Consider the following 53,681-nt stretch of genomic DNA (forward strand, 5'->3'; position numbering starts at 1 on the left):
CCAGGAGCGCCGGAGCCAGGAGTCGTTCGACGTGGTCATGCGCGACCGGATGGGCAACGCCCTCATGGTGGCGAACATGAACGACTCCCGCCAGGCCGCCTCCGAGAGCATGATGTCGGCGCTGGTGACCGCCTCCTCGCACGTCGGCGAGTCCACGGAGTCACTGGGTGCTTCGTTCCTCGTCACGTCGAGTTTCTTCGAGCCGGAGGCCCTGGAGACGGCGTCCGAGGCGACCAGCGGCGGGCTGCTCAGCCGCGACAAGCGCGAGAGCTTCGTGAAGCTGACCCGCAAACAGGGGTATCACCTCTGTCTCGTCGAGGCGCGAGAGGAGAAGTTCCACCTCGCCGTCCCAGAACTCTGAGACGCCGCACTCGCAGAATTAGTTCTCGACTTCGGCCGCTTCCTCGATCTTCATCCCTTCGAGCTTCTCGATGATGTGGTCGATCTTGTCGTCCAGGTCCTCGACGAACTCCCCTGTCTGTTCGGTCGTGATGGCCCCCTGGCTCGACGGCTCGATGAGGTTCTCCTCCTCGAGGACGCGCAGCGAGTAGCGCACCTTGTGGTGGGGGTAGCCCGTCTCGTTGGACATCTTCACGATCCCGATCGGCTCGTTCTGGATCACCATCCGCAGAACCTGCAGATGACGCTCCAGCATATCTACTTCCTTCTCAAGCCTGTCTATCATGGCAATTGTTAACTTGTGTTTGAGGGTTTTAAAGGTTGCTGTCGGACCGGGAATCGACGGAAGACAACGGGCCTCGGGTGTCGCGTTCTTGTCGAGGGCCGCGCGACTAGCTACCAGTCCGGAAGTTCACCGTGGTACCAGTTAACGATTCCGGTCGGACGGGCGGGCGGTTCGGCGACGGTCGGGCGCCGGACGGCGCGCGGATCGGCGGGAGCGACGCGCGGACGGTCCGGCGGCGGGGCGGCCGGCCGGCGCGCGCGTCGGACCGTAATCTGTTTACACCGGCCAGCGGAATCTCGGGTGTATGACCGTCACCATCGTCGGTTCGCAGCTCGGCGACGAGGGGAAGGGTGGCATCGTCGACGTGTACGGCGAGGCGGCCGACGTCGTCGTTCGCTACCAGGGCGGCGACAACGCCGGCCACACCGTCGTCCACGAGGGCGAGGAGTACAAGCTCTCGCTCGTGCCGAGCGGCGCGATCCGCGGCAAGGTCAACGTGCTCGGCAACGGCTGCGTCGTCAACCCCCGCACGCTGTTCGACGAACTCGACGCCCTCCGCGAGCGCGGCCTGGACCCCGACGTGCGCGTCGCCCGCCGCGCCCACGTCATCCTCCCGTACCACCGCCTCCTCGACGGTATCGAGGAAGAAGTCAAGAGCGAGGACGACGACGAGATCGGCACCACCGGCCGCGGCATCGGGCCCACCTACGAGGACAAGGCCGGCCGCCGCGGCGTCCGCGTCGGCGACCTGCTCGACCCCGAGGTCCTCCGGGACCGCCTGGAGTACGCCGTCCCGCAGAAGCGGGCCCTCGTCGAGGACGTGTTCGGCCTCGACATCGACGACCTGGACGACCCCGAGGCGCTGGATATCGAAGCCCTCTACGACGAGTTCGTCGGCCACGGCGAGCGCCTCGCCGAGGAGGACATGACCGTCAACGCCGGCGACTTCCTGGCCGACCGGCTGGCCGCCGGCGACAACGTCATGTTCGAGGGCGCGCAGGGGACCATCCTCGACATCGACCACGGCAACTACCCGTTCGTCACCTCCTCGACACCGACGGCGGGCGGCGCCGCCGTCGGTTCGGGCGTCGCCCCCGGCGTCGTCGGCGGCGGCGAAGTCGTCGGCATCGTCAAGGCCTACCTCTCGCGGGTCGGCAGCGGCCCGATGCCGACGGAACTCGGCGGCGTCCCCGGCGACACCCCTGGCTACGACGGCGACCCCGAGAACCCCGAGACCGACGAGGAGGAACTGGCGACCTACATCCGCGAGGAGGGCGGCGAGTACGGCACCGTCACCGGCCGCCCGCGGCGCGTCGGCTGGCTCGACGTGCCGATGCTGCGCCACGCCGCCCGCGTCAACGGCTTCACCGGCCTGGCCGTCAACCACGTCGACACCCTCGCCGGCCTCGACGAGGTGAAGGTCGGCCACGCCTACCGCCTCGACGGCGAGGAACTCGACACCATGCCCGCCACCACGGAGCGGTGGGCCGACTGCGAGGCCGAGTTCCGCACGTTCGACGGCTGGGAGGAGTGTGACTGGGCCGAGGTCGCCGAGGCTGGCTACGACGCGCTCCCGGAGAACGCGAAGACCTACCTGTCGTATCTGGAAGGCGAACTCGCCGCCGACGTGTACGCCGTCGGCGTCGGCCCCGGCCGCTCGGAGACCGTTATCCGCGAGTATCCCTTCTGACCCCGCCCGGTCGACCCCGTCGGTTCGCGCCCGCCGGCCCCGTCGGCCCGGGACACCGACCCCTCTCGGCCCGCGGACACCGGCTCGCCGTCCTCGTCACGACCGAGCCCTCCTGCAATATTTTCCGCTCCGCGAAAGGTACTTGCCCGCTGGCGATCCATGGGTATGTGTATCAGACACACGGCCGGGCTCGGCCGGGTCGGCGGGCCCGGAGAGTGGTGAACCGCGGTCGGAGTCGCACGAGGGAACAGTGTCAGCACACGACTCACCGATACGGCGGAGCGTCGAGGTCGAGTACTGGGTGATAGACGAACGGGGGCGGCTGACGGAGCCGGGGGCGCTGGTCGACGCGTCGCCCGGCGCCGAGCGGGAGTTCGTCGAGCCGCTGCTGGAGGTCAAGACGACACCTTGCGAGACGACGGCCGCGCTGCGCGACGAGCTCTACGAGCGCGTGGGGGCGGTCCTCGACCGAGCCGACGAACTCGGCAAGCGGCTGGTTCCGCTCGCGACGCCGGTCCACGCCGAGGAGATCGCGGAGATCCCGTCGGCCCGCACGCGCGTCCAGAACGAGGTCGTCGGGTCGGACTTCGAGTACGTCCGCCACTGCGCGGGCACGCACGTCCACGTCGAGCAGCAGCCGGGGGTCGCGGTCGACCAGCACAACGCCTTCGTCGCGCTCGACCCGGCGCTGGCGCTGGTCAACTCCTCGCCGTACTTCCGGGGCCAGCGCCTCGCCGCCGGTGCCCGCTCGAAGCTCTACCGCTGGATGGCCTACGACGACATCCCCCACCAGGGCCGGCTGTGGCCGTACGTCGCCGACCGGGAGGAGTACACCCGGCGGCTGGAGCGGCGCTACGAGGACTTCGAGGCGGCGGCCATGGACGCCGGGGTCGACCGCCGCGCGGTCGCGAAACACTTCGACCCCGAGAGCGCCGTCTGGACGCCCGTCCAGTTCCGCGAGGCGTTCTCGACCGTCGAGTGGCGCTCGCCCGACGCCGCCCTCCCGAGCGACGTGGTCCGTCTGGCCGACCGGCTCGCGGCGCTGGTCGCCCGGCTGGACGCGGTCGAGGTGCGGATCGAGGGCGACCGCGGCCGGGTCGGCTCCGACGAGGTCGTCCTCCCGGAGTTCGACGCCGTCATCGGCTACGTCAACGACGCGATCCGGGACGGGCTCGACTCGGCGTCGCTCCGGGCGTACCTCGACCGGATGGGGTTCGACCGCTCCGCCTACGACCCGGTGGCCCACGAGATCGACGGCCGGGCGACCGTCTCGCCCGAGGCGGCCCGAGACATCCGGCTGGAACACGCCGACCGGCTCGCGGCCGACGTTCGCCGGGTCGGACCGCTCGTCAGCGACTGACCGGCCCGGCGCTCGCCCGCCGTCGTCGCCCGGCCCTTCTCCCCGCTCCGGCGCCGGACCGTCCGGCACGCTTTTTTGCCACCGTTCCGGAAGTGGGGGCATGAAGGAGGACCTGCTGGACATCGTCTGCTGTCCGCTGGACAAACACGACCTCGAACTCGACGCCACCGAGCGCGACGACGGCGAGATCATCGAGGGGACGCTCACCTGCACCGAGTGCGGCGAGGTCTACCCCATCGAGGACGGCATCCCGAACCTGCTGCCGCCGGACATGCGCGACGAGGCGCCGGCCTGACCCGTGCGGTCGCGGCTCGCCGCCGAGCGTCGCCAACGCCGGTCTGCCGGCGGAGCCGGCCTGAACCTTTTTCTATCGGCCGCGCCGACTGGGTGACGTGCCAGGGGATACGTTGCCCGTCCACGTCAACCGGGACTCCCTCCACGCGCTGGAGGTGCCCGACGCCTTCGAGACGGACGGGTCGTTCGATATCGCCGTGGTCAACCACGGCACGTCGGTCCACGTCCACCTCCACCTCGACGACGGGCTCTCGGAGATCGCGACGCTCGAGGCCAGCAACCACTTCGTCGACGGCGAGAGCCGGCGGACCGTCCACGTCAGCGTCGACGGCGAGGGCGAGACCACCGGGACCCTGAAGATCGCCTCCGCCTACGGCGCCGAGACCCGCTACGTCACCGTCCGGGTCACCGAACCCGAAGAGGAGGAGCGGACCGTCGAAGTCGACGAGTCGCTCTCCCAGCCCCAGCCGACCCAGCAGGACTCCGCCGGCGGGGACGGAGTGCTCGGTTCGGTCGCCGCCGGCCCCGAACTGGTCGTCCTCGCTCTCGGCGTCGTCGCCCTGGGCGTCGCCGCGGCCGTCGCGCTGGTCGTCGACGACACCGTCGTCGTCGCCGGCGCGCTCGCGGTGCTGGTCGGCGTCCTCGCAGCCGTCTACATCGCGCTCGCCGGCGAATAATACGGACCCCGCCGCGCGGCTACTCGCTCGCTTCCTCGTCTTCTTCCTGCTCGTCGGTGGACGACTCTTCGCCGTCGTCTCCGGTCTGTGCGTCCGCATCCTGGGCGTCCCCTTCCTCCGTCGGCTCGGTCGGGGTGCCCGAGAGGTTGCCCTCCTCGTCGAAGCGCTTGGCCCGGAGGAATCGCGCGCGATAGCGGTTGGCGCCGTCGCGCACGTCGGCCTCGCGGATCTCGTCGGCGCGGCCGTCCGCCACGGCATCGACGATCGCCTCGACCTGTTCCTTCTCGCTGGGCGTGAGTTCGAACTCGTAGGTGCGGGACTGCTCGCCCTCCAGTTTCGTCCACCGCCGGGCCGCGGAGATGACCAGCGAGCACGGTTCGCGGCAGGGGAACTCGCCGTCGCCGCCGTCCACGTCGAGGTCGGTCTCCTCGTCGTACTGCCACTCCCGGCGCTTGAGACACTGGGAGTCGACGCAGCAGGCCTCCGCGACCCAGTCGACGTGCTCGTGGCCCTCGCCGCGGTCCCAGGTGCTGACGACCCCGTAGATGCCGGTCTGACGGTCGATAGTCTCGCGCCAGTGGGACACGTCGAGGTCGCCCTGCCGCTCGCGGTGCCAGTTGGCGACCGTCGCCGGGTAGAAGTACTCGACGGCGGTGACCAGGTCGGCCGCATCCAGGTCGGGGAACCGCCAGCCGGTCCGCAGCGTGGGCGCGGTCTTCAGCGGGCGGTAGCGCTCGCGGTCGTCGTGTTTCGCGATCTCGCGGGCGTCCAGCGGGTCGTCGTGGTCGTCGAGGTCGGCGGGGTCGGCGTCGGCGTCGTCGACGTGTCGGAGGTCGTAGCGGCGACGGCCGGTTTCGTCGACGGTGGCGGTGATCCGTAGCTGGCCCCACTCGCGGGTGAGGCCCGCTTCGAGCGCGTCGTAGCGGTCGGGGACCCGCTCGTCGTCGGCGCGTTCGAGCCAGCGGAGGAAGGCCCACCGCTCGTCGGCCTGGGGCGCCTCGGCGTGCCAGAAGTACCAGTTGGTGACGTGGGCGGCGTAGTCGGCGGCGGCGTCGGCCAGGTCCTCGTCGTGGACGACCCGCTTTGACCCCTCGTCGGTGGCGAGGACGTACCCCTCGCCCTCCCGCTCCGCCGCGAACCCGTCGAACTCGATACCGTCCGCGGCGGCCTCGGCGACCGCCGCCACCTGTGCCGGGTCCACCTGCGCGTTCATACGCACAGCGAGGGACCGCGCCCGAATAAAGCCCTCCGTCTGGGGCGAACGCCGGTCACCGACGCGGCGTCCACAGCCCGTAGAGGATACAGCAGAGCCCGACGATAGTCGCCAGGTCGGCCGCCAGCGCGAACGCGGTGCGGACCGTCGACCGCAGCCCGGGCGCGAACGTCGCGACCGCGTCGAGGAGCGCGAACCCGCCGAACAGGACGCCGGGCGTCCAGAACGCGACGAGAAAGCCCGCGGCGACGAACAGCATCGGCAGGCTCTCGTTGCGGCGGTAGCCGCGGTAGGCGACGTAGCCGACGGCGAACCCGAGGACGGCGATGACAGCGGTCGTGATCCCGGGGATCAGGCCGCTCGCGGTCGCCGCGAAGTGCAGCGGTGCGGTCAGTCCGGCTCCGCCGGGGGGGATCGGTGCGCTCATTTCAGGTCCTCCACGAACTCGGTGAAGCGGTCGGCCATCCGCCCGGTGCGGCTGAGCCGTATCTCGAAGCCCTCGTCGGTGAGGTCGACGACGGCGCGGTCGAGCGTCGCGGTGTACACCTTGTAGTGGTGGCCGTCGTCGTCGACGCGGGTCTGTTCGGCGACCAGGTCCTGCTCGCGGAGCGTCTCCAGCCGGCGGTAGACGGTCGGTCCGGACACCGAGCACCGCTCGGCGAGCTCCTCCGCCGAGAGCGGTTCGGCGGCCGTGGCCTCGAGGATCGTCCGCGCGCAGTCGTCGCCGAGCAGCGACGCCACGGTGTCGATGTCGGTGTCCTCATCCACACGTGTCCACCGTCCTCCCGGAGTGTCAAGCCAGTGGCTCGACTTCATCCAGTGAAGCCGTGGCTACCTCCTTAACTGGTTCGGCGCGCTACGTTCGAGTGCAATGGTCGCAATCGACGAAACCACCCTCGGCCTCGCGTTCGCCGTCCTCGGCGTCGTGTTCTCGATAGCGTGGCTCGCGCTCGGCCTGTACGGCATCAACTCCCTCCGGGAGATCCGGTCGGCGCTCGCCGACGACGACGCCGAGGTCGACGGTTCGTAGCCACTCCGGACGTATCGCCCTCCAGTCACCGCTCGCCAGCGGAAACCGCCGGCGGGGACCGCGACAGATCCCGCGAGCGGACGGCCGTCGGACGGCGATCCGGTCGGCCGCTCAGTCGTCGGCCGGCTCCGCGCTCCCGGTTTCCGCCCGCACGCGCTCGACGGCGTCGGCCACGTCGGCGCCGGCGTCGGCCGCCCGTTCGAGCACCACGTCGGCCATCAGCGGCTCGGTCCCCACCGCCCCGGAGTACCAGATCCGGTGGCCGTCGACCTCGGCGGGGGTGTCCCAGCCCTCGCGGTAGTCGTCGGTCAGCCCCATGTCCTCGGGGATGTCCTCCTGGGTGTGGTAGCCGTCCGCGATGAACAGCGGGACGACGACGATGTCGTCGCTGTCGAAGAACTCCGTCACGTCGTCGACCTCGGGGTCCTCGTCCATGAACAGCGCCTCCACCTCGTCGAACCGGTCCATCCCGGCGATGCGGTCGGCGTGGTACTCGATGGCCTTCGCGGAGTTCTCGTTGCGCTCGGTGCCGTGGCCGACGACGGCGAGGCCGAACCCACCGTCCGAGAGGCTCCGACGAGCCTCCGAGTCTGACGACTCGGAGACCTCGCCCACGTCGGGGTCGCCGGTCACCGACTCCGCGCGGCGGACGATCACGTCGCTCATCGCCTCGTGGGTGCCGACCGGGCCGCAGTAGTGGACCGTCTTGTTCACGTCCGTCGCTTCGAGCGTCGCGTGCGTGGCGCTGGTGCCGTCCGAATCCCAGGCCTCGGGGTCCCAGTCGTCGAGGCGCAGTTCCCGCGGGATGACCTCCTCGGTGAAATACCCCTCCGAGACGAACAGGGGGACGACGTACACCTCGTCGCTCTCGACGGTCCGGAGGACCTCGCGGAAGGAGGGTTCCTCCTTCCAGAACCCCTCCCGGACCTCGTCGAAGGCGCCGGTGGCGCGGATGGTGTCGGCGTGGTCGAACGTCGGCGCGCTCGAGTCCGCGTTGAGGTGCGAGCCGTGGGCGACGATGACGAGCGCTTCCATACCCGCCGGTACGGACGAATCCCCCAAAGGGGTGTCGTTGGCCGTCGCCGACGGCCTCGACCGGAGCGACGGATTTCGACGCACCCAGGGATTTTTCGCACCCGGCGTCCATCCGGCGGGTATGACACTCGCCGCGGACACCCGCGAGGCCGTCCGGCGCCACCCGTTCCTGTACGACGCGCTCCGGGCGGGCGTGGTCAACTACACCGCCGCCGCCCGCTTTCTCGACGTGGACGGCGAGACCGACACCGGAAGAGCAAGCTCTTCCGAGCCCTCGGTCGCCGAGGCTCCCGAGGACGCGGTGGTCGCCGCACTGCGCCGGTTCGCCGACGACCTCCCCGACTACGAACGTCCGGGAGACGCCCCGCCGGTGAGCATGGAGAGCGGCCTCGGCGAGGGCGACCCCGCCGACGCCGTCCTCGCGGTGGGCGAACTCGCGCTCGTTCCGGACGCGGGGTCGCTGACGGCGATCACCGCCGGCGGCGCGGCCGACGCCGCGGCGCTCCGGCAGGTGCTCGGCCGGCTGGCGACCGCCGAGGTGGCCGTGGAGGCGGCCGCCGTCGGCGGCGGATCGCTGGTCGTGGTCGTCGGGCGCCGCGACGGCGCGGACGCGGTGCGGGCCGTCGAGGACGCGCTGGCGGTATAGGGTCTTCCTCGGATCGGACCGACAATTCAAGTCGGAAGGGGACCGATCCGGTAGTGATGGCCACACAGACGCACTGGATCGTCGACGACGAGGAGTCGGCCGTCCACGACGAACCGCACATCGCGGACAGTCGGATCACGGTGCGTGCGGTCCACGAGTGGGTCGAGAACGGCGACCTCGACCCGGAAGCAGTCGCCGATCGGCACAACCTCGACATAGCCGCGGTCTATCACGCGCTCGCGTACTACCACGAACACCCCGAGCGGATGCGCGAGGTCGAACGCGAGCGCGAGCGGACCGTCGAGGCGAACCGCGACCGTGCCGTCACCGGCCCCGACGACCTCGAATGACCGTCCCGGTGCTCGCCGACGAGAACGTCGACCACCGCGTCGTCCACCGGCTCGAACACTACGGGATCGACGTCGAACACGTCGATTTCGCGGCCGAACTGGAGAAGGGGTGCTCCGATAGCCGGATCGCCGAGTACTCCCGCGAAACCGGCCGGGTCGTGCTCACGAACGACGACGACTTCCTCAGGACGTTCGACAGCGGCGACCTCGCCGGTATCCTCTTTATCGAGGACGAGTCGCTGTCGCCGTCGAGTGTCGCGGACATCGTCAGCGAGATTCTCGGCGCCATAGACGACCCGCAGGGACGGGTGTTCTACGTGAGCGGGAACTGGCTCTGAACCTGGACGACGCGTTCGGGCGCCGGACCGTGCCACGGATCGACGCCCATCCGCCACCTTGAAACGCCGGGCCGCGTAGACTCGGGTAATGACGCTCCAGCTCTCGAACACGCTCACGGGCGAGCGGGAGGACTTCGAGCCGGTCGACGACGACGAGGTCACCCTCTATCTCTGCGGCCTGACGACCTCGGACCCGGCCCACGTCGGCCACGCCCGGACGTGGACCCACACCGACGTGGTCCACCGGTGGCTGGAGTACCTGGGCTACGACGTGCGCCACGTCGAGAACTTCACCGACGTGAACGAGAAGATCGTCGCCCGCGTCGGTGAGGTCGGCGACGACGAGGCCGAGGTCGCCCGCCACTACACCGAGTCGTTCATCGAGGACATGCGGGCGCTCAATCTCAAACGGGCCGACGTGTACCCCCGCGTCTCCGAGCACATCGACGAGATAATCGCGATGGTCGAGACGCTGGTCGAGGAGGGATACGCCTACGAGTCAAGCGGGTCGGTGTACTTCGACGTGACCGCCGACGACGACTACGGCAAGCTCTCGAACCAGGACCTCGACGAGTCGGAGGCCCAGGGCGACGAGGACGAACTCGCCGAGAAGCGCAACCCGGCCGACTTCGCGCTGTGGAAGGCCGGCGGCGTCGACCCCGAGGAGATAGCGGAGCACCAGCACGAGGGCGCAGCACCGCCCGAGGAGGCCGCCGGGCGCGCCCAGACCTGGGACTCCCCGTGGGGCGAGGGCCGGCCGGGCTGGCACATCGAGTGCTCGGCGATGTCGACGACCCACCTCGGCGAGACCTTCGACATCCACGTCGCGGGGTCGGATCTGGTCTTCCCGCACAACGAAAACGAGATCGCACAGAGCGAGTGCGCGACGGGCCGGGAGTTCTCGAAGTACTGGCTCCACACCGGGATGGTCCAGGTGGCCGACGAGAAGATGAGTTCGAGCCTGCAGAACTTCACGACCGCCCGGGCGGCCATCGAGGAGTTCGGCGTCGACGTACTCCGGACGTTCTTCGTCTCGACGGTGTACTCGGCGGACCCGACCTTCTCCGAGGAGACGCTGGCGGAGGCCGAGGAACGGTGGGAGCAACTGGAACGCGGCTACGAGCGCGCGGTCGAGGCCGCCGACGGCGTCGACGCCTACGCGAACGCCGCCGACCCGGCTCTGCGGGCGGCCGTCGAGTCGGCCCGCGCGGACTTCGAGACGGCGATGAACGACGACCTCAACACCCGCGAGGCGATGGCCGCCCTCCTCGAGTTGGCCTCGGCGGTCAACGCCCACGTCGACGACCGCGACCGCTACGACTTCCCGGGGCTCAAGCGGGCCATCGACGCCTTCGAGGAACTCGGCGGCGGCGTGTTCGGCCTCTCGTTCGGGACGGCCGACGGCGGCGAGGTGCGGGTCGCCGAGGACCTGGTCGAACTCGTGCTCGCCCTGCGCGAGCGGGAACGCGAGGCGGGCAACTACGAGCGGGCGGACGAACTGCGCGACCGCCTCGACGACATCGGCGTCGAGGTCGAGGACAGCGACGACGGGCCGACCTACCGCTTCGAGTAGCCCGCGTCGGCCGTGGTCCCCGGGCGGACCTCGCGCCGGCGGGTTTATCCCTCCCCGCGATAACGTCGGTCACATGATACGGTCACGCGAGGCGGGTATCGGCGTCGCGCTCGTGGTCCTGCTTGCGACGGCCGGCTGCATCGGCTTTCTCACCGGGAGCGAACCGCTCGGGTTCGCCGCGAACGCGACGGAGGTCGACGACGCGACGCTGGAGGAGACGGGGTATCGACTGGCCGACAGCGCGTCGCCCAACAGCACGCATAACGTCTCGGTGGCGGGGCAGACCCGGCAGGTGGTCGTCTCCAGCGAGCTCCGGCGGTACAACCGCACCGTCACGCTGGCCGAGGGCGTCGAGGGCGACTTCGCGCGGGTGACCGTCTTCACGTCGCCGGCGGCCTCGGTCGCGGGCACGTCGGTCAACCCCATCGGGTCGCTCTCGGACGAACGGCTCCTCCGCCGGTTCGTGGGCGCCTCGTCCGGGATGTCGGACGTGCAGTTCCAGTCTAATCGGTCGGTCGAGTTCCTCGGGGAGTCGCGGACGGTCTCCGAGTACACCGCCACCCAGCGGATGGGCGGCGTGGAGACGAACGCGACGATCCACCTCGCGACGGTCGAACACGACGGCGACTTCGTGACCGTCGTCGCCGTCCACCCCGAGGCGGTCGACGAGCGCTCGCGGGTCGACACGCTGCTGTCCGGGCTGCGCCACCCGCCCGAGTGAGGAGCCAGTCGCCGCCCGAACCGTTCTCGCTTCCTCTCGATTATCCGCCGCCGCCGGCGACGCCGCTACCGATCGCGGCGCCGCAGTCGGCGCAACCGACGACGTAGAACCGCTTGGAGGAGCGGAAGATGCCGGCCATCTTCGCGTCCATGTCGACGAACTCCACGTCCTCTTTCTCGACGAGTTCCGTCTCGCATTCAGGGCAGTGGACCATACACTCGGCCACTCCGCGGGGGTCGGTAAGTGTCTTGTCCCACTGGGGAACCCCGGCGGTGTCGGGCGCGACCGCGGACGACCGACCGGCAAGCGGACGAACGACGGACGAACGGCGGCAGTCGGCATACGCTTTTGTCGCTCGCGGCCATCGGAGGGGGACATGAGAGCGGCGCTCCCGATCGGACTCGCGCTCACCGCGGTCGGGACCGTCGGGTACGCGGTGGGGGTCGCCGCGCCCTACCCCGGGCGGTCGCTGTCCGTGACCGCCGTGATGGTGGGGGTTACGCTCGCGGCCATCGGCCGGTCGAAGCCGCCGGAGGGGGAGCCGTGACGGCGGCGCTCGTCTACCGCGCCGAGGCGGTCACCGAGTACGACGACCTCGCCGCGGCCCGCGCCGCGCAGGGCACGACCTGGGTCCACGTCGCGGACGCCGACCGCGCCGAGATGGACCGGGTCGCGGAGGCCTTCGACATCCACCCGCTGTCCGTCGAGGACGTCTGCAAGGGCGTCCGCCCCAAGACCGAGGAGTACGACGACTACACGCTCGTCGTCGTCAAGCGCGCCACCCTCCGCGGCGGCGAGACCACCTTCGACGAGGAGATCCGGGACGTGCCCGTCGGCGTCTTCGTCGGCGACGACTGGCTGGTCACGCTCTCCCCCGGCCCGGTCGATCCGGTCGACAGGGTTCGGCAGGCCGTCCGCTCGGGTGACGAGCGGCTCCTCCACCGCGGCGCCGACTTCACCGCCTACCGGGTCATCGAGGTTGTCGTCGACGAGTACTTCACCCTGCTCGACGAGATCGAGGACGACATCGAGGCCGTCGAGGAGGCGGTCACCACCTCCACCGACATCGAGACGCTCGAAGCAATCAACAGCGTCCGACGGGAACTGCTTTCGTTCCGGAAACTCGCCTGGCCCACCCGCGAGGCCGTCGGCGTCCTCGCCCGGGGCGACCCCGCCCAGGTCGACGAGGAGACGGAGAAGTACTTCCGCGACGTGTACGACCACCTCGTCCAGCTGGTCGACCTCACCGAGACCTACCGCGACCTGGCCTCCGGCGCGCGGGACATCTACCTCAACACCCTCTCGCAGTCCACCAACGAGGTGATGAAGGTGCTCACCGTCGTCGCGACCATCTTCATCCCGCTCACGTTCGTCGTCGGCGTCTACGGCATGAACTTCGCCGACAGCCCCTACAACATGCCGGAACTCGCCTGGCCCTACGCCTACCCCGCCGTCATGGTCGGAATGTTGCTGGTCGCGCTCGTCATGCTCTCCTATTTCCGCGGCCAGGATTACATCTGAGCCTCTGTGACGGTCCGCCGTGGCGCGCGCTGTCGCGCGCTTTCATGCGCGCGACCGTAGCCGCGCGAGGGATTCGCGACTCGCGTGTCGCGAATCGGCTGGGGAGGCTCGTGGCCGTCTGCGGTGCTGTGCGGGGCGGTCTGCGGTGCGGTCCTGGCGGACTGAAAGGGCGAGGCGCGCTCGCGCTTGCTTGGTCGCCTGAGCGGGCACTATCCGCGCGGGCGGTGCCGAGAGCGCGGATATCCCGTCTCAGCGACCGCGAGCGCGCCGAGGGCTTTCAGCGCTTACTGTCGAGTGCGGTCGATCCAACTCCTGGCGAGCGCGCCGAGGGCTTTCAGCGCTCACCGTCGAGTGCGGTCGATCCAACTCCTGGCGAGCGCGCCGAGGGCTTTCATCATCTGCTGTCCCCTGCGGAAGACGCGACAGCTAGCGCCGAACTCGTGGCCTCGAAACCAGGTCACGAACTAGCCGCTCAAACACCCAGAATCAACGGAACCAACAACACACCCATCAACGAAGCGCGGCGAGCGCCGAACTTCACGGGGACCAGCCCGACCACCGTCGAGGCCCCGAACACGCCGACGCCCAGCGGACCGGTCAACACGGCGATCACGACCACGACGAGACACAACACGCTCACAGAGAGCCGCGTGTAGTCGGCTCGACCCACCAGCCGCAGATACCCGTCACCCAGCGTGACCACGAGCACGAACCCGCAGGCCGCGGCGGCGAGGACGCTCCCGAGCAACAGGGGGAGGTTGAGCGGCACGCCGGCCTCGTCCATCGCGACCATGACGCCGGTCCGGGGCGTCCCGAGCGCGATCAGCGCCAGGAGCGCGAAGATAGTATTCGCGGTGTTCACGCCGCTGGTCGTGACGATAAACCCGCGCGCACCGTCGGGCTCGCGCTCCGCGCCGATCCCGCCACCGCCGGGGACGGCGAGCAACGCGACCGTCGCGGCGATGGCGCTCGACACGCCCGGGACGTACCCGACGACCGCGCCGGAGAGGGTCCCCGCGAGCGCGAACCCCGTGACGGCGCGCCGGGAGGTCGTCACCGCGGGGTCGTCCTGCGGGGGGACGCCCTCGCCGGTCAGCGCGTCCAGCAGGACCGGCGCGCCGAACAGCCCGGTGAAGATGGGCGCGAGCATCCCGCCCGAGTCGACCAGTCCGCCCGGAGGGAGGTCCAGCGCGACCGCGCCCAGCCCGCCGCTGGCCGCGACCGACAGCACGGCGCCCACCCGCCCGAGGTTCGTCGACTCGGTGGCGACGAGGACGAGGACGACACCGCCCAGGAGGATCGAGAGGTGCGCCCGTAGCGTCGGGTAGATGGCCGTCATCGCCCGGGTCATCGGGACCGCAAGGGGGACCGCGAGCACGACGGCGCCGGCGCTCCCGAGCGCGGACAGCCGGAGCGCCTCGCGACCCCGACCGGCCAGGACCAGCCGGTGGCCGGGCAGCGCCGAGCTGGCCATCGCCGGATCGGGCACCCCCAGCGCGAGCGCCGGCACCACGTCGAGGAAGGTGTGGACCGTCCCGGCGGCCAGCATCGCCGCGCCGACGTAGCGGACCGGCCCCGGGATCGCCGGCGCGACCCCGGCGAGCAGCAGCGCGAACGTGTTGGCGTGGATCCCCGGCGTCAGCCCGCTGACGGTCCCCAGCGCGACCCCGCCGGCCACGAACCCGCAGAACAACATCGTCGCAGACGGGTCGACGGCCAGCCCGAGGCCCAGTGGCTCCATCGCGCCGGAGTGGTCCCGGGATGGCGGATAAACTCTCGGTGACCGAGCTGCGGTCGCCGGTCGCCCGGCAGTACCGTCCGCCGAACCCGGCCGGTTGCCGAGCTGATACTTATGGCTTTCGTCGAGTTTCCCGCTGGACACACCTGGACGGGGGGCCTTTTGCGTGGGTGTCGTCGGTCGAACCACCGATGACGCCCTCCACGCGCGACGGACCGACCGACGAACCCACCGAGGAACCGACTGCCGACGGACCGACGGCCGACGGGTCCGCCGCCGGGTCGGCGAACAGCGACCGCTCGACCGGGCGACGGGCCGGCGACGCCATCTTCCGGAGCGATCTGGGCCGTGCGGGCCGATCGACGGGGACCGAGGCCGTCGACCGAGGCCCAGAATCGGGCGACGGCCCCCGCGTCCGGGTCGACGGCGTCGGCAAGCGCTACGGCGACCAGTGGGCGCTCCGGGACGTGACTCTCGACCTCGACGCGGGGGTCCTGGGCCTGCTCGGTCCCAACGGCGCGGGCAAGTCGACGCTGATGGGGATCCTGACGACGTTCACCGCACCGACCGAGGGCACGGTCACCGTCGACGGGGTCGACGCGAGCGAGGACCCCACGGCGGTCCGCTCGCGGCTGGGGTATCTCCCCCAGGAGTTCGGCGTCTACCCCGACCTCACGGCCCGGGAGTTCCTCGAATACCTCGGGGCGCTCCGGGGGCTCAACCGCGCGACCGCCCGCGAGCGCGCGGCCGACCTGCTTTCGGTCGTGAACCTCGCCAATGCCGCCGACCGGCGGCTCGACACGTTCTCGGGGGGGATGGTCCAGCGCGTCGGGGTCGCGCAGGCGCTGCTCTCGGACCCGGACGTGCTGGTCGTCGACGAGCCCACGGTCGGCCTCGACCCGACCGAGCGGGCGCGCTGCCGGAACGTGCTCGCGGACCTCGCGCGCGACCGCGTGGTCGTCCTCTCGACGCACATCGTCTCCGACGTGGAGGCCACCGCCAGCGAGGTGGCCGTCCTCGTCGGCGGGCGACTCCGGGCGCACACCGACCCCGAGACGCTGATCGAAACCGTCGAGGGTCGGGTCTGGGAGTGCGTCGTCGGCGACGGTGCGACCCTGGCTCCGGATCACCTCGTCACGAACACGGCCCGCCGCAGCGACGGCCGCCACGTGCGCGTCGTCGCCGACGACCCGCCGACCGACGACGCCGCGCCCGCCGACCCGACGCTCGAAGACGCATACCTCGCGCTGCTGGAGGACGGCGACTCGGACGGGGGTGAGCGACCGTGAGCGAGCGTCCGGCCGAGGCCACCCCGCATCGACCGAACGGCGACGGGGCAGCTACCGACGGTACCGCGCGGGTCCCGACCGACGGCTCCCGGCTCGACGCCGTCCTCGCGATCGCCCGGTCGGACCTGCGCCGGCGGTCGCGCTCCCCGAAGTACCTCGCCGTGGCGCTGCTCGTGGCGTATCTCGCGGGGAGCGTCACGGCCGGCGACGTGCGGCTGTTCGTCGGCGGCGGCTACACCGGCCGGCCGACAGCCGCGTGGTTCGGCGCCTTCGCAGCCGTCGTCGCCACGACGCTACTCGTCTTCGGCGGCTTCTCGCTGGTCCGCGGCCCGATCACCCGCGACCGCGACGAGGGGATCGCCCCGCTGGTCGCCACCTCGCCGGTCGGCGACGCGACCTACCTCCTCGGCCGCTGGCTCGGCTACTTCGCCGTCCTCGCTACCGTCACCGCCGCGCTCGCGCTGGCGACCGTCGCCGGATTCCTGCTCCACGGCGTCGGCCCCCTCGCCCTCTGGGACCTGGTCGCCCCGTTCGGCCTGATCACCCTGCCGACGATGGCGCTCGTCGCCGCCGTCGCCGTCTGCTTCGAGGCGGTCGCGCCGCTCGCCCGGACGCTCGGCGCGGCGGTCTACGTCTTCGGGGTGCTGATGGCGATGTCCGTCACCGCCGTCGCGCCGGTGCCCGTCTTCGATTTCCTGGGTATCGTCGTCGTCCGCGACAGTATACTCGCGGACCTCCCCGTCGACGTGTCCGGCCTCGAACGGCTCACCTTCCGGATCGCGCCGCCCGAGCAGGCGACGACGTTCGCCTACCACGGCATGGACTGGGGCCTCGTCGAACTCGGCTCCAGACTTCCGATGCTCGCGGCCGCGGCACTGACCCTCGGCGCCGCGACGCTCGCGTTCGACCGCTTCCGGGCCGACGCCGGACTGGCGAGTCGACTCCCGAACCCGCTCGCCTCGGTCCGGGGCGACTCGTCCGCCGAATCCGGGGACGACACCGCCGCTCGGCCGGCCAGCGCCGACGCCTCTGCCACCGGGGATCCCGACACCACCGGCGACGCCGCAGGGGCGGCGCTCGACCGACTCGGCGGGGTCGATCCGGCGACGCCGCGGTTCCTCGACCCGCGCGTCGCCCTCGCGGAGCTCCGCCTCGCCCTCCGCGGGCACCGCAAACTGTGGTACCTCGCCGTCGTCGCCGCGCTCGCCGTTCAGATGGCCGCGCCGCTCGACACCGCCCGCGAACTGGTCGCCCCGCTGGCCCTGCTGCTCCCGCTTTCGGTGTGGTCCGGTCTCGGCGTCCGCGAGCGGCGCCACCGCACAGAGGCGCTCGTGTTCACTGCGCCCCGCCCGGCGGGGCAGACCGTCGCGGTCTGGGTCGGCGGCGTCACCGTCGGCCTCCTCGCCGTCGCCGGCTACGCCCTCCGGATCGGTCTCGCCGGCGATATCGCCGCAATCGCCGCCCTCGTCGCCGGACTCGCGGCCGCCCCCGCGCTCGCGCTCGCCGCCGGCGCCTGGCTCGGCAGCGCCCGCGCGTTCGACACCGTCTACCTGCTGGCGTGGTATCTCGGCCCGCTCCAGGCGGTCGCGCCGCTGGACTTCGTCGGCGCCACCGCGACCGACCCCGCGCGGACGGCCGCCTACGCGGCGCTCGCGGCCTGCTGTCTCGCAGCCGCCGTGGTCGGCCGGCGCCGTCCCTGAGCGGCCGGCGCCGTCCCGCTGCGATCCGCGCTCAGTCGACACGACCGCGGGCGCAGCGGCTGGCCGGCGGAATAAATGGAAGGAAGGTGTGTCGGTCGTCGAGGTCAGCCGAACAGCTCGCCGAGGCCCTCACCGCTGGCCTCTTCGTCGTCGTCATCGTCGTCGTCGCCGCCCTCGTCGGCTTCGGCTTCCTCGGCCTCGTCGTCGTCGCCGCCCTCGTCGGCGGACTCGTCGGCGCCGCCGGCGCCGCCCGCGGCCCCGCCGGTCGCGGCGGGGACTGCGGCGGCCTGCTCGACGGCGTCGTCGATGTCGACGTCTTCGAGCGCCGCGACCAAGGCCTTGACGCGGGACTCCTCCACGTCGACGCCCGCGGCCTCGAGCACGTCGGTCAGGTTCTCTTCGTTGATCTCTGCGTCCGTCTCGTTCAGGATGAGTGCTGCGTAAACGTATTCCATTGTCAGAACATGGCTCCCATGGCGTCGCCGACGTCCTCGTCGTCGTCATCGTCCTCGTCGGCCTCCTCGGCCTCGGCTTCCTCGTCGTCGGACTCGTCGGCGCCGTCGTCGGTTTCGGTCTGGTCGTCGGTCGATTCGGCTGCGGCGGGCTCGTCGACGTCCTGCAGGTCCTCGGGCAGGGCCTCGGGGTCGTCGACCTGCGCCGCCAGGGCCCGCACCTGCGCGTCGGCCTTCGAGACGAGGTCGTCCATGACCCCGGGACTCTCGATGGCGCCCTGCAGGGCGAGGCTCTTGGCGTCGCCGCGGCCCTTCTGGAGGAGGGTCGCGGCGGTGCGGTCCGTCGGGAACACCGCGTTGACCGAGAGGTTGCGACCGCGGGCGGCCGCCGCCTCGATGTCGGCGCGGTACTCCTCCACGTCGAGTTCGAGCTCCGCGGGCTCGAACAGCACGCCGTCGGCGTGGACGGCGCGCAGGTCCAGCCCGACCTCCTTCGGCTCGATGCCGAGCTCGTTGAGGACGTTGGCGAGGTCGTTCGAGACCTCCTCGCCCGCGTCGAGCACGGTCGAGTCCGAGAGCACCTGGATCGACCCGTCCTGGATGCGGGCGTCCGCGCCGACCTGCTGGAGGTCGCCGACGAACGGTCCGGGGTCGATGCCCGTGTCGCCCTCCGGGATGACGATGTCGTTGGGGGCGACCTCGCCGGCGTTGATCGGCGCCGGCGTCTTCGAGGCCTCCAGCTGCTGGTAGAGCCCGAAGGGGTTCTCGTTGGTGCCGATGAGGCCGACCTGGCCCGACACGTAGCCGGTCAGGTCCTCGAGGCCGTCGTCGACCTCCTCGAGCGCGCGCTCGATGAGCGTGTTGCGCGAGACGCGCAGTTCGGCCGTCCCGTACAGGTCCCGGCGCATGTCCTGGAGCTGTCGGGAGGGGATGCCGGTGATGTCGACGATGCCGACGCTGTCGTAGGACTCGATCATCTCGACGACGTCGGCGACCTCCTCCTGCTTCCACTGCGGGATGGTCTCGGTCTTGCGTTCGGCGCTCATATCAGGCGACCTCCACTGCCGGCCCCATCGTCGTCTTCACGTAGATGGAGTCGATGTTGAGCGGACCCTTCTCTAAGTCTGCGTGCAGGCGCCGGAGGATGACGTCGATGTTGTCGCCGATGTCCTCGGCGTCCATGTCCTCCGCGCCGACGCGGGTGTGGAAGGTGCGCCGGTCGCCGCTCCGGATGGTGACGGAGTTTTTCAGCCGCTCGACCATCTCCACCACGTCGTCGTCCGGCGCGATGGGGTCGGGCATCTTCCCCCGCGGACCGAGCACGGTCCCCAGGTAGCGGCCGATGTCCTGCATCAGCGACTCCTCCGCGAGGAAGAAGTCGGTCTCGTCGGCCAGGTCCTTGGCCTCGTTGTCGTTGTCGCCCAGGTCGGCGAGATCGTCGCTGTCGAGGACCTCTTCGGCGACGTCCTCGGCGCGCAGGGCGGTCTCGCCCTCCGCGAACACGACGATCTGGGTCTCCTGTCCGGTGCCGGACGGGAGGACCACGTCCTGGTCGACGCGGTTCGACGGATCGTCTAGGTCGATGTCGCGCAAGTTGATCGCGAGGTCGACCGTCTCCCGGAAGTTCCGGGGCGGACTGTCCTCGAGTGCGCGAGAAACTGCGTTCTCTATTTCCTGATCTGCCATTGTTCACCTCCGTAGTGCGCCAGCGGCTCCTACGGGTCAGTGAAACAGGCGAAGCCTGTCTCGTCTCGGCGAACGCCGATGCGACACTTAAACCCGTCGAACGCGCCCCACAGCGTCACGCGTTGCCATTCGGTGGCCGGCGAATCGACGGCGCGGTCGAACAGTCCGCCGTCGAGCGGTCGGCGGCGGGGACACCTCTGCCGTTTGACGGTCGCTACAGATCAGTTACTGACGGTTACTGACCGGATAATCCGATCCTATACTCCATCTATGTGGTTTCAAAAGGAATAACGACCGACAGGACTAAATATTAATGATAGGTATCACCGATCATGTCCCGTGATAGCACGGATGTCACGAAGATCCGGGCGGGCAGAGGCGTCTCGCGTCGGCAGGTGATGAAGCAGGTCGGTGCGGCCGCCGCGGCGGCCGGACTCGGCGGACTCGCCGGATGTACGCAGGACGGGAACGGCACGACGGAGCCGGGCGGCGGCGGTGCAACCGGAACCGACGGCGACGGGGGGGACGGCGGCGGATCCGACGGAGCGCCCGACTACCAACTCGTCGAGCTGAACCCGCCGCCCACCTCGCTGGATTTCTCGTCGGAGCCGGGGGCGCGACAGATCACGATGGTCACCCACGACGCCAGCACGTCCTTCTTCGACCCGACGATCGGCGGGCTCCACGACGCGGCCAGCCAGCTGGGGTGGGAGGCCACGTTCACCGGTCCCTCGGGCGGGTTCAGCGTGCAGGAGCAGGTCAACATCCTCAACTCCGTCGTCGACTCCGGCCCGGACGTCATCGCGACGACGATCGCCGACCCGGCGGCCTACGACGACGTGATCAACCGGGCGCTGGAGAACGACATCCCGGTGGTGACCTACAACACGCTGGCGCTCGACCGCGAACAGATGCGCGAGAAGTACGGCCGTGCGCTGGCCTACACCGGCCAGGACCAGGTCGCCGCGGGGTACGTCTGCGGGCTCTCCATGCTCGACAAGCTCCCCGACGACGCCTCGCGAGTGACACCCGGCCTCTCGGACCCCGGCCACAGCGCGCTGTCGGCCCGCGCCGACGGGATGGAGATGGCCGTCCGGCAGAACTCCGACATCGAGGTGACCGACCGACTCAACTACACGGGCGACTCCAACGAGGGCGTCTCCCGGATCGAGAACCACCTCACCGCGAACCCCGACCTGGACGGGATCATGGGCGCCGACGCGTTCACCTGGTTCATCGGCAACGCCATCGAGAACCAGGACATGGCCGACGAGGTGGTCGGCGGCGGCTTCGACCTGACCGCCCAGACGCTGGAACACATCAACAGCGGCAACCTCGATTACACGACCGGGCAGGACCCCTACAGCCAGGGATACGTCCCGACGATGCAGATGTTCGCCTACGTGGACCGGGGGATGCCCCCGAAGGACTACCCGACGGGTGCCGAGGTCATCGACGAGTCGAACATCGAGTTCGCCCGGGAACGGTCGGGCGGCTGGGGGCAGCTCCGCGAGTACCACGGCGCCTGACCGCATCCCGCCGAAACCGGGATTTTCCAGCGATGGCCCAACAGGATCCGATACTCTACACGGAAGAACTCACGAAACGGTTCGGGAACATCCACGCCGTCGAGGACGTGGACTTCGAGGTGCGGGAGGGGGAGGTCATGGCGCTGGTGGGCGACAACGGCGCCGGCAAGTCGACGCTCATCAAGATGCTCTGTGGCGTCCACGAGCCGACCGGCGGGCAGATCTTCGTCGGCGGCGAGGAGGTGTCATTCGACGACTACAACGACGCCCGCGCGAAGGGCATCGAGACCGTCTACCAGGAACTGGCGCTGGCGCCCAACCAGACGGTGGCCGCGAACGTCTTCCTCGGCCACGAACCGACCAGGATGGGGCGGCTCGGCCGCTGGCTCAACCTCGTCGACGAGGAGCGGATGGTCGAGGAGGCGAAGACGAACCTCGACCGGGTGAAGATCCCCGTCGACCCCGAGGCGAAGGTCAAGAACACCTCCGGCGGCCAGCAGCAGGCGGTCGCCATCGCCCGCGCGCTCCAGTCGGACCCGGACATCCTCATCATGGACGAGCCGACGAGCGCGCTGTCGATCGAGGGGGCGCGCAACGTCCTCCGAGTGATCGACGACCTGCGCGAGCAGGGGCTGACCATCATCCTCATCAGTCACAACATCCGCCACGTCCTGGGTATCGCGGACCGGATCTCCGTCCTGGCCCAGGGCCGGCTGATGGGCGTCCGCGAGGCGGCCGACGCGACGCGCAACGAGATCATCGCGCTGATGATGGGCGCCGAGGACGAGTCCGAGTTCGAGGAGTTCGACCTCTCGCGGACCGCCGACGAGGAGGGGACCACCGCATGAGCGACGCGCGCGACGCCCCGTCGGACCGGTCCGGCGCCGACCCCGATGCTCCGACGGTCGCCACCGACGGCGGAACCGCCGACAGCGGCGACGCCCGGGCGGTGAGTCGGACCGGTGGCTCCGTCCTGGAGCGGCTGGGCGCCCGCCGGGAGGTCGGCGTCCTGATCGGCTTTCTCGTCCTGTACGGGCTGATCGCCGTCACGCAACCGGACATCTTCTTCGACTTCGACAGCGTCGAGACGCTCTTCGTCAACTGGGACCAGATGTCCGGGATCACCTCGCGGCTGTTCCGGTCGGTCGCGCCCTACATCATCATCGGCATCGGGATGAGCTACCTCATCATCGGCGGGGAGTTCGACCTGTCGGTCGGGTCGATGTACGCCGTCGGCGGCATCACCTTCGCGATGTTCATGAACGACTACAACCTCACCGTCCTCGCCGCCCTCGCCGCGGTGCTCGTGGTCGGCGGCGTCGTGGGGCTGGCAAACGGCGTCATCGTCACGAAGGCCGGCGTGCCGTCGCTGATCACGACCATCGGCATGATGAGCGTCCTCCGCGGGATCGCCTACTACTTCACGCCCGCCGGGTCCAGACAGACGCCGGACCTGCCGCTGATCGACGTGTTCGGCGGGAGCGTCGTCGTCAGGGGACTGGAGATCCAGAACCAGATCTTCTGGGCGATCGGCCTGACGGTCGTCTTCGGCTTCCTGCTGCAGAAGACCCGCTTCGGCTACCACGTCTACGCCACCGGCGACGACCAGGAGGCCGCCGAGATGGCCGGCATCGACACCGACCGGGTCAAGATCCTCAACTTCGTGCTGACGGCCGTCCTCGCGTCGTTCGCCGGCGTCGTCGCCATCTCCTACTTCGGGTCGATGTTCGGCTCGGCCGGCATCGGCTTCGAGCTGCTCGTCATCGCGGCCGTCGTCATCGGCGGGACCAACCTCTTCGGCGGCGAGGGCACGCTGCTCGGGATGTTCCTCGGCTCGCTGGTCATCGGCGTCATCCCCGTCCTGCTGGTCCTGAACGGGATGCCCGTCGAGCTACAGGAGTTCCTCACCGGCGTCGTCATCATCGTCGCCGTCCTCCTGGACATCCTCATCCGCCGCTGACGGCCGGCGCGTCCCGCCGGTCGCTGTTCGTCTCCCGGCGTCCGGGACGGCGCTCCCGCGGAGACACCGCAAAACTCGCTTCGTTCGGCCTGCGAGTCTCTGCTTCCTCGGCGCGGCTTACGCCGCCGCTTCCTCGGCAAATACGTCGTCGTACTCGCCCTCGTCGATGCGCTCCTTGAACTCGCGGGGGTTGTTGCCCTCGATCGTGACGCCCAGCGAGGTGCAGGTGCCGACGACCTCCTTCGCGGCGTTCTTCAGGTCGTAGGCGAGCAGGTCGGGGTGTTTCTGCTCGGCGATCTGCTTGACCTGGTCGACCGAGAGGTCGGCGACGAAGGTCTCCTGGGGTTCGCCGCTGCCCGTCTCGAAGCCGGCCTCGTCTTTGATCAGCTCGGCCGTCGGCGGGACGCCGACCTCGATCTCGAAGCTCCCGTCGTCGTCGTACTCGACGGTGACGGGGACCTCGGTGCCGTCGAAGGCCTCGGTCTGGTCGTTGATCTCCTGGACGACTGCCTGCACGTCCACGGGCGTCGGGCCCAGCTCCGGCCCCAGCGGCGGGCCAGGGTCGGCCTGCCCGCCCGGGACGAGCACTTCGATAGTTCCAGCCATACACGACGAAACCGGCGGGGCGGGTTTAAGAATTGCTTTTCCCGGACGGCCCGTGGGGGAACGACACATATTGGGTACGATACCCAAGCCCACGCCCCCACAACATCGGCCCGATGTCACGCGCCGCCCGCCCCGATCCGAACCCAACCCCGCCCCCGGCGGTTGCCCGAGTCCTCCGGAGAGCGGCCCGTTCAGAATTGTACTTACTACAATAACAACTCAACAGTATCTATTTACGTTAGTAGGACAAAGGATCGGATGCGAACCACGGGTCGGCGGCGACACGCCGTCGGTCCGGACACACAATGACAAGCACGAACCAGCGAGTCACGGGCCGTCACGTCCAGCCCGTCGAACGCACGGACGAGGAGACCGACCCCGAGGCCGAACCGGAGCGCGAGCGCGACGAGTGTCCGGAGTGCGGCGCGTCGGGGGTCACCGACGAGAAGCGGGGGGAGACGGTCTGCCAGGAGTGCGGTGTCGTGCTGGAGGAGGGCGTCGTCGACCGCGGGCCGGAGTGGCGGTCGTTCGACGCCCGCGACAAGGCCGAGAAGAGCCGCGTCGGCTCGCCGACGACGGAGATGCTCCACGACAGGGGGCTGTCGTCGGTCATCGACTGGCAGAACAAGGACGCCCACGGACAGACCCTCTCGGCGAAGAAGCGCGAGCAGATGTCCCGGCTGCGCACCTGGGACGAGCGGTTCCGCTCCCGGAGCGCCCAGGACCGCAATCTCAAACAAGCGCTCGGCGAGATCGACCGGATGGCGAGCGCGCTTGGCATCCCGAAGGACGCCCGCGAGACCGCCTCGGTCATCTACCGCCGGGCGCTCGACGAGGAGCTCATCCCCGGCCGGTCCATCGAGGCGATGGCCACCGGGTCGCTGTACGCCGGCGCCCGCCAGGCGGGCGTCCCGCGGACGCTCGACGAACTCGAAACTGTGAGCCGGGTCGACCGCAAGGAGTTCGCGCGCGCGTACAGGTACATCGCCCGCGAGCTCGAACTCGCGATGGAGCCGACCGACCCCGAGCAGTACGTCCCGCGGCTGGTCTCGGATCTGGACCTGCCCGAGGAGACCAAACAGCGGGCGGTCGAACTTCTGGAGGCCGGCAAGCGCGAGGCGGTCCACTCCGGGAAGAACCCGGTCGGCCTCGCCGCGGCGGCCATCTACGCGGCCGGCCGGCTCACCAACGTCGACGTGACCCAGCACGAGGTCGCCGACGCCGCCGACGTGTCGGCGGTGACCATCCGCGACCGCTACACGGAACTGCTCGACGCCGACGACCAGGCCGCCTGAGGTGACGACCGTGCCGACAGGCGCCCGAGTCGAGGCCGCCCGCCACCCCGGCCGTCCGCCAGTCGGCGGTCGGCCCACGGCGCGGCGTCGCGAACGACCACCGTTATACCCTCGAGCGGGCAATGTCCTCTGAGAGAACCCGCATGTCCAACGACGAGTCCGCCGTCGGTCCCGACGGAGACGACCTGGTCGCCGAGACCGCGTCGCTGCTGGAGACGTTCGGGCTGACGAGCTACGAGGCGAAGTGTTTCGTCGCGCTGACCCGGATCGGCCACGGCACCGCCCGCGAGATCGCCGAGGTCGCCGACGTGCCCCGGCCGCGGGTCTACGACAGCGTCGAGTCGCTGGCCGAGCGCGGACTCGCCGACGTACAGGACGCACAGCCGCGCCGCTTTCGCGCGCCCGAACCCCGCGACGCCGTCGAGACAATCCGCCGCGAGTACGGCGAGCGCCTCGACCGCTTGGAGGGACTACTCCCCCGGCTCCAGTCGCCGGAACCCCGCGAGGAGCGGGCCGGCGTCTGGGTCGTCGAGGGCGACGACGCCGTCAGCGACCGGCTGGCCGCGCTGGCCGACGACGCCGGCGAGGAACTGCTCGTCGTCGTCGCCGTCGAGAGCCTGCTGACCGAGGAGGTCCGCGCGGCGCTGGCCGAGGCGACCGATCGCGGCGTCGATATCACCGTGGGCTCGCCGAGTCCCGAGATCCGCTCGGCCGTCGCCGACGCCGCGCCCGACGCCGCCGTCGTCGAGACCTGGACCTGGTGGGAGGACTACCCCATCCGCGCCGGCGAGATAAGCTCGATCCTCATGGCCGACGGGCGCGAGCTGATCGTCAGCTCCGACCTGGAGACCGACCTCCCGGGCGTCGACCGCCACAGCGCCGTCTGGACCGACGACGAACGGGCCCCACTCGTCGGGCTGATGCGACCGCTGCTCGCCGAAGCGATCCGCTCGGGGCCGTCCGCTCGCGGGTCGGCGTAGCTCCGGCGAGAATCCGATACCGTCGAGAGCCGACCGCTGTTTCGCGCCCGGTATCGCCGTCAGGCGACGGAGATGCCGTTTCGCGCGAGGAAGTCGCTGGCGCTCTTTATCTCGACCGGACTGCCGATGATCCGTACCCGACACTCCTCCCGTCGGATGGTGACGGTGAACTGCCGTTCGAGGTCCTCGCGCAGCCCCTCGATGGCGTCCGCTGGCAGGAGGATCTCCGTACTGTCACGGAGTCGGGCCGGATCGGACATGGTCGAACCCATCGGCGCTCGTCGTATTAGTGTATCGAAGTGTGATTCGTTCCGGACGGGGAACACGTCCGGCGGCGCCGCCGGTCGAGCGTCGGCCGCCGTCGAAACCCGGCGCGGTCGCGGGTCCGGTGGCTCGGTCGCGACCGGGGCGGAGGAACACCTTTTTCGGTACCGGTTGCCGACCCACAGGTAATGGGGCTCGAAGAGGAGATCCGCGAGATCGAAGAGGAGATCGCCGAGACGCCCTACAACAAGTCGACCGAGGAGCACATCGGTCGGCTGAAGGCCAAGCTCGCGGAGAAGAAGGAGAAGCTCGAGAACCAGACCTCGGCCGGCGGCGGCGGGGGCTACGCCGTCGAGAAGACCGGCGACGCCACCGTCGCCCTGGTCGGCTTCCCCAGCGTCGGCAAGTCGACGCTGCTGAACGCCCTCACCAACGCCGAGAGCGAGGTCGGCTCCTACGAGTTCACCACCCTCGACGTCAACCCCGGGATGTTGCAGTACAACGACGCCAACATCCAGATCCTGGACGTGCCCGGGCTCATCGAGGGCGCCGCCGAGGGCCGGGGCGGCGGTCAGGCCGTCCTCTCGGTCGTCCGGACCGCCGACCTGGTCGTGTTCGTCCTCTCGGTGTTCGAGATCGACCAGTACCAGCGCCTCTACGACGAACTGTACAACAACAAGGTGCGACTCGACACCGAACCCCCCAACGTCTCCGTCCGGAAGAAGCACAAGGACGGCATCAGCGTCACCTCCAGCGTCGACCTGGATCTGGACGAGCAGACCATCAAGAGCGTCCTGCGCGAGCGCGGGTACGTCAACGCCAACGTCAACATCGGCGAACAGGTCGACATCGACCGCCTCCTCGACGGCGTGATGGACAACCGCGAGTACCTGCCCTCGCTCGTGACGGTCAACAAGGCCGACCTCATCGAGCCCGACTACCTCGACACCGTCCACGAGCAGCTGCGCGAGTACGACATCGACCCCGAGGAGGCGATCTTCATCAGCGCCGAGGAGGGGAAGGGCCTCGACGCGCTCAAAGAGAAGATCTGGGAGGAGCTGGGGCTCATCCGGGTCTACATGGACAAACCGGGCCGCGGCGTCGACTACGAGGAGCCGCTGGTCCTCCGCGAGGGCGACACCATCGAGGACGCCTGCGAGAAGCTCGGCGGCGAGTTCGAGGAGCGGTTCCGCTTCGCCCGCGTCTCCGGCCCGAGCGCCAAACACGACGAACAGCAGGTCGGCATGGACCACGAACTCGCTGACGAGGACGTACTCCGCATTCTCACGACCCGATGACCGAACGCGCGGGGGCCGTTGCGCCGTTCGCCCGGTACCGGCGCGCGCTCGTCCGGTACCGCCGCGGCCTCGCCGTCCTGGCCGCCGGGCTCGTCCCGTGGCTCGTGATCCCCTACGAGGGCGGCGTCAGCCTCGTCCACTCGCTCGCGCTGGTCTCCCCAGAGACCGGCGCGGTCACGTCGGTGTACCACTACGTCTTCGTGTACACGCGCGAGGTCCCGACCGCGCTGCTGGCCTGGCCGACGGCGGCGTTGCTGTACGGTACCGGGGTCGCGAGTGCCGCACTGTCGCGGTTCGACCGAGAAGACCGTCGCGTCACGGCCGGGCTGTTCGCGCTGGCGGCGTTCGACGTGTGCTACGCCGCGGTCGGCTTCTCCTCGCCGCGACTGCGGACGGTCGCCTACCCGCTCGGGGCCGCCTTCCTCGCGCTCGCGGCCTGGACGAGCCGGCCCTGACGTTCCGGGTCCGGTATCCTTTTCGAACTGGCTACCCAGTTTTCGCCCATGGACGGAACGCTCGACCACACGATGATGCGCGTCGAAGACCTCGACGAGTCGCTCGACTGGTACACGACACACCTCGACTACGAGGAGAAGGGCCGCTGGGAGGCCGACACGTTCACCAACGTCTTCCTCGGGCCCGAAGACGTCCACGACGACGGCGCGCTGCTGGAACTCACCTACAACCACGACGGCCGGTCGTACACGATGGGCGACGGCTGGGGCCACATCGCCGTCCGCGTCGAGGACGTCCACGACGCCTACTACGAGCTGATGGACGAGGGCGTCGAGGACTACCGCCGGCCGGAGGACAACCCCGGTTACGCCTTCGTCAAGGACCCGGACGGCCACGAGATCGAGATCGTCGAGCGCGACTTCGGCGCCCGCTGGAGCATCGACCACACGATGATCCGGGTCGAGGACGCCGACGAGCACCTCGGGTGGTGGACCCGGAAGTTCGAGTACGAGCACACCGGCCGCTGGGAGGCCGACAGCTTCGCCAACTACTTCGTCAAGCCCGAGGACGCGGCCGAAGAGGCGATGGCCGTCGAGCTGACCTACAACTACGACGGCCGGTCCTACGAACTGGGCGACGCCTGGGGCCACCTCGCCGTCCGCGTCGACGACCTGGACGACGGCTGGGACACGCTGATGACCCGCGAGGCCGAGGACTACCGCGACCCCGAGAGTTGCGACAACAACTACGCGTTCACGAAGGACCCGGACGGTCACGAAGTCGAGATCGTCACGTCGTAGGTCGTAGTCCGGCCGCGAACGGAGTGAGCGGCCGCTTTTTGCCCCATCTTTTTGCCGTGAGCGGGTCGCGGGCCACCGGCCCGCGACCGCATGACGTGGCGGCGTAGCCGCCACGCGGTGCCCGCAGCGAGCGGAGCGAGCGAGGACACCCGAGCGGGAAAAAGGTGGGCGCACGACAACTACGCGTTCACGAAGGACCCGGACGGTCACGAAGTCGAGATCGGCACGTCGTAGCCGCGACTCGTTTTTCAGCGCGGTAGGCGCGGTCTACCGCCGTCGTTCGCTACTTAATATACACCCCGTCTGCCGGGCGTGGGACAGGTGTCTGACACGTCTTCGGAGTGCGTGAACGAGTCCCAAACGCGTTCTACGGGCCGATCTGCGCCCGGAGACGGCCGTTCCTCCCTCGGCTATGACCACAAAGCATTTATTACATCCGCTGGTGGTTCCTACCGTACCCCTACCCATGGCTGCAGTATTGAGTACACCACTGTCGGTTCGGCGCGGCCGACTGCTGGTCGCGTGTCCGCGTGGTCGGAAAGCTGCTGTGGCCGCTGACAGAAGATCCAACAAACTATGACAGGAACCAACGACAAGCTTCGCAGCTTGTTCCTGGCGATGCTGATGGTCGTCTCCGTATTCGGAGGGACCGTCGCGTTCGCGGGAACAGCCGCTGCTGCCAACACGGATCCCGGCGTCGATAGCGCCGTGGAAGACGAGGGCAACAACGGCGACATTCGCATCGAATTCAACAAGAGTCTCTCAACGCCGGACAACACCCAGTTCACCGTCTACGTGCGGGAAGCTGGCACGTCCGACTTCGCTGAGTACAACGCCAGTGACGAGGCGAACACGACCCTTGCGGACGTGTACGACCTCCCGGACGGCGTCATTTCCACGCCGAGCGATGACGTCGTCGTCATCGACGGCGACTACAACGACGACTTCTGGGACGACCTGAGCCCGGCCGACGAGGTCAAGGTTCACGTCGGTTCGCCGACCGGTGTCACGAGCACCGCCGGCGACTCCGCGGTCGACCTCGGCAACGTCACGGTCGAGACGGCCGCCGGCGAGCTCACCCAGGGCGACGACCTCCACAACACCCGCGGTGACGCCCAGCGCGTCTACCAGGGTCAGGACGTCCGCTTCGTCGCCGACGCCGACGAGACGGACATCCTGCTGCGGAACGTCGAGACCGGCGAGATCGTGCTCGACGGTGGTACCGGCGTCAGCAGTTCCATCGTCTTCGACACGAGCAACCTCGAGTCCGGTACGACCTACCGCCTGATCTACGACGAGGGCGGTGCCGACGAGAGCAGCCAGTACTTCAACGTGACGTCGCTCCGGATGGAGGCCTCGATCAACGAGGACGGTACGCTCTTCGAGCACAACGAGGACGCGAAGTTCACCGTCAGCGGTGAGTCCATCCGCGGCAACTCCGGCGTCGCGATCCAGGTCGAAGGTCCGAGCGACCGATACGCTCAGACCTCGTTCGACAACCGCGGTACCTTCGAAGAGGAACTCAACTACGAGACCGGCCTCGACGCCGGTGACTACACGGTCACCGTCGTCGACGTCGCCACCGGCGCGGAAGTCACCGCCGGTGAGTTCTCGGTCGACGAGTTCCCGGCCGCGAGCGACGCCTCGTTCGACGGCGGTGTCTTCGAGGAAGAGCGCGGTGACGTCGTCGAGATCCCGATCGAACTGTCCAACAGCGAGGAAGGCGCTCAGGCCACCGTCTCCATCGGTGACCTCAGCGACACCAACTACGTCACGAACGTGACGGTCGCTGACGAGGACGGCGACGGCGAGGTCGTCCTCGAGTGGAACACCTACATGTCCGGTACGGGCATGGTCGAGCACATCTTCAGCGCCCAGGGTGAGGACAACATCACCTCCTACGGCAACGAGAGTGGTGCCTTCGTTCAGGCCGTCCGTCAGGACGACGACGATGTCGACCCGGTCGACGAGGGTCCGAGCCTCGACTTCGCCGGTAACGGCATCCTCGACGCTGCCTCGTACGACCTCGCGGTCGTCGCGAACAACGAGGACGACTCGCAGGTCCTCGGCAACGGCAACTTCAACTTCAGTAACATCGACGCCGACGCGGTCGGCGCGGTGTCGCTGAACAGCCGTTCCACCGAGAGCAGCAACGTCTGGGTCGTCCCGTCCGGCAAGAAGGACCAGGTCGACCTGGAGTTCATCAACGACAACACCGACAACAACGACGACCCGATCGACGGTAACCTGACGCAGACGGACCTCGTCGCCGACGGCGAGATGATCGTCCACCAGGTCGCCGCCTCCGGTATCGAGGGCGTCCTCGAGAACCGCACCAGCACGGGCGCGAACGCGACGATCGCGTTCCTCCGTGAGGAGCAGAACTACAACCAGATGGAGCGCGACTTCGACGATCCGGTCGGCGTGTTCAACGCCTCGTTCGAGCAGGAGAACGTCGAGGCGAACGAGCGTCGCCAGACGTTCAACCTGAACACGTCGAACACGGTCGTCATCCCGGACGCCGCTAACGACACCTACTACATCGCGGTCGACCTCTCGGGTGTCAACAACCAGAAGCTGAACGACGGCATCATCTACAACGCCTCGTTCCGCTTCGAGAGCTACAAGTCGATCGGCCCGACGATCGGCGGCGAGGGCTCCGGCACGGTCTACTCGACGTGGACCTTCGAGGAGCCGGACGCCACGCTGAACACCAACGCGGACGACGAAGTCATCATCCGCAACCAGGAAGGTCAGACCATCCGCGGCGACACCAACGTCGCCCCGGGTACGGAGCTCGGCCTCCGCGTCAACAGTCAGTCGGACACGAGTCCGTTCCTGACCACGCTGAACACCCACGTCACCGAGGACCGCACGTTCGCGGCCACCGGTGACTTCAGCGAGCGCGGCTCCGGCATCAACTTCACTGTCAAGGTCCGCCGCGGCGGCACCGAAATCAGTGACACCTACAACGGTCAGATCCTGGCCGAGCCGACCGCCTCCGTCACGTTCAGTGACCAGGCGGTCGCCGAGGGCAACCAGGAGGTCGTCGTCGAATCCGCCACGCTCTCCGACGGTGGCTTCGTCGCCATCCACGAGGGTAGTGCCAGCGGCGACGTGATCGGCGTGAGCGGCTACCTCGCGGCCGGTTCGCACTCGAACGTGCGGATCGACCTCGACAGCCCGGTCAACGAGACCACCACGCTGGTCGCGATGCCGCACCTCGACGACAACTCCAACAACCTGTACGACTTCCCCGAGGCCGACGGCCCGTACACTGCCGACGGTAGCGCAGTGACTGCCAGCGCCGAGGTCTCGCTGGACACCGAGACTGCGACCCCGACGCCGACGGACACGCCGACGGACACGCCGACGGACACGCCGACGGACACGCCGACGGACACGCCGACGGACACGCCGACGGACACGCCGACGGACACGCCGACGGACACGCCGACGGACACGCCGGCAGACGGCGGTGACGGTGACGACGGTGAGGACACCCCGTCGCCGACCACCACCGACGGCGGACCCGGCTTCGGTGTCGCCGTCTCGCTGATCGCCCTGCTCGCGGCCGCGCTGCTGGCGCACCGCCGCGACTGAGGTAGCACCATCGGGCTGACGCCCGACCCCTAACCGCTCGACATTTTTTCGGACGCTACACCGACCAGCCGCGGCTGTCCCGACCGGTAGCCGCTCGTGTGCGCGCCGGGCGCACAACGACAAAGCATATACTCCCGATCCCGTTACGTAGAGACGACACCGATGTTCGACACCGTCCTCTCCGGGCTCGACTGGGCCACGCGGTTCTCGGATCCGCTCGCGTGGCTCGTCCTCGCCGCGTTTCTCGCGACGGCGGCCCTGGACTGGACGGGCGAGCGCGAGCGCGCCCGCTACGCTGGCGTCGCGGCGTGGGCCCTGTTCGGCGTCTTCTGGTTCAGCCTCATCTACCACTTCGCGGTCGTCCAGAAGAGCGTCATCGAGGGCGTCGGGGCCCTGGTCGCCGTGCCGGCTTCCTTCTACGTCGGCTACCTGCTGTGGTCCGGGCGGGACTCGCTTTTCGTCCTCTCGCGGGCCGTCTTCCTGATGGGCGCCGTCTACTTCCCGTTCGAGTCGATCCCCCTGCTCCGGCAGTTCCTCGTCGAGACGGTCACCGACCAGACCGCCGTGCTCATCTCGCTGCTCGGGTCGAACCCGGAGGTCGTCACGGGCCACGAGGCGATGGCGGGCGGCGAGCGGGTCATCGCGTACGACGGCTACATCATCGGACAGAAGGAGTACCTCTACGAGAGCACGTTCGCCTTCTACGAGGGCGAGAGCCCGATCTTCTACACGATCCTGATCGCGTGTACGGGGATCGGGAGCATGGCGATCTTCGCCGGACTCATCGCCGCCGTAGAGGCGCCGCTTCGCCGGAAACTCCGCGCGCTGGCGGTGTCGATCCCCGTCATCTACGCCCTGAACCTGGGTCGCAACGTCATGATCGCCATCGGGTTCGGCGAACAGCGCTTTCACCTCTTCCCGGAGCTGATCGTCTCGCTGTTCTCGCTGTCGGACCCGCGGAAGGTCTCCTACATCGTCATCGACCGGATCGTCGCCCAGAGCCTCTCGGTCGTCGCGCTCGTGGGGATCACGTACCTCGTGGTCCGCGAGCTCCCCGAGGTACTGACCGTGGTCGAGGACCTGCTGTTCGTCGTGACGGGGTCGGAGTACGACCTGCGGTCCGCCCTCGACGCGCCGACGGTACCCGAGGAGGACCCGGAAGCGGACGCCGGCGGGAGTGCGGGCGCCGGATCAGACGACTAGCGGTTCCAGGGCGTCGCCGGGCGCATCGCCGAGGGCCGCGAGCGCGTCCCGTTCCATGAGGTGGAGGTCGCCGGGGACGACGAGCAGGTGGAGCGGGTCGCCGAACGATTCCGCGGCGAGCGTCGAGAGCCGGTCGGCACGGACCACCGGGTCGGAACTACCGGCGCGGGCGACGACGACGCCGAGCGTGTCCCCGTAGGCGTCGGCCAGGCGCGCGGCCGCCCGGTCGGCGCGCATGTAGTCGTCGTTCGCGGCGTCGATGTCGAGGAAGACGAGCGTGTGGAGGCCTCGCTCGCGGTTCGCCTCGACCGTGTCGACGACGCTCTCGGGCAGGTCGTCGCCGGCGTGGGAGCGCTCGAAGGGGAGCGTCGTCGCCTTGCCGAAGCGGTAGTTCTGGAGGCCGGTGAGCGAACTCGCGGCGGCCTGGGCGGTCGTCCCGTGGACGACGCGCGTCTCGATGCCGCGTTCGTGTGCGCGCAGCCGCAGGTCCGTGTGGGTCGTCGAGATCATCGTGTCGCCGGCGGTGCAGAACACCACGTCCGAGTCGACGGCGTCGTCGAGGATATCCTCGGGCGACTGTTCGACGCCCGTGCGGTCGCGGACCTCGATCTCGATGTCGTGGTGGGCTTCGAGGTCGGCGAGGGTCGCGCCGGCGAGTTTGCTGGTGTAGAACTCGGCGACGACGCGGTCGGCGGCGCGGATGGCGTCGCGGCCCGCGACGGTGACCGACCGCTCGTCGTAGAGGCCGAGCCCGACGAAGGTGAGCATACCGCTCCTCCGACGCCGAACGGATTAAGCCCCGCGAAGCGGTGGCGGCGCGCCAGCGGTCCGCGACACGGGTCCGGCGCGGGCGACGACGGAAGCGTCAGGCTTACCGCGCGACGGCGACCTACCGGGGGTATGGAAGTCCCCTGCGTTCGGGTCCCGCGCGAGGACGGCGAGGCGACCCGCCGACGGCTGGCCGACGCCGACCTGGTCGCCGAGGACTACGAGATCGAGGTCGCCGACGGGTACCTCTACGTGCCGGTCACCGACGCGGCGGCCGTCCCCGAGGAGTTCGAGGTCGTGGCGCGGTCGGTCGACGCGCGGGAGACCCAGACCATGCCCGCGGACCTCGTCGAGTTCGACCCCTCCTACGAGCGACTGGGCGAGGTGGCCATCGTCGACGAGGACGACCCCGAGCGCGCGCGGGCGCTGGCCGACGCTATCGTCGAGTCGGCGCTGCCGGTGAAGACGGTCGTGAACCGCGCCTCGAAGGTCAAGGGGACCGAACGGGTCCGCGAGTGGGACCTGCTGGCCGGCGAGAGCACCGAGGCGGTCCACCGCGAGTACGGCTGCGAGTTCGCCCTGGACCTGGCGACGGTGTACTTCTCGCCGCGGCTGGCGACCGAGCGCCACCGCGTCGCCGAACAGGTCGAGTCCGGCGAGCGGGCCTTCGATATGTTCGCCGGCGTCGGGCCCTTCGTCGTCCCCTTCGCGAAGCGCGGCGCGACCGCGGTGGGCGTCGACATCAACGAGGACGCTATCGAGTACCTGCGGGAGAACGCCCGCCGCAACGGCGTCGCGGACCGCGTGACGGCGATCGCCGGGGACGTGCGCGAGGTGGCCGACGAGTACGCCGACTGGGCCGACCGGCTCGTCATGAACCTCCCCCACAGCGCCGACGAGTTTCTCGACACCGCCGTCGCGCTCGCCGGGGACGACTGCGTCGTCCACTACTACGACATCCAGCACGAGGACGACCCCTACGGGCCGGGCGAGCGCGCCATCCGCGAGGCGGCCGAACCGGAGTACGAGGTGACCGTCGAACGGCGCCACACCGTTCGGTCGTACGCCCCCCACGAGTTGAACGTCTGCCTCGACGTGCGGCTGCGGCGACCGGAGTGACGAGCGGGGACGGGCCGACCGAGCGGCGAACGAGGTCCACCGGCGTGGACTCAGTTCGCGAACTCGTCGTAGCTGATAGCGCCCTGCTCGACGATGGCCTCGCTGCTCGGGAGTTCGCCGTTGGGGGGTTGGCCCTCCGTCGCGGGGCCGCCGGGTTCGCCGACGACGAGCCGGCCCACCATCCCGAGCGCGGCGTGGGGGATACAGAAGTAGTCGTACGTGCCCGTCTCCTCGAAGGTGTGTTCGAAGGTGGCTCCCGCCTCGCTCAGGACACCGCTGTTCCACGGCTCGGCGCCCTCGGGGATGCGGGTCACCGACGCGGCGTCGAGCGATTCGGCGTAGGCCGTCGAGGAGTGGCTCCCGGACTCGTTGATCCACGTAATCGTCTCGCCGGGCTCGACGTAGAGCCCGAGCGGCGTGAAGTAGTAGTCGCTTCCCTCGGTCACCATCTCGACGGTGTTCGGCACCTGCCCGGCGGTCCCGGCCGCGGTATCGGTCTCGGTGCCGGCGTCGGGATCCGTGCCCGTCTCGGTCGGTTCCGCCGTCGGACTCGGGGACTCCTCGCCGTCGGTGTCAGTCTCTTCGACCCCCGCACCGGGAGCGCCTTCACAGCCGGCGAGACCGACCGACAGTCCGGAGACCGTCGACCCGACCGTCACGAGATAGGTGCGTCGGTTCACGGTCGCGCTTGGGGCAGTAGCCGTTTGTGTGACCGGCTTGCGATGTCCCGATCAGGTCCACGGGACCGTCAGGTCGACGAGCCACGCGACCACGGCGGCCCCGAGGAGGAGGACGCCGAGACCGGTGGTCGCCGGTTCCGGAACGACGAACAGCACGGCGCCGACGACGACGAGGAGCGTGATCAGTCCCTCGTCCCACCAGCCGCCCTCGTCGTCGACGGTCGCGGCGTCCTCGCGGCGGTCCTCGGCCATCGCGGGGTCGTCCGTCGCCGGCTCGGAGCGCAGGCTCGGTGCCCACGCGGTGACGCTCCCTGTCACGGAAGGGATCACCGTCGTCTCGTCGTCGCGGTCGTCGATCCGTTCCTCGGCGGTGTCGTCGTCGGATCGGCGCATGGTCGGGATCGGTTCGCGGTCCTGTTGGCCCACGTGGTTGCAGTGCAAAGCGATGGGCGCCGGTCTGCCCCGGCACGGCCTCACAGAGTCGCGCCGATTCGCAATCCTTATTGCGGTTATCGGCGGTACGTTGAAACGGAGCCACCGAACGCGCCGGTGTAGCTCAGACTGGCTAGAGCGAATCCTTCGTAAGGATTAGGTCGAGGGTTCAAATCCCTCCACCGGCTCTTTCCTTCGGAACAGCCTAAATGGAGAGACAGCGGGCCTCTTACTTAGTATTTCCTGCTACGAATGGAGCAATTAGCCCCCGCTACACGGACGGTTTTGCCGGTTCGTTTCGGTGCAAATTGTTGCTCTGAGGGCACTGTGGCCGCCGCTTCCCGCTGTTAGCCTTAATTATGTCTTTGGCCGTTTAATGTCACTGGGGAGAAGGTATTTAAGTCCGAGTCTACTTTTTTAATATATGCAAGAGCTTGGTAAGCTCATGGCGGTTGGTGGGATTATAATCGCAGTAATTAGTAGTCTTACAATGGCTGGATACCTTCTTGATATGCTGGCAGTGTTTAATCAGGGCATGGCCGCCGCCTCCAATGGCGGAGACATCACCCCATACATTGAGGCACTCGTGTTAATCATGGTTGCCGCTGTTATTCCGGGCTGGCTTATTGCCCTAACTGGTGTTGACATCGGAGTATAATCTCAAATATCTCGGATATGCTCTCGCCTTCTCTCTGCTTTTTCGTCGTGTGACCCCTTATCGTAGTGTTTGTCCAGTACCCGGCCAGTCATATTCACCCGTTCCCCCGTCACGTCCTTCGGCTGACCGGCGTTCCGAGCGGCGGTGACGTATCCACGACGAAGCGCGTGCGGACTCACTGACCCCGGACACTGAGACGCACCGTTCCACGTCGCCGCCTCGCACGTCTCGGGGTCTTCGTCGAATGGGCAGGCGTTCTCGTAGTGGCACGGACGGGTCGCCGTGTAGACCATCCGCTGAATCGTCGTCCGCGCTCGGCGTCCGTGGTCGGTCGCAATCAGCGGCTTACGCCCGTACTCGTCTGTCACTGTGGGGCGGGCGTTCTCGATGTAATCGGCAATCACTCTCCCGTCGTCCTTCCCGATGAGTACGTCGCGCTCGCCCTTGCCTTTCTTTTTCAGCGGTGTTTCAGTCTCCGGTCGGTGGCGTATCTCCAGCGCGGGACGAGCTTCATCGAAGTCGCCAACGTCGAGCGCACGGAGGCCGCTCAGTCGCATCCCCGTTTTCCAGAGGATGAGGAAGATGACGTGGCGGTCGCTGGCGTACTCGAACTTCCCGAGGTGTTCGAGGATTTGTTTCGATTCCTCGCGGGTCAGCAGGTCGTCACAGATTTCGTCCGACTCGTCGGTCTTCGGGATGCGGACCAGCTCCGAGAGGCCCTTGGGAACGGCCTGTATCGTTTCGCAGAACTCGATGAAGCCGCGCACCGTCACCATGTCGTTCCGGGCGGTGATAGTGGCGACATCGCTGAGGCGGTACTCCCTGAACTGCTGGAGGTGGTCTGAGTCGAGGTCGCGGAGGTCGCTGATGTTCCTGTCGTCTAACCAGTCGCAGAACTGTGTGAGCGTCGTGTCGTAGTTGTAGATGGTCTTTCGCGTGACGCTGTGCTTCTTGTCTTTCAGGTAGCGGTTCTTCGCGTCCTCGGGTGGCGTTTGCTTCAGTGGCATCGTTCTGGAACGGCTACCCCGAGGAGTGCGCCGGTGTGTAGCAGCCAGTGGCTATTGCAGGCATTCAGTGGAGAGCGATTATAACCCTCCACGCACGGCGGGCGGTTCCGCCGCGTGGATAGCGACGGCGGGCGATGCGGTGCGTAATCGCCCGACGGAGCGTCGAGGGTTCCAAATCCCTCCACCGGCTCTCTCCCGATCGTTGATTCCCAAGCGGCGTCTCCGTTCTCGCGACCGGTAGCATCAAGCGGGTAGGGTCGGTGGATCGGGATATGCGGTCAGAGGACGACATCCGGGAACGGATCGCCGAACTCGAAGAGGCGTACGACAGAACGGACCCGCCGACCTCGGAGCTGGAGGACGAGGCGGAGGTCGCGATCCTCCGGGCCATCGAGGAACTGGAGTGGGTGCTCGAAGAACACGACGCCGAGTCCGGGTTCACGACCTGAACGCCGCCCGTAACCCCTTTCGTCGCCGACCCCTCGATCTGACTGTGCAGTCGACGACACGCGACGCGCTACTGGCGGCGGCGAGCGCCGCCCTACTGCTCGCCGTCCTCGCAGTCGCGGAGTCGCTGTCGCTGCTCGCTCGGCCGGCCGTCGCCGTGGTCGGAGCTACCGCGGCGCTGGCGGTCGAGGCGCTGTTCGTGGCGGACACGCCCGCCGCGGACCTGTGGACGCGGCCCGGGGTACAGGTCGGGAGCGCCCTCGCGCTCGTCGCCGGCGCCGGCCTCGCGGTGTGGGCCGCCGGCGCGTGGCTCGTCGCGGCGGCCTGCTGGGGGCTGGCGACGTACTTCTGCCTGCTGGCGCTGCTGGTCGCTGGCGTCTGGGAACCGGAGCCAGCGTAGCCGGGAACAGACACACCGGCGTCAGTGCGTGAGCAGTAGCACCTGGTCGTCGGTGCGGACGACGCAGAACGGGCCGCCGGGGTCCCCGAAGGTGTTCTCGCGCTTCTCGGAGACGAACAGCTCCTCGAAGGCGTCGCCGCAGGCCGGGCAGGCGAACCCCTCGCGGTTTTCGAGGTGCATCGTCGCCCGGTCCTGACTCACCAGTTTCAGGCCGTGGCGGTACTCGTGTACGTCGAAGCTGTCCTCGACGTCGAGCGGTTCCATACCCCCAGAATGGGGAGAAATCGTCTTGAAACTCCCGCTCAGATGGTCGCGCCGACGTAGAGGACGACGACGAGGAACACCCAGACGACGTCGACGAAGTGCCAGTACATCGAGGCGGTGCTGACGGAGGTGTGCTTCTCGGCGGAGTACTGGCCCTTGAGGGCGCGGACGAAGACGATGCCCAGCAGGACCGCGCCGAGGCTGACGTGGAGGCCGTGGAGGCCGGTCAGCCCGTAGAAGCCCGACGCGAAGGCGCCGCCGGTGAGGGTGAACCCTTCCTGGACGATGAACACGTAGTACTCGTAGACCTGGCCGCCGATGAAGACGACCCCGAGCAGTAGCGTCAGGCCGAGCAACTGGAGGAAGCGGCCCCGGTTGCCCTTCCGGAGCGCGGTGTGCGCGAAGTGCAGCGTGAAGCTGCTGACGATCAGGATCGCCGTGTTGACCAGGACGAGGCTGCTCAGCAGGTGCGGGAGCTCGCCGGGGGGCCAGGTGCCCGCGCGGATGAAGAAGTAGTAGACGAACCCGGCGCCGAAGGTGGCTATCTCCGACCCGAGGAACAGTATCATCGCCAGCCGGAGGGTGCCGCTACCGTGTTCGTCCGTACCGCCCTCCCAGAAGTTGACGACGAACGCGTGGTACAGCCAGCCGTAGAGGCCGGCGAGGAACAGGCCGACGCTGGCGACGGTGGCCGCCGGGCCGTAGATCGGGTCGACGAGCGGTTCCTGACCGCGACCGAGCACGAACAGGGCGGCGGCGACGTAGATGCCCGCCGCGCCGACGGCGGTGACGAACGGCCACCAGCTGGCCTCGCCGAACCCGCGCGGCCAGTCCTCGACCGCCGGCAGGTGGTGCCCGCCGTGGTCCCCGTGGTCCTCTGACGTATCGTCCGCGAGACTCATACTACGGGCTTGCGCCAGCAGCACCAAAAAGCCTCCCAAACCGTCCGCGTCCCGCCGATGTCGAGCGAATATTCGTGTGGGATCCCGAACGTGTTCGTCGACTTTCGGCGGGTCGCGCGCCGTCGGTCGGGCGGCCTTCGATACTTTGACCGGGCGGGGGGACCAACCCCCGGCAGATGGACCGACGGACACCGACGACCGATGTCGTCCGCGGATCCGGGCTCGCGCTGGCCGCAGCGCTCGCGGTCACGCTCGCCGCGCGGCCGGCCCTGGCCCACGGCGGGTCGCTGGGCGAGTCGGCCCGCGAGTCGCTGAGCGTGCCGACGTGGCTGATGCTGGCGACCGGCGGCGCCGTCGTCGGCGCCTCCTTTCTCCTCGCGTCGTTCGCGACCGACCGCTCGGCGCTGGACTGGCTGGTCGACACCCGCAGACGGTTTTCGCTCCCGGCGCCGACCGCCCTCCGGTGGGCCGCCGGCGCGCTCGGCGTGGCGGCGCTCGCGGGCATCGTCGTCACGGGGTTCGTCGGCCCGACGGACCCGCTCTCGAACCCCGCCGTCGTGGTCGTCTGGGCGGGCTGGTGGGCCGGCTTCGCGATGAGCACCTATCTGGTCGGCAACTCCTGGCCGGCCGTCAACCCCTGGCGGGCGATCGCCGGGGCGTTGCCCGACGTGGGCCGGGAGTACCGCTGGACGCTGGGCGCCTGGCCGAGCGTCGCCGGCCTGCTCGCGCTCGTCTGGGTCGAGGTGGTGAGCCCGCTGGCCGACGAGCCGCGGGTCCTCGCGGTCACGGTCGTCGCCTACTCGGTCGTGACGCTCGCGGGCGCGGTCGTCTACGGGACCGAGGCGTGGTTCCGCGAGGCCGACCCCGTCGCCCGGGTGTTCCGCTACTACGGCGCCGTCGCGCCGGTCGGCCGGGACGCCGACGGGTCGCTCTCCCTGCGGTTCCCCGGCGCGGCGCTGACGAGCGACCGTCTGGACGGCGTCGACGAGGCGGCGTTCGTCGTCGCGATCCTCTGGGTGACCACCTTCGACGGCTTCGTCGCGACGCCGGCCTGGCGGGGCCTCGCCCGCTCGCTGGTGAACCTGGGTTACCCCATCGCACTGCTGTACCCCGGCGCGATGGTCGCCGGCTTCGCCCTCTTCCTCGGCGTCTACCTGCTCGCCGCCCGGCTGGCCCGCCGGACCGCTCCGACCTACGTCGCGAGCGAGACGCTCGCCCGGCGGTTCGCCCCGCCGCTCCTGGCCATCGCCGCCGGCTACCACGTCGCGCACTTCCTGGGCTATTTCCTCTCGCTGATCCCGGCCCTCGTGGCGGCGGTGACCGCACCGATGGCGACGGTGAACCCCCCGCTGATCGTCGTCCCCGGCTGGTTCGGCGGCGTCGCCATCGCCGGCGTGCTCGGCGGGCACCTCCTCGCCATCCTCGCGGCCCACGTCACCGCCTTCGAGTTGTTCCCGGGCCGCCTGCAGGCGATCCGCAGCCAGTACCCCTTCATCGCCGTCATGGTCTTCTACACGATGGCCAGCCTCTGGATCGTCACCCGACCGGACGTGCCGCTCCCCTACCTCACATGACCGAGCAACCTGCCACCGACGCTGGCCGGACCGACGACCGCGACGACCCGGGCGCGAGCGGCGACTCCGGCGACCCGGGCGCCGACGACATCGCCTACGACGTGCCGCCCGGCGCGTCGCCGGTCGAGTGCGCATACTGCGGGCGCCCCTTCGAGTCGGAGGGACTGCTCGCACTCCACCGCGAGCGGGCCCACAGTTCGGTGATCACCGACGACGAACGGACGGCCTACGAGGAGGCCCACGACGCCGAGTCCGGCCAGTTACAGCGGTTCCGCCTGAAGGCGCTGGCGGTGCTGGTGTTGCTGTACTTCGGGCTGTTGATGGTGTACGCGGTCGTGTGAGCGCTCCGGCGCCGAACGGTTCGGGCGGGAGCGGCGCGGTCGGCGCCGAGGGAGCGGGAGACGGGGCGCTCGGGCGGCCGGAACGTAAGTTTCATGCGCGCGAGGGGGCTGGATACGCGTATGGAACTGCGGGTCATCGAGAAAGAGCCGACGATGATCTCTATCGAGATCGCCGGCGAGAGTCACACGTTCATGAACGTGCTGAAGGGCGCGCTGCTGGAGACCGAGGGGATCACGGCGGCGACCTACGACGTCAACCCCGAGCAGTCCGGGGGACAGACCGACCCCGTGCTGACTATCAAGACCGACGAGGGGACCGACGCGCTGGACGCGCTGGAGACCGGCGCCGAGCGCGTCATCGAGAAGTCCGACGACTTCCGCGACGCCTACGAGGCCGCCGCCTGACCGCGGGCGCCGTTTTCCGCCGCCTACCCGACCCGACAGCGGCTGCCACACGCTTTTGAGGCGGTCCGCCGATAGCCGAGCCATGACCGATCGGGAGGGCGGCGCGGACGACGACCCGGACCCGGACATCGACGACGTGCTCGACGACCTGGAGGAGCTGGAGGAGCTGGTCGACCGGCCGGAGGAGCGCGAGCGGGTCCGCGAGGCGATGCGCACGGCGCGGCGGGCGAACAGGCCCCGCGTCGTCGGCCGCATCCGCGACGCCTTCGACCTGCGGGACGCCGGCGAGGCGGTCGTCGGCGCCTTCCTGTTCGGCATCCCGATGGTCGTCGAGGGCGGCACCCAGGAGATCGGCGTGGCCATCGCGGACTCGACGGCCGCCGTCGCGCTGACCGCCGCCTTCGGCTTCCTCGTCGTGCTGGGGATCCTCCACGCCGCCCGGTTCGAGGAGGTCGAGGCGGACCTGATCGCGGGGGTCGTCCCGCGGCGGCTGGTCGGCATCCTCGGCATCTCCGGGGGGATGGCCGTCGGGCTCATGACGCTGTGGCGCCGGGTCGACTGGAGCCAGCCCGACGTGGCCGCCGCACAGTGTCTCGTGACCGCGGTCGTGATGGCCGTCGGCGCGTCGCTGGGCGACGTGTTGCCCGAGTAGCGACGTTGCTGGATAACTGAGTGAGTCGGCCCCTCGCGATCAGTCGGGCCGTTCGGAGTCAGTCCGCCCGCTCGGGCTCCGGGACGGCGTAGTCGTCGTAGGCGTCGACCCCCTCGGCCTCGCCACCGATGCCGGTGGTGACGATCATCCGCATCCCCTGGCGGACGCTCATGTCCGTCTCGTGGATCTCGGATTCGGACACCATCACGAGCCGGCCGGCCGTCGGGTTCGGGCTGTTGGGGAGGAAGACCGAGTGCGCCCTGTCGCCGGTGGCCTCGTCGAAGGCCTCGGTCCCCTCCCCGGTGACGAAGCCGATCGAGTAGACGTCCTCGCGGGGGTACTCGACCAGCACCGTCCGCTCGAACTGCGAGCCGGTGTCGACCAGCGAGGTCGCCACCTGCCGGACGCCGCCGTAGATGGTGCTGACCAGGGGGACGATGTTGATCGTCCGCCCGAGGTTGCCGAACAGGTGCCGGCCGATCGACCACTGGGCGAGCAGGCCGAGGGCGGTCACCACCGAGACGATCAGGACGACCGCCAGCACCTGCGCGGCGAGTTCGACGTTCGCGGCCGTCTCGATGAGCCCGAACCTGTCGACCAGGGGGTTGACGAACTGCAGGGAAAAGGAGACCAGGATCTGGAGGATGTAGAGGGTGATCGCCAGCGGCGCGACGAGGATGAGCCCGGCCACGAAGCTCTCCTTCAGACGGCTGGTCAGTGCCATGCCCGCCGGTGGGAGGCCCGGACGGAAAGCTGTGTGGGCTCCGGAAGGGGGGCGCTACCGGCGAGTAGCCGGCCGGTACCGGCCGTTCACTCCCGCTCCCGGGGCCCTCGACGCGGACGCGTCCGGTCCCGTCGCAGTCGGCGGCCCCCGGGCGGGACGGCCGGTGTCGACCCGAAAGCGATCGAACGGTCGAAACGGGCGAACGGCCGGGGGTTCCGACCCAGTTACTCACACGTCCAGAAGCCGTTGCCGCGCCGTTAGAGGTCCCTACTCGCCGTTCGAAGGGTAAACAGTCGGGGCCGTTCAAGAGGGCCCCGCGGCTTGTCCGAGTCGACTGTGACACGAGACGGCACGCGTTCGACGGAGACAGCGGACCCGGCGGCGACCGCTCGTCCCGGGTTCCGGGTGTGGATGGACGAGACGGCCGAACGCTTCGCGACGGCGGACGAGCGCCGGGTAGAGGTGTTCGTCCGGTCGATGCTCCCGCCGCTGGGCGTCAAGTCCCGACAGGAAGCGCTGATCGCGCGACTGGACAAGCTGACCGGGGAATCGGCGCTCGACGCCGTATCCGTGACGGTCACTGGGAACCGGCTCTGCCTGTGCGACACCTGCTCGGGGACCGACGCAGGGGGCGACCTCCTCGACCGGATCACCGAGTTCGACGGCTGGGGAGACGAGTACGACGCCACCGCCAGCCCCTTCTTCGAGACCAGGGAACTGGACTCCGCGATCGCCGGCGAGACCGCCCGCGCGCTCGTCCCCCCGCGGGTGTGTACCGCGCTCTACTGCGACGGGGCCCTCGCGGGCGTGTTCCCCTGCCGGATCGGGGGTCGGGAGTACGCGGTCGCCGACTTCCTCGACGCGCTCGACCGCTTCTCCGAGGAGCGCCCGCTGGTCGCCGAGTCCTGACGCCGACCCGTCGCGGATCCGTGGAGAACTGTCGCCGGGCCGTCCCCGGATCCGCCGCGTCGCCGGCCGGCGAGCGTATCGACCGCCTACCCCGCGAAGGCGTGCGCAAGTCGATACATAACAATGTCACGTTCTCGGCTACGCGGAGGCATGGCAGAGTCGCCTGTCGCCCGAACCGACCGGACCGGAACCGACGGAGCAGCGCCGGCCGCCGCGGGGTGGTCCTGATGTGCGGGATCACCGCCGCGGTCGGCGCCGACGACGCGGTCTCGACGCTTCTGACCGGCCTCCAGAACCTCGAGTACCGGGGGTACGACTCGGCGGGGGTCGCCGTCGCGAACGGCGCCGGCGTCGAGGTCGTCAAGCGCGAGGGGAAGGTCGACGAACTGGCCGACCTGCTCTCGCGCAGCTCGATCGCCGGCCGCGTCGGGCTCGGACACACCCGCTGGAGCACGCACGGCCCGCCCACGAACGACAACGCCCACCCCCACACCGACTGCTACGGCGACCTGGCGGTCGTCCACAACGGGATCATCGAGAACCACGGCGAACTGCGCGACCGCCTCACCGAGATGGGCCACACCTTCTCCAGCGACACGGACACGGAGGTCGTCCCGCACCTCGTCGAGGCCTACGTCGACGAGGGGGCGACGGTCGAGACCGCCTTCCGACGGGCGGTCGACGACCTCTCGGGGAGCTACGCGATCGCCATGGTCCACGAGGACGAGGACGCCGTCTACGCCGCCCGCCAGGGCTCGCCGCTGGTCTTCGGCGTCAGCGACGACGCCTACTACCTCGCCAGCGACGTGCCCGCGTTCCTGGAGTTCACCGACGACGTGGTGTACCTCGAAGACGGCGACGTGGTCCGGGTCGCGCCCGACGGCTACGAGGTCACTGACACCGACGGCCGGGCCGTCGACCGCCCCGTCGAGACGGTCGACTGGACCTCCGAAGACGTGGAGAAGGGGGCGTTCGACCACTACATGCGCAAGGAGATCGACGAACAGCCGACGGCGATCGCCCAGGCAGTGCGGGGCCGCGCCGACGGCGACGAGGTCGCCTTCGAATCGCTGTCGGCGGGCGCGTTCGCCGGCGTGGACCGGGTCCACTTCGTCGCCTGCGGGACCTCCTACCACGCGGCGCTGTACGGCGCCCAGCTGCTCCGAGAGCGGGGCGTCCCCGCGCGCTCGTACCTCGCCAGCGAGTACGCGGTGACCGCGCCGCCGACCGAGGAGGGGACGGTCCTCGTCGGCGTCACCCAGAGCGGCGAGACCGCCGACACGCTCGCGGCGCTCCGCGAGGGGGCCTCCGAGGGCCTGCGGACGCTCGCGGTGACGAACGTCGTCGGGTCGACGGCGGCCCGCGAGTGCGACGACACCGTCCTGATCCGTGCGGGCCCGGAGATCGGCGTCGCCGCGACGAAGACGTTCTCCTCCCAGGTGGCGACGCTCGGCCTGCTCGCAGAGCGGATCGCGGCGGAGGTAGGCGGGTCGGGCTCGGCGCCCTCGGGCCTGCCCGCGGCGCTCGAAGACGTGCCCGACGGGGTCGAGACCATCCTGGCGGACTCCTCGGCGAGCGCGCTGGCCGACCGTTACGACGACAGCGACGCCTACTTCTTCATCGGCCGCGGGACGGGCCATCCGGTCGCGCTGGAGGGGGCGCTGAAGCTCAAGGAGATATCATACGAGCACGCCGAGGGGTTCCCGGCCGGCGAACTCAAACACGGGCCGCTCGCGCTCGTGACGCCCTCGACCCCGGTGTTCGCGGTCTGCACGGGCGAACACCCGGAGAAACTGGTCGGCAGTATCGAGGAAGTGAGCGCGCGGGGCGCGCCGGTCGTGGCGGTGGCCCCGCGCTCGGAGGAGAAGGTCGCCGAGGCCGCCGACGACGTGCTGTGGGTACCGGAGACCCATCCCGAGCTGGTCGGCGTCCTGGCGAACGTCCAGCTACAGCTGTTCTCCTATCACACCGCGACGCTGCTGGACCGACCGGTCGACAAGCCGCGCAACCTGGCCAAGAGCGTCACGGTGGAGTGACCCGCCGTTACTCGTCGCGCTGACCGAAGCCGCGAGCGACTCCTCGCCGGCGGCTCATCGCTTGTCCGTCAGGTCACACACCGCGCTCTCGGAGGAGACGATGAAGGCGTCGTCGCGCAGCTGCTCCTCGGAGTCCGGCAGGAAGATGACCTGGTCCGGGTCGTCGACGACGTTGATCTTCTCCCACGCTATCAACTCGTAGCCGAGGTTCTCTTCGAGGTCGGGGTCGACCGGCTGGTCGCACCAGTCCGTCGGAAGGGATCCCTCGCCCCGCGACTTCGTCTGTCCGTCCGTCCACACGTCGGCGTTCTCGTTGTCTTCGGTCATACTTGCTCCGTGGCTCGTCCCGGTGGCGGCCGTCGCCCGCCACGACTCGGGGTCACACTTCCGGTAGTGCCCACCTACTCCTATAACGCTACTGTCCGTTTGAACTGACTTGTCCGAGGGACGGTTGCGTGACGGTTGCGAGATACGTACCACGGCTTCGCCGCGCGGAGCGATACCACGAGCCGGACAGCAGGCGATGAGAACCGACGAACCGGCGGGTTCAGGCGGACTCGGACTCACTATCGTCGGACCATAGGAACCGCTTACTCGGGCGTCGCGTCGGGGAGCGGTCAGGTCGGTGTCGGCGAGACGACGCTCGTGAGGTGGTCGTTCGACCGCTTGTCAAGAACCATTGCCAGGACGAGAAAGAGGAGGCCGAACCCGAGGGCGGCGAGAGTGGGGAGGGCCGTCGCGCGCAGCAGGGCGAGCAGGCCGCCGGCGAGCCCGGTCGCGACGCCGCCGGCGCCGAGCAGGTAACAGAGGGCGACGGGGTGGGGGCGGTCCGCGACGTACTTGGCGCGCAGCCGCCACAGGAAGTTCCGAAGCAACATCCCCGACACGCGCGGGATATACGTCGAGTAGTCGATGTGGCTCTCCTCGTCGCCGTAGACGGCCGGCGTCGGCACGTCGACGACGCGCATGTCGGCGACGTTGAGCCGGACGAGCAGGTCGTTGCAGTAGCCGTAGAACTCGTACATCTCGTCGAGGTCCGCGGCCTCGATGGCCTCGGCGGAGATGGCGGTGTAGCCGTTCTGGGGGTCGCCGATCTCCCAGTAGCCGCTGGCGATGCGCGTCAGGTAGGTGAGCGTGACGTTGCCGACGTAGCGGAACGCGGGCATCGAGTCGTGGTGGTCGCCCAGCAGGAGGCGGTTGCCCTTGGCGTAGTCGGCCCGGCCGTCGACGACCGGGTCGATGATCCGCTCGATGAGGTCGGGGTCCATTTGCCCGTCGCCGCCCATGACGGTGACGACTTCGACTCCGTCGGCGACGGCCCGCTGGTAGCCGGTCTTGATGGCGCCGCCGACGCCCCTGTTCTCGCTGTGGCGGATCGGGACGACCCGCCGCTTGGTCCCGCCGTCCCCGACCAGCTCGGGCGTCGGCGCGTTCTGTCGCTGCGCGTGTTCGCGGATCTCCTCCCAGGTCCCGTCCGTGGAGGCGTCGTCGACGGGGTAGATGCGGTCGACGAACGCCGGGATCGAATCGATGACGTCGCCGACGAAGCCGGCCTCGTTGTACGCCGGCACGACGACGCCGATTGTCGTGTCCTGATACATGTGCGTGGTGGTCGCCGGTCGATGCTAAGCGTAGGGCGGGTTTTGTTATGGCTCACATACGCGGTCCCTGGCGGCCGGGATCGACGGATCAGCTCGGGACGGTCGCCCGGTCGACCAGCGTCGCCAGCCCCGCCTCGAAGTCGCAGGTCGGCTCGTAGCCCAGTCGACTGCGCGCGCGGCCGAGCGCCGCCCGGCTGTGGTCGATGTCGCCCTCGCGGGGCTCGACGTGGACGATCTCGCTGTCCGAGTCGACCAGTTGGACGACCCGCTCGGCGACCTCACGGACGGGGACCCCGGTGCCGGTGCCGACGTTATAGGCCCGGCCGGTCGCGTCGGTCGTCGCCGCTAGGAGGTTCGCCCGGACCACGTCCGAGACGTGGACGAAATCGCGCGTCTGCGTGCCGTCGCCCTCGACCGGGAGCACCCGGTCCGAGCGCGCCCGGTCGAGGAACGCGCCGACGACGCCGTCGACCTTGCCGCCGGCCCGGTCGCCCGCCCGGCCGGGCCCGTAGACGTTGAAGTACCGGAGCGCGACCGTCTCCATCCCGTAGCGGTCGGCGAACCCGCGGGTGTGCTGGTCGGCGGCGAGCTTGTCGATCCCGTAGGGGCTGACCGGAGTCTTCCGGTCGGACTCGCGGATCGGGAGCGTATCGGGCTGGCCGTAGACCGCGGCGCTGGAGGCGGCGACGACGCGGGCGTCCTCGCGGCGGGCCGCGTCGAGTACCTTCACCGTCCCCGACGCGGTTCGACGGTGGCCCTCGACCGGGGACCGGACCGACGCCCCCACGTCCGACAGCGCCGCCTGGTGGAAGACCACGTCGACGCCCCGCATCGCCTCCCCGAGGTCCGTCGGGTCGCGCACGTCGCCCCGACGGAACGCCGCACCGTCGGGGACGGCATCGGGGTCGCCCGTCGAGCAGTCGTCGAGTACGGTGACCTCGCAGCGGTCGGTCAGCGCGGCCGCGAGGTGGCTCCCGACGAAGCCCGCCCCGCCGGTCACGAGGACCGACTTCCCGTCGAGGTCGCTGGCCGGGTCAGTCGCCACGGGCGTTCACCCCCGGCGGCGTCCGGTCGTCGGTCGCGTCGGTCCCAGGTCGACAGCGCCCCGCCGTCGCCGTACGGGGCTCACCCGTTCGGTCGCTCGGTGGCATTACCCCGAGTCGGCACACCGTACGGATAGTTATGTGTCGCCTGAACCGACTGCAAACTGCGTAGCCGCGAGAATCAGTCGTCGAAACGGGGCCGCGACCGGCCGACCCGGCCGCCGCGCTCACCGGACCCGCTTCGGGCGCCGCCGCGCCGCCACGTCGGCCATCGTCTCGACCGGGACGGCCTCGCGGTGTTCGTCGATTGCGCGCAGGACCGCCTCGATCCGCTCGACGGCCGCGTCGTCGACCAGGTTGTTGGGGTGCAGCCAGAGGTGGAGCACCCCGTCCCCGTCGGCCGCGGCCGCGAGCCCGCGCTCGACGAGTTCGACGACCGGGTCGCCGAGGACGGGTTTCGTCGCCCGCAGCGCGGGCCCCTCGAAGCTGTAGAGGAACAGCGACGCCGGGAGGTTCACGAGGCCGCCGTCGTCGACGGCGGGCTCCACGAGCGGCGGCCGCCCGTCCCCGACGGCCACGGTCGCGAGCTTCTCGGGGAGCGAGCGCCGCTCGACCGGCCGGCGCCCGCGGTAGACCTCGAACCCGTAGTCGGACAGCAGGTCCACGTGGCCGACGTTGTTCCGGGGGAAGACGAACGACCGCCCGTCGATGCCCCACTCGTCCATGAGCGCGCGGGCCCGCTCCAGCTCGGCGGCCGCCATCGCGCGGGTCGTCCCCGGCGCCCCGAACTCGACGTGGGCGTACGTGTGACAGCCGATATCGTGATCGACGGGCGAATCCCGGAGCCGCTCGACCAGCTCCGGCCCGCGGGTCAGGTCGGGCCGGTCCGCCCACTCCCCCCGCTCGCGGGCGAACCACCCGGGGCCGATCGGGTGATCGGCGTGGCGCCCGTCGCAGTCGTCCTCCAGGAGGTGCCCGACCACCGCCCAGGTCGCCGGCGCGTCGTACTCCTCGCAGAGCCGGGCCAGCGTCCGCCAGCCCCGCCGGCCGCTCTCGACTCTGTCCGCCGGCGGGGTGTCGTGGTCGACGAACCCCCAGGCCAGCTCCGCGTCCACGGACAGGACTACCGATCCCACGCGTCTCGCCACCCGTTCATACCACGGTCCAGTCCCCTCGTCGTGTTTGTTATACCGCGGTTACCGCTCGTTCGCTCGCGGTCCTCCGGCCGGCACTCGAACCGCGTGGCTCCCCGCGGCAGTTTCCCGTTCCGAACACACATACCGTTTACCAATGTATGAAGAATTTCTTAAATAACTGTGTCGGTGTGATCGTCCCTCTATTTGATATGGTGTATTTTGACCACTCTAACCGCGTATTTTCCGGTATCTGGTTCGAGTCGCTGTCCTATCACCACGAAACTGGATGGAGCGGATTTTAGCTATTCGACCTATCTGACTCGGTTTAATCCGGGAAATGCGATCTGGTTCCGATACCGGCCGAAAGTAACGTATATCTGTTATTTATATGTTCTAATTCTATATCTTATACTTGTGGGGCGTCGTCGTCGCGACTCCGCGTCGACGGCGACGTGCTCCGCCGTCGGGGACGTGTCGATATCGGAATCGATACCCCGGGACGGCGACGCGCAGGCGCCGCATAACAATAGCCGGATACGGTCACGTCGGGGCCATGACGGGACTCATCGGACGATCGGCGGGCGGCGAACGGCTGGACGATCTGGCGGAGGCGATGGTCGGCGAGGACTGGTACGAACTCGACGGGGCGGTCGAGGGGCCGGCCGCGGTCGGCGTGCTCGAACACGGGACGCGCGACCCGGACGCGAACGTCGTCTGGGAGGGCGACGGGCTGGTGGGCGCCGTCTACGGCGTCGTCTCGAACCGCGACCGGCTGGCGCTGTCGTGGGGCGAGATATTCCGGGGCGTCGCCGACGAGTCGCGGGACGTGCTCGCGCGACTCGACGGCCCGTTCGCCCTCGCCTGTGTCGACACCCGCACGGGCGCGGTCCACCTCGCGACCGACAAGGCCGGGAGCCGCCCGCTCTACTACGCGGTCGGCGACGACGCCGTGACCGCCGAAGACGGCTCCGGGCACGCCGGGGCGGACGGGGTCGCGTTCGCCTCGGAGCTGGGGCCGCTGGTCGACGGGAGGGACGACCCGGCACTCGACCCCCGGGCGGTGAGCGACCTCCTGCTGTTCGGCGGGGTCGTCGGCGAGCGGACGCTCGTCGAGGGGGTCGCGAGCCTCCCGCCGGCGACGCGGCTGACCGTCGACGACGGGGTGTCGACCGAGCGCTACTGGGAGCCGACGGCGGCCGGCCTGGCCCCCTCGGGCTACCCGGATCGCTGGCTCGGCGACTACCGGCGCGCGCTCGCGGACGTGGCGACGACGGCCGGCGACCGCTCGCTGTGGTTCCCCGGCGACGCCGACAGCCGGATCGCGGCGGCGGTGCTGGCCGACCAGTCACCGTCGACCCGGACGCTGACCGCCGGGGGTCGTCGCGGCGGGGACAGGGAGGCGGCGGCCAGGGTCGCGGCGCGCCTCGGGACGGCCAACACGCAGGCACACGCCGACCCCGACCACCACCTCGTCGACGCCGTCGCCGACGCGGTGGCGGCGACCGACGGGATGGTCGCGTGGTCGGCCGTCGACGCCCTCGAATACGTGACCGACGGCCTCCACGGGGACGCGGACGTGCTTGTCCACGGGGACGCCGCCCTCGACGCCGCGACCTGGGCGGGCGCCCTCGGCGCGGACGACTCGGTCGCGGGCGCGCTCTACCGGAACGAGCGGGTCCTCCCCGCCGCCGCGGTGCGGGACCTGCTCGCCGCCGCGGTCGACCCCCTGGACGCGGTGGACGAACTCGTCACGGCGAGCGTCGCCGGGCCGCCCGAGCGGACGGCGGTGGACGCAGCCGGGCGGCTCCGGGCCGCCACGGAGCTTCGGAGCCGCGCCGTCCAGCGGCGCCAGGTGGGGACCCGCTCGCTCGCGAGCGGGCCGCTGCTGGACACCGCCGCGCGGATGCCCGCCGCCTACCGCGTCGGGACCCGCCCCATCTCGGCCCCCGTCGGGTCGGGGACGCCGCCGATCCGGCGGGCGGTCGCCGAGCGCCTCGACCCCGAACTGGCCGGGATTCCGGCGGGCACTGCGGGCGAGGGACCGTCCGACGGTGCGGCGACCCCCGGCGACGAATCCGACGGTTCGAGCCCGGCGACCGGCCGCGCGGCCGGCGACCCCTACCTCCGGCGGTACGCGACCGACGACCGCTTCCGCCGGTTCGTCGACGACCTGCTCGACGGCGTCGGCGACCGCCCGCCGGTCGACGGGGACGCCGTCTCGACGCTGGCCGAGCGGCTCGCGGCCGGCGACCTGTCCTCGTTCGCGCCGGTCGCGGCGCTGACGGGCGTCGAGCTCTGGGCGCGCCGGCACCTGGACGACGGCGCCGGGGCTCGCCGTCGGCCGGGGATCGAGGTCTGAAGGACGGTCCGAGGTCAGAAGCGGCAGACGGCGGCGCTACTTCTCACTGCGTCTGATACAGCGCGAGCGCGTCGGCCACCGCCTCGCGGTCGGCCTCGGAGAGCCCTGGGTGGACCGGCAACGAGACGACCTCCCCGGCGGCGCGCTCGGCGACGGGGAACCGCTCGTCGACGCCCTCGTAGGCCGGCTGCTCGTGGATCGGCGTCGGGTAGTAGACGCCGGTGTCGACCCC

General features: G+C 69.6%; 60 protein-coding genes and 1 tRNA gene (2 of these 61 only partly in view). 37 read left to right on the top strand and 24 right to left on the bottom strand.

From position 1 onward, the window contains the following. A protein-coding gene (locus ACMGFI_RS12590; RefSeq protein WP_436910044.1) for a DUF7527 domain-containing protein crosses the window boundary here: on the top strand, nt 1-361 show its 3' portion. Its footprint begins 2,468 nt before the window's first position; only the last 361 of its 2,829 coding nucleotides appear in the window; the start codon falls outside the window, past its left edge; the stop codon is at nt 359-361. A gap of 18 nt (nt 362-379) precedes the next feature. Here ACMGFI_RS12590 and ACMGFI_RS12595 read toward each other — a convergent pair whose 3' ends face one another. Next, a complete protein-coding gene (locus tag ACMGFI_RS12595; protein WP_135364319.1) occupies nt 380-685 on the bottom strand; it encodes a hypothetical protein in 306 nt (101 codons plus the stop codon). Nucleotides 686-989: 304 nt separating this feature from the next. Between ACMGFI_RS12595 and ACMGFI_RS12600 the strand changes: the two genes are divergently transcribed. From ACMGFI_RS12600 to ACMGFI_RS12615, 4 genes are all read left to right on the top strand, one after another. Beyond that, entirely contained in the window at nt 990-2,375 is a 1,386-nt protein-coding gene (locus ACMGFI_RS12600) for an adenylosuccinate synthase (protein WP_436910045.1), read from the top strand. A gap of 250 nt (nt 2,376-2,625) precedes the next feature. Continuing rightward, nucleotides 2,626-3,735, top strand: a complete 1,110-nt coding sequence (locus ACMGFI_RS12605) for a glutamate-cysteine ligase family protein (protein ID WP_436910046.1) — start codon at nt 2,626-2,628, stop codon at nt 3,733-3,735. Between the two features lie 100 nt (nt 3,736-3,835). Beyond that, on the top strand, nt 3,836-4,030 hold the full coding sequence (locus ACMGFI_RS12610; protein ID WP_436910048.1) for a methytransferase partner Trm112: 195 nt from the start codon (nt 3,836-3,838) through the stop codon (nt 4,028-4,030). A gap of 97 nt (nt 4,031-4,127) precedes the next feature. Next, on the top strand, nt 4,128-4,706 hold the full coding sequence (locus tag ACMGFI_RS12615) for a DUF7524 family protein (protein ID WP_436910049.1): 579 nt from the start codon (nt 4,128-4,130) through the stop codon (nt 4,704-4,706). Nucleotides 4,707-4,725: 19 nt separating this feature from the next. Here ACMGFI_RS12615 and ACMGFI_RS12620 read toward each other — a convergent pair whose 3' ends face one another. Genes ACMGFI_RS12620 through ACMGFI_RS12630 form a run of 3 tightly spaced genes read right to left on the bottom strand, consistent with a single transcriptional unit; the run spans nt 4,726 to nt 6,687 of the window. Continuing rightward, on the bottom strand, nt 4,726-5,919 hold the full coding sequence (locus ACMGFI_RS12620; protein WP_436910050.1) for a DR2241 family protein: 1,194 nt from the start codon (nt 5,917-5,919) through the stop codon (nt 4,726-4,728). Between the two features lie 55 nt (nt 5,920-5,974). After that, entirely contained in the window at nt 5,975-6,346 is a 372-nt protein-coding gene (locus ACMGFI_RS12625; RefSeq protein ID WP_436910052.1) for a DUF7521 family protein, read from the bottom strand. Further along, on the bottom strand, nt 6,343-6,687 hold the full coding sequence (locus tag ACMGFI_RS12630) for an ArsR/SmtB family transcription factor (RefSeq protein ID WP_436910054.1): 345 nt from the start codon (nt 6,685-6,687) through the stop codon (nt 6,343-6,345). The genes ACMGFI_RS12625 and ACMGFI_RS12630 overlap by 4 nt, the downstream gene beginning before the upstream one ends. Nucleotides 6,688-6,790: 103 nt before the next feature. Between ACMGFI_RS12630 and ACMGFI_RS12635 the strand changes: the two genes are divergently transcribed. After that, nucleotides 6,791-6,949: a hypothetical protein gene (locus ACMGFI_RS12635; protein ID WP_436910056.1), complete on the top strand. Its 159-nt coding sequence runs from the start codon at nt 6,791-6,793 to the stop codon at nt 6,947-6,949. Nucleotides 6,950-7,060: 111 nt separating this feature from the next. Here the strand turns inward: ACMGFI_RS12635 and ACMGFI_RS12640 are convergent, their stop codons facing one another. Then, nucleotides 7,061-7,984, bottom strand: a complete 924-nt coding sequence (locus ACMGFI_RS12640; protein ID WP_436910058.1) for a CbiX/SirB N-terminal domain-containing protein — start codon at nt 7,982-7,984, stop codon at nt 7,061-7,063. Between the two features lie 121 nt (nt 7,985-8,105). Here ACMGFI_RS12640 and ACMGFI_RS12645 point away from each other — a divergent pair, with 121 nt between their 5' ends. The 5 genes from ACMGFI_RS12645 (at nt 8,106) to ACMGFI_RS12665 (ending at nt 11,612) form a co-directional block, all read left to right on the top strand. After that, entirely contained in the window at nt 8,106-8,630 is a 525-nt protein-coding gene (locus ACMGFI_RS12645; RefSeq protein WP_436910059.1) for a DUF7523 family protein, read from the top strand. Between the two features lie 56 nt (nt 8,631-8,686). Beyond that, the gene (locus tag ACMGFI_RS12650) at nt 8,687-8,980 is read left to right on the top strand and encodes a DUF433 domain-containing protein (RefSeq protein WP_436910060.1); all 294 of its coding nucleotides are present in this window, start codon (nt 8,687-8,689) and stop codon (nt 8,978-8,980) included. Beyond that, entirely contained in the window at nt 8,977-9,318 is a 342-nt protein-coding gene (locus ACMGFI_RS12655) for a DUF5615 family PIN-like protein (RefSeq protein WP_436910062.1), read from the top strand. The genes ACMGFI_RS12650 and ACMGFI_RS12655 overlap by 4 nt, the downstream gene beginning before the upstream one ends. A gap of 88 nt (nt 9,319-9,406) precedes the next feature. Then, on the top strand, nt 9,407-10,891 hold the full coding sequence (cysS, locus tag ACMGFI_RS12660) for a cysteine--tRNA ligase (protein WP_436910064.1): 1,485 nt from the start codon (nt 9,407-9,409) through the stop codon (nt 10,889-10,891). A 73-nt stretch (nt 10,892-10,964) separates the two neighbouring features. Beyond that, nucleotides 10,965-11,612 carry a DUF6517 family protein gene (locus tag ACMGFI_RS12665; RefSeq protein ID WP_436910065.1) on the top strand — a complete coding sequence of 216 codons (648 nt, stop codon included), beginning with the start codon at nt 10,965-10,967 and terminating at the stop codon, nt 11,610-11,612. 40 nt (nt 11,613-11,652) lie between these two features. On the opposite strand, the gene ACMGFI_RS12670 is transcribed toward ACMGFI_RS12665, so the two are convergent. Then, the gene (locus ACMGFI_RS12670; RefSeq protein ID WP_436910067.1) at nt 11,653-11,826 is read right to left on the bottom strand and encodes a hypothetical protein; all 174 of its coding nucleotides are present in this window, start codon (nt 11,824-11,826) and stop codon (nt 11,653-11,655) included. 162 nt (nt 11,827-11,988) lie between these two features. Here ACMGFI_RS12670 and ACMGFI_RS12675 point away from each other — a divergent pair, with 162 nt between their 5' ends. Next, nucleotides 11,989-12,159: a hypothetical protein gene (locus ACMGFI_RS12675; protein ID WP_167837356.1), complete on the top strand. Its 171-nt coding sequence runs from the start codon at nt 11,989-11,991 to the stop codon at nt 12,157-12,159. Next, nucleotides 12,156-13,133: a magnesium/cobalt transporter CorA gene (gene corA / locus ACMGFI_RS12680; RefSeq protein ID WP_436910069.1), complete on the top strand. Its 978-nt coding sequence runs from the start codon at nt 12,156-12,158 to the stop codon at nt 13,131-13,133. Before ACMGFI_RS12675 ends, corA begins: the two co-directional genes overlap by 4 nt. Nucleotides 13,134-13,605: 472 nt before the next feature. Here the strand turns inward: corA and ACMGFI_RS12685 are convergent, their stop codons facing one another. Beyond that, the gene (locus ACMGFI_RS12685; RefSeq protein ID WP_436910071.1) at nt 13,606-14,874 is read right to left on the bottom strand and encodes a tripartite tricarboxylate transporter permease; all 1,269 of its coding nucleotides are present in this window, start codon (nt 14,872-14,874) and stop codon (nt 13,606-13,608) included. 188 nt (nt 14,875-15,062) lie between these two features. On the opposite strand from ACMGFI_RS12685, the gene ACMGFI_RS12690 reads away from it, so the two are divergent. Beyond that, the gene (locus ACMGFI_RS12690; RefSeq protein ID WP_436910072.1) at nt 15,063-16,160 is read left to right on the top strand and encodes an ABC transporter ATP-binding protein; all 1,098 of its coding nucleotides are present in this window, start codon (nt 15,063-15,065) and stop codon (nt 16,158-16,160) included. After that, nucleotides 16,157-17,860, top strand: a complete 1,704-nt coding sequence (locus ACMGFI_RS12695; protein ID WP_436910073.1) for an ABC transporter permease — start codon at nt 16,157-16,159, stop codon at nt 17,858-17,860. The genes ACMGFI_RS12690 and ACMGFI_RS12695 overlap by 4 nt, the downstream gene beginning before the upstream one ends. Nucleotides 17,861-17,964: 104 nt before the next feature. Here ACMGFI_RS12695 and rpl12p read toward each other — a convergent pair whose 3' ends face one another. Genes rpl12p through ACMGFI_RS12710 form a run of 3 tightly spaced genes read right to left on the bottom strand, consistent with a single transcriptional unit; the run spans nt 17,965 to nt 19,998 of the window. After that, nucleotides 17,965-18,315: a 50S ribosomal protein P1 gene (gene rpl12p / locus ACMGFI_RS12700; protein ID WP_436910074.1), complete on the bottom strand. Its 351-nt coding sequence runs from the start codon at nt 18,313-18,315 to the stop codon at nt 17,965-17,967. A 2-nt stretch (nt 18,316-18,317) separates the two neighbouring features. After that, complete coding sequence (locus ACMGFI_RS12705; RefSeq protein WP_436910076.1) at nt 18,318-19,358, bottom strand: 50S ribosomal protein L10; 1,041 nt, start codon at nt 19,356-19,358, stop codon at nt 18,318-18,320. Between the two features lies 1 nt (nt 19,359). Further along, nucleotides 19,360-19,998, bottom strand: coding sequence for a 50S ribosomal protein L1 (locus ACMGFI_RS12710; RefSeq protein WP_436910078.1), 639 nt, complete (start codon nt 19,996-19,998; stop codon nt 19,360-19,362). Between the two features lie 332 nt (nt 19,999-20,330). Between ACMGFI_RS12710 and ACMGFI_RS12715 the strand changes: the two genes are divergently transcribed. The 3 genes from ACMGFI_RS12715 to ACMGFI_RS12725 are packed head-to-tail and all read left to right on the top strand — an operon-like array spanning nt 20,331 to nt 23,487. After that, entirely contained in the window at nt 20,331-21,527 is a 1,197-nt protein-coding gene (locus tag ACMGFI_RS12715) for a sugar ABC transporter substrate-binding protein (protein WP_436910079.1), read from the top strand. Nucleotides 21,528-21,559: 32 nt separating this feature from the next. Further along, on the top strand, nt 21,560-22,375 hold the full coding sequence (locus ACMGFI_RS12720) for an ATP-binding cassette domain-containing protein (RefSeq protein WP_436910080.1): 816 nt from the start codon (nt 21,560-21,562) through the stop codon (nt 22,373-22,375). Further along, nucleotides 22,372-23,487 carry an ABC transporter permease gene (locus tag ACMGFI_RS12725; RefSeq protein WP_436910082.1) on the top strand — a complete coding sequence of 372 codons (1,116 nt, stop codon included), beginning with the start codon at nt 22,372-22,374 and terminating at the stop codon, nt 23,485-23,487. The genes ACMGFI_RS12720 and ACMGFI_RS12725 overlap by 4 nt, the downstream gene beginning before the upstream one ends. Nucleotides 23,488-23,604: 117 nt before the next feature. Here the strand turns inward: ACMGFI_RS12725 and ACMGFI_RS12730 are convergent, their stop codons facing one another. Continuing rightward, a complete protein-coding gene (locus ACMGFI_RS12730; protein ID WP_436910083.1) occupies nt 23,605-24,093 on the bottom strand; it encodes a 50S ribosomal protein L11 in 489 nt (162 codons plus the stop codon). Nucleotides 24,094-24,398: 305 nt separating this feature from the next. Here ACMGFI_RS12730 and ACMGFI_RS12735 point away from each other — a divergent pair, with 305 nt between their 5' ends. Together ACMGFI_RS12735 and ACMGFI_RS12740 are read left to right on the top strand one after the other, a co-directional pair. After that, nucleotides 24,399-25,388 carry a transcription initiation factor IIB gene (locus tag ACMGFI_RS12735; RefSeq protein WP_436910085.1) on the top strand — a complete coding sequence of 330 codons (990 nt, stop codon included), beginning with the start codon at nt 24,399-24,401 and terminating at the stop codon, nt 25,386-25,388. Nucleotides 25,389-25,531: 143 nt separating this feature from the next. Continuing rightward, the gene (locus ACMGFI_RS12740) at nt 25,532-26,368 is read left to right on the top strand and encodes a TrmB family transcriptional regulator (protein WP_436910086.1); all 837 of its coding nucleotides are present in this window, start codon (nt 25,532-25,534) and stop codon (nt 26,366-26,368) included. Nucleotides 26,369-26,427: 59 nt separating this feature from the next. On the opposite strand, the gene ACMGFI_RS12745 is transcribed toward ACMGFI_RS12740, so the two are convergent. Further along, entirely contained in the window at nt 26,428-26,628 is a 201-nt protein-coding gene (locus tag ACMGFI_RS12745) for a VNG_1110C family protein (protein WP_436910088.1), read from the bottom strand. Nucleotides 26,629-26,820: 192 nt separating this feature from the next. On the opposite strand from ACMGFI_RS12745, the gene ACMGFI_RS12750 reads away from it, so the two are divergent. The 5 genes from ACMGFI_RS12750 to artA all read left to right on the top strand — a co-directional run bounded on the left by ACMGFI_RS12750 (nt 26,821) and on the right by artA (nt 33,992). Then, nucleotides 26,821-27,930 carry an OBG GTPase family GTP-binding protein gene (locus ACMGFI_RS12750; protein ID WP_436910090.1) on the top strand — a complete coding sequence of 370 codons (1,110 nt, stop codon included), beginning with the start codon at nt 26,821-26,823 and terminating at the stop codon, nt 27,928-27,930. After that, entirely contained in the window at nt 27,927-28,385 is a 459-nt protein-coding gene (locus ACMGFI_RS12755) for a TIGR04206 family protein (RefSeq protein ID WP_436910092.1), read from the top strand. Before ACMGFI_RS12750 ends, ACMGFI_RS12755 begins: the two co-directional genes overlap by 4 nt. A gap of 48 nt (nt 28,386-28,433) precedes the next feature. After that, a complete protein-coding gene (locus ACMGFI_RS12760; protein ID WP_436910093.1) occupies nt 28,434-29,186 on the top strand; it encodes a VOC family protein in 753 nt (250 codons plus the stop codon). A 576-nt stretch (nt 29,187-29,762) separates the two neighbouring features. Further along, a complete protein-coding gene (locus ACMGFI_RS12765; RefSeq protein WP_436910094.1) occupies nt 29,763-32,789 on the top strand; it encodes a DUF7282 domain-containing protein in 3,027 nt (1,008 codons plus the stop codon). A gap of 162 nt (nt 32,790-32,951) precedes the next feature. Then, nucleotides 32,952-33,992: an archaeosortase A gene (artA, locus tag ACMGFI_RS12770; RefSeq protein WP_436910096.1), complete on the top strand. Its 1,041-nt coding sequence runs from the start codon at nt 32,952-32,954 to the stop codon at nt 33,990-33,992. Here artA and dph5 read toward each other — a convergent pair. Continuing rightward, nucleotides 33,981-34,760 (bottom strand): diphthine synthase, encoded by a 780-nt coding sequence (gene dph5 / locus ACMGFI_RS12775; RefSeq protein WP_436910097.1) that lies wholly within the window; start codon nt 34,758-34,760, stop codon nt 33,981-33,983. The genes artA and dph5 overlap by 12 nt on opposite strands. A gap of 132 nt (nt 34,761-34,892) precedes the next feature. On the opposite strand from dph5, the gene ACMGFI_RS12780 reads away from it, so the two are divergent. Further along, nucleotides 34,893-35,879 carry a class I SAM-dependent methyltransferase gene (locus ACMGFI_RS12780; protein ID WP_436910098.1) on the top strand — a complete coding sequence of 329 codons (987 nt, stop codon included), beginning with the start codon at nt 34,893-34,895 and terminating at the stop codon, nt 35,877-35,879. A gap of 50 nt (nt 35,880-35,929) precedes the next feature. Here the strand turns inward: ACMGFI_RS12780 and ACMGFI_RS12785 are convergent, their stop codons facing one another. Together ACMGFI_RS12785 and ACMGFI_RS12790 are read right to left on the bottom strand one after the other, a co-directional pair. Beyond that, nucleotides 35,930-36,559, bottom strand: a complete 630-nt coding sequence (locus ACMGFI_RS12785) for a plastocyanin/azurin family copper-binding protein (protein ID WP_436910099.1) — start codon at nt 36,557-36,559, stop codon at nt 35,930-35,932. A 51-nt stretch (nt 36,560-36,610) separates the two neighbouring features. Continuing rightward, on the bottom strand, nt 36,611-36,952 hold the full coding sequence (locus ACMGFI_RS12790) for a hypothetical protein (RefSeq protein ID WP_436910100.1): 342 nt from the start codon (nt 36,950-36,952) through the stop codon (nt 36,611-36,613). Nucleotides 36,953-37,104: 152 nt separating this feature from the next. Here ACMGFI_RS12790 and ACMGFI_RS12795 point away from each other — a divergent pair. Both ACMGFI_RS12795 and ACMGFI_RS12800 read left to right on the top strand, forming a co-directional pair. Continuing rightward, nucleotides 37,105-37,179, top strand: a tRNA-Thr gene (locus ACMGFI_RS12795). A 236-nt stretch (nt 37,180-37,415) separates the two neighbouring features. Continuing rightward, on the top strand, nt 37,416-37,649 hold the full coding sequence (locus ACMGFI_RS12800) for a hypothetical protein (RefSeq protein ID WP_436910102.1): 234 nt from the start codon (nt 37,416-37,418) through the stop codon (nt 37,647-37,649). Between the two features lie 2 nt (nt 37,650-37,651). Here the strand turns inward: ACMGFI_RS12800 and ACMGFI_RS12805 are convergent, their stop codons facing one another. Further along, nucleotides 37,652-38,656, bottom strand: coding sequence for a tyrosine-type recombinase/integrase (locus ACMGFI_RS12805; RefSeq protein ID WP_436910103.1), 1,005 nt, complete (start codon nt 38,654-38,656; stop codon nt 37,652-37,654). 272 nt (nt 38,657-38,928) lie between these two features. On the opposite strand from ACMGFI_RS12805, the gene ACMGFI_RS12810 reads away from it, so the two are divergent. Both ACMGFI_RS12810 and ACMGFI_RS12815 read left to right on the top strand, forming a co-directional pair. Beyond that, nucleotides 38,929-39,105: a hypothetical protein gene (locus tag ACMGFI_RS12810; RefSeq protein WP_436910105.1), complete on the top strand. Its 177-nt coding sequence runs from the start codon at nt 38,929-38,931 to the stop codon at nt 39,103-39,105. Nucleotides 39,106-39,149: 44 nt separating this feature from the next. Beyond that, nucleotides 39,150-39,503 carry a hypothetical protein gene (locus ACMGFI_RS12815; RefSeq protein WP_436910107.1) on the top strand — a complete coding sequence of 118 codons (354 nt, stop codon included), beginning with the start codon at nt 39,150-39,152 and terminating at the stop codon, nt 39,501-39,503. A 21-nt stretch (nt 39,504-39,524) separates the two neighbouring features. Here the strand turns inward: ACMGFI_RS12815 and ACMGFI_RS12820 are convergent, their stop codons facing one another. Both ACMGFI_RS12820 and ACMGFI_RS12825 read right to left on the bottom strand, forming a co-directional pair. After that, nucleotides 39,525-39,767: a DUF7385 family protein gene (locus ACMGFI_RS12820; protein WP_436910109.1), complete on the bottom strand. Its 243-nt coding sequence runs from the start codon at nt 39,765-39,767 to the stop codon at nt 39,525-39,527. Between the two features lie 38 nt (nt 39,768-39,805). Continuing rightward, nucleotides 39,806-40,669 carry a cytochrome c oxidase subunit 3 gene (locus tag ACMGFI_RS12825; RefSeq protein WP_436910110.1) on the bottom strand — a complete coding sequence of 288 codons (864 nt, stop codon included), beginning with the start codon at nt 40,667-40,669 and terminating at the stop codon, nt 39,806-39,808. Nucleotides 40,670-40,845: 176 nt separating this feature from the next. Here ACMGFI_RS12825 and ACMGFI_RS12830 point away from each other — a divergent pair, with 176 nt between their 5' ends. From ACMGFI_RS12830 to ACMGFI_RS12845, 4 genes are all read left to right on the top strand, one after another. Continuing rightward, complete coding sequence (locus ACMGFI_RS12830) at nt 40,846-42,243, top strand: hypothetical protein (RefSeq protein ID WP_436910112.1); 1,398 nt, start codon at nt 40,846-40,848, stop codon at nt 42,241-42,243. Further along, the gene (locus tag ACMGFI_RS12835; protein ID WP_436910114.1) at nt 42,240-42,584 is read left to right on the top strand and encodes a DUF7410 domain-containing protein; all 345 of its coding nucleotides are present in this window, start codon (nt 42,240-42,242) and stop codon (nt 42,582-42,584) included. Before ACMGFI_RS12830 ends, ACMGFI_RS12835 begins: the two co-directional genes overlap by 4 nt. A gap of 120 nt (nt 42,585-42,704) precedes the next feature. Further along, nucleotides 42,705-42,989 (top strand): DNA-directed RNA polymerase subunit L, encoded by a 285-nt coding sequence (locus ACMGFI_RS12840; protein ID WP_436910115.1) that lies wholly within the window; start codon nt 42,705-42,707, stop codon nt 42,987-42,989. A gap of 82 nt (nt 42,990-43,071) precedes the next feature. Next, entirely contained in the window at nt 43,072-43,641 is a 570-nt protein-coding gene (locus ACMGFI_RS12845) for a hypothetical protein (RefSeq protein WP_436910116.1), read from the top strand. Nucleotides 43,642-43,699: 58 nt separating this feature from the next. On the opposite strand, the gene ACMGFI_RS12850 is transcribed toward ACMGFI_RS12845, so the two are convergent. After that, nucleotides 43,700-44,365: a DUF502 domain-containing protein gene (locus ACMGFI_RS12850; protein ID WP_436910117.1), complete on the bottom strand. Its 666-nt coding sequence runs from the start codon at nt 44,363-44,365 to the stop codon at nt 43,700-43,702. Nucleotides 44,366-44,776: 411 nt separating this feature from the next. On the opposite strand from ACMGFI_RS12850, the gene ACMGFI_RS12855 reads away from it, so the two are divergent. Further along, nucleotides 44,777-45,274 carry an HTH domain-containing protein gene (locus ACMGFI_RS12855; protein WP_436910118.1) on the top strand — a complete coding sequence of 166 codons (498 nt, stop codon included), beginning with the start codon at nt 44,777-44,779 and terminating at the stop codon, nt 45,272-45,274. 227 nt (nt 45,275-45,501) lie between these two features. Beyond that, nucleotides 45,502-47,310, top strand: a complete 1,809-nt coding sequence (glmS, locus tag ACMGFI_RS12860) for a glutamine--fructose-6-phosphate transaminase (isomerizing) (protein ID WP_436910119.1) — start codon at nt 45,502-45,504, stop codon at nt 47,308-47,310. Between the two features lie 54 nt (nt 47,311-47,364). Here the strand turns inward: glmS and ACMGFI_RS12865 are convergent, their stop codons facing one another. From ACMGFI_RS12865 to ACMGFI_RS12880, 4 genes are all read right to left on the bottom strand, one after another. After that, nucleotides 47,365-47,637, bottom strand: a complete 273-nt coding sequence (locus ACMGFI_RS12865; protein WP_436910120.1) for a hypothetical protein — start codon at nt 47,635-47,637, stop codon at nt 47,365-47,367. A 290-nt stretch (nt 47,638-47,927) separates the two neighbouring features. After that, entirely contained in the window at nt 47,928-48,911 is a 984-nt protein-coding gene (locus ACMGFI_RS12870; RefSeq protein ID WP_436910121.1) for a glycosyltransferase family 2 protein, read from the bottom strand. Between the two features lie 88 nt (nt 48,912-48,999). Then, entirely contained in the window at nt 49,000-49,956 is a 957-nt protein-coding gene (locus ACMGFI_RS12875; protein WP_436910122.1) for an NAD-dependent epimerase/dehydratase family protein, read from the bottom strand. A gap of 225 nt (nt 49,957-50,181) precedes the next feature. Next, nucleotides 50,182-51,090, bottom strand: coding sequence for a polysaccharide deacetylase family protein (locus ACMGFI_RS12880; RefSeq protein ID WP_436910123.1), 909 nt, complete (start codon nt 51,088-51,090; stop codon nt 50,182-50,184). Between the two features lie 553 nt (nt 51,091-51,643). On the opposite strand from ACMGFI_RS12880, the gene ACMGFI_RS12885 reads away from it, so the two are divergent. After that, entirely contained in the window at nt 51,644-53,449 is a 1,806-nt protein-coding gene (locus ACMGFI_RS12885; RefSeq protein ID WP_436910125.1) for a hypothetical protein, read from the top strand. A 43-nt stretch (nt 53,450-53,492) separates the two neighbouring features. Here the strand turns inward: ACMGFI_RS12885 and ACMGFI_RS12890 are convergent, their stop codons facing one another. Continuing rightward, nucleotides 53,493-53,681: the final stretch of a DegT/DnrJ/EryC1/StrS family aminotransferase gene (locus ACMGFI_RS12890; protein WP_436910126.1), read on the bottom strand. 915 nt of this gene lie beyond the right edge of the window; 189 of the gene's 1,104 nt are visible here — the last part of the coding sequence; the start codon falls outside the window, past its right edge; its stop codon occupies nt 53,493-53,495.

The organism is Halosimplex marinum (genome assembly GCF_051414075.1).
Taxonomy (GTDB): Archaea; Halobacteriota; Halobacteria; order Halobacteriales; family Haloarculaceae; genus Halosimplex; species Halosimplex marinum.

Excerpts from the sequence above, each read along its gene's own strand:
- ACMGFI_RS12780 (WP_436910098.1), top strand. The coding sequence starts at position 34,893 with ATGGAAGTCCCCTGCGTTCGGGTCCCGCGCGAGGACGGCGAGGCGACC.
- ACMGFI_RS12800 (WP_436910102.1), top strand. The coding sequence starts at position 37,416 with ATGCAAGAGCTTGGTAAGCTCATGGCGGTTGGTGGGATTATAATCGCA.
- ACMGFI_RS12670 (WP_436910067.1), bottom strand. The coding sequence starts at position 11,826 with ATGGTCCACTGCCCTGAATGCGAGACGGAACTCGTCGAGAAAGAGGAC.
- ACMGFI_RS12710 (WP_436910078.1), bottom strand. The coding sequence starts at position 19,998 with ATGGCAGATCAGGAAATAGAGAACGCAGTTTCTCGCGCACTCGAGGAC.
- ACMGFI_RS12865 (WP_436910120.1), bottom strand. The coding sequence starts at position 47,637 with ATGACCGAAGACAACGAGAACGCCGACGTGTGGACGGACGGACAGACG.
- ACMGFI_RS12830 (WP_436910112.1), top strand. The coding sequence starts at position 40,846 with ATGGACCGACGGACACCGACGACCGATGTCGTCCGCGGATCCGGGCTC.
- ACMGFI_RS12845 (WP_436910116.1), top strand. The coding sequence starts at position 43,072 with ATGACCGATCGGGAGGGCGGCGCGGACGACGACCCGGACCCGGACATC.
- ACMGFI_RS12850 (WP_436910117.1), bottom strand. The coding sequence starts at position 44,365 with ATGGCACTGACCAGCCGTCTGAAGGAGAGCTTCGTGGCCGGGCTCATC.
- ACMGFI_RS12810 (WP_436910105.1), top strand. The coding sequence starts at position 38,929 with ATGCGGTCAGAGGACGACATCCGGGAACGGATCGCCGAACTCGAAGAG.
- cysS (WP_436910064.1), top strand. The coding sequence starts at position 9,407 with ATGACGCTCCAGCTCTCGAACACGCTCACGGGCGAGCGGGAGGACTTC.
- ACMGFI_RS12750 (WP_436910090.1), top strand. The coding sequence starts at position 26,821 with ATGGGGCTCGAAGAGGAGATCCGCGAGATCGAAGAGGAGATCGCCGAG.
- ACMGFI_RS12870 (WP_436910121.1), bottom strand. The coding sequence starts at position 48,911 with ATGTATCAGGACACGACAATCGGCGTCGTCGTGCCGGCGTACAACGAG.
- ACMGFI_RS12610 (WP_436910048.1), top strand. The coding sequence starts at position 3,836 with ATGAAGGAGGACCTGCTGGACATCGTCTGCTGTCCGCTGGACAAACAC.
- ACMGFI_RS12745 (WP_436910088.1), bottom strand. The coding sequence starts at position 26,628 with ATGTCCGATCCGGCCCGACTCCGTGACAGTACGGAGATCCTCCTGCCA.
- ACMGFI_RS12685 (WP_436910071.1), bottom strand. The coding sequence starts at position 14,874 with ATGGAGCCACTGGGCCTCGGGCTGGCCGTCGACCCGTCTGCGACGATG.
- ACMGFI_RS12650 (WP_436910060.1), top strand. The coding sequence starts at position 8,687 with ATGGCCACACAGACGCACTGGATCGTCGACGACGAGGAGTCGGCCGTC.
- ACMGFI_RS12855 (WP_436910118.1), top strand. The coding sequence starts at position 44,777 with ATGGACGAGACGGCCGAACGCTTCGCGACGGCGGACGAGCGCCGGGTA.
- ACMGFI_RS12620 (WP_436910050.1), bottom strand. The coding sequence starts at position 5,919 with ATGAACGCGCAGGTGGACCCGGCACAGGTGGCGGCGGTCGCCGAGGCC.
- ACMGFI_RS12655 (WP_436910062.1), top strand. The coding sequence starts at position 8,977 with ATGACCGTCCCGGTGCTCGCCGACGAGAACGTCGACCACCGCGTCGTC.
- ACMGFI_RS12735 (WP_436910085.1), top strand. The coding sequence starts at position 24,399 with ATGACAAGCACGAACCAGCGAGTCACGGGCCGTCACGTCCAGCCCGTC.
- glmS (WP_436910119.1), top strand. The coding sequence starts at position 45,502 with ATGTGCGGGATCACCGCCGCGGTCGGCGCCGACGACGCGGTCTCGACG.
- ACMGFI_RS12840 (WP_436910115.1), top strand. The coding sequence starts at position 42,705 with ATGGAACTGCGGGTCATCGAGAAAGAGCCGACGATGATCTCTATCGAG.
- ACMGFI_RS12790 (WP_436910100.1), bottom strand. The coding sequence starts at position 36,952 with ATGCGCCGATCCGACGACGACACCGCCGAGGAACGGATCGACGACCGC.
- ACMGFI_RS12640 (WP_436910058.1), bottom strand. The coding sequence starts at position 7,984 with ATGGAAGCGCTCGTCATCGTCGCCCACGGCTCGCACCTCAACGCGGAC.
- dph5 (WP_436910097.1), bottom strand. The coding sequence starts at position 34,760 with ATGCTCACCTTCGTCGGGCTCGGCCTCTACGACGAGCGGTCGGTCACC.
- ACMGFI_RS12720 (WP_436910080.1), top strand. The coding sequence starts at position 21,560 with ATGGCCCAACAGGATCCGATACTCTACACGGAAGAACTCACGAAACGG.
- ACMGFI_RS12675 (WP_167837356.1), top strand. The coding sequence starts at position 11,989 with ATGAGAGCGGCGCTCCCGATCGGACTCGCGCTCACCGCGGTCGGGACC.
- ACMGFI_RS12690 (WP_436910072.1), top strand. The coding sequence starts at position 15,063 with ATGACGCCCTCCACGCGCGACGGACCGACCGACGAACCCACCGAGGAA.
- ACMGFI_RS12825 (WP_436910110.1), bottom strand. The coding sequence starts at position 40,669 with ATGAGTCTCGCGGACGATACGTCAGAGGACCACGGGGACCACGGCGGG.
- ACMGFI_RS12595 (WP_135364319.1), bottom strand. The coding sequence starts at position 685 with ATGATAGACAGGCTTGAGAAGGAAGTAGATATGCTGGAGCGTCATCTG.
- ACMGFI_RS12820 (WP_436910109.1), bottom strand. The coding sequence starts at position 39,767 with ATGGAACCGCTCGACGTCGAGGACAGCTTCGACGTACACGAGTACCGC.
- ACMGFI_RS12740 (WP_436910086.1), top strand. The coding sequence starts at position 25,532 with ATGTCCAACGACGAGTCCGCCGTCGGTCCCGACGGAGACGACCTGGTC.
- ACMGFI_RS12835 (WP_436910114.1), top strand. The coding sequence starts at position 42,240 with ATGACCGAGCAACCTGCCACCGACGCTGGCCGGACCGACGACCGCGAC.
- ACMGFI_RS12805 (WP_436910103.1), bottom strand. The coding sequence starts at position 38,656 with ATGCCACTGAAGCAAACGCCACCCGAGGACGCGAAGAACCGCTACCTG.
- ACMGFI_RS12885 (WP_436910125.1), top strand. The coding sequence starts at position 51,644 with ATGACGGGACTCATCGGACGATCGGCGGGCGGCGAACGGCTGGACGAT.
- ACMGFI_RS12755 (WP_436910092.1), top strand. The coding sequence starts at position 27,927 with ATGACCGAACGCGCGGGGGCCGTTGCGCCGTTCGCCCGGTACCGGCGC.
- ACMGFI_RS12625 (WP_436910052.1), bottom strand. The coding sequence starts at position 6,346 with ATGAGCGCACCGATCCCCCCCGGCGGAGCCGGACTGACCGCACCGCTG.
- ACMGFI_RS12635 (WP_436910056.1), top strand. The coding sequence starts at position 6,791 with ATGGTCGCAATCGACGAAACCACCCTCGGCCTCGCGTTCGCCGTCCTC.
- artA (WP_436910096.1), top strand. The coding sequence starts at position 32,952 with ATGTTCGACACCGTCCTCTCCGGGCTCGACTGGGCCACGCGGTTCTCG.
- ACMGFI_RS12665 (WP_436910065.1), top strand. The coding sequence starts at position 10,965 with ATGATACGGTCACGCGAGGCGGGTATCGGCGTCGCGCTCGTGGTCCTG.
- ACMGFI_RS12645 (WP_436910059.1), top strand. The coding sequence starts at position 8,106 with ATGACACTCGCCGCGGACACCCGCGAGGCCGTCCGGCGCCACCCGTTC.
- ACMGFI_RS12765 (WP_436910094.1), top strand. The coding sequence starts at position 29,763 with ATGACAGGAACCAACGACAAGCTTCGCAGCTTGTTCCTGGCGATGCTG.
- ACMGFI_RS12760 (WP_436910093.1), top strand. The coding sequence starts at position 28,434 with ATGGACGGAACGCTCGACCACACGATGATGCGCGTCGAAGACCTCGAC.
- ACMGFI_RS12705 (WP_436910076.1), bottom strand. The coding sequence starts at position 19,358 with ATGAGCGCCGAACGCAAGACCGAGACCATCCCGCAGTGGAAGCAGGAG.
- ACMGFI_RS12730 (WP_436910083.1), bottom strand. The coding sequence starts at position 24,093 with ATGGCTGGAACTATCGAAGTGCTCGTCCCGGGCGGGCAGGCCGACCCT.
- ACMGFI_RS12715 (WP_436910079.1), top strand. The coding sequence starts at position 20,331 with ATGTCCCGTGATAGCACGGATGTCACGAAGATCCGGGCGGGCAGAGGC.
- ACMGFI_RS12725 (WP_436910082.1), top strand. The coding sequence starts at position 22,372 with ATGAGCGACGCGCGCGACGCCCCGTCGGACCGGTCCGGCGCCGACCCC.
- ACMGFI_RS12600 (WP_436910045.1), top strand. The coding sequence starts at position 990 with ATGACCGTCACCATCGTCGGTTCGCAGCTCGGCGACGAGGGGAAGGGT.
- rpl12p (WP_436910074.1), bottom strand. The coding sequence starts at position 18,315 with ATGGAATACGTTTACGCAGCACTCATCCTGAACGAGACGGACGCAGAG.